The sequence below is a fragment of the Bradyrhizobium sp. CCBAU 21365 genome, from assembly GCF_015291305.1.
Classification (GTDB): domain Bacteria; phylum Pseudomonadota; class Alphaproteobacteria; order Rhizobiales; family Xanthobacteraceae; genus Bradyrhizobium; species Bradyrhizobium elkanii.
In genome coordinates this window covers 4786357-4843628 of the sequence record NZ_CP030036.1, presented here as the reverse complement: position 1 = coordinate 4843628, position 57272 = coordinate 4786357, and the positions used below count along the sequence as shown (strand labels likewise).

The 57272-nt window shown below is 64.1% G+C and carries 51 protein-coding genes and 1 tRNA gene (2 of these 52 only partly in view); 19 read left to right on the top strand and 33 right to left on the bottom strand.

Going from position 1 to position 57272, the window contains the following annotated elements; all coding sequences use genetic code 11:
- Positions 1-833, bottom strand: partial view of an invasion associated locus B family protein gene (locus tag XI02_RS22195; protein ID WP_026192757.1) — the 5' portion only. 7 nt of this gene lie to the left of the window's left edge; only the first 833 of its 840 coding nucleotides appear in the window; the start codon lies at positions 831-833; the stop codon falls past the left edge of the window.
- Between the two features lie 319 nt (positions 834-1152).
- On the opposite strand from XI02_RS22195, the gene XI02_RS22190 reads away from it, so the two are divergent.
- From XI02_RS22190 to XI02_RS22180, 3 genes are all read left to right on the top strand, one after another.
- Positions 1153-2937 (top strand): extracellular solute-binding protein, encoded by a 1785-nt coding sequence (locus XI02_RS22190; protein ID WP_172647984.1) that lies wholly within the window; start codon positions 1153-1155, stop codon positions 2935-2937.
- A gap of 28 nt (positions 2938-2965) precedes the next feature.
- Positions 2966-4519: a class I adenylate-forming enzyme family protein gene (locus XI02_RS22185; RefSeq protein WP_172647985.1), complete on the top strand. Its 1554-nt coding sequence runs from the start codon at positions 2966-2968 to the stop codon at positions 4517-4519.
- A gap of 105 nt (positions 4520-4624) precedes the next feature.
- Entirely contained in the window at positions 4625-5851 is a 1227-nt protein-coding gene (locus XI02_RS22180) for a GGDEF domain-containing protein (protein ID WP_172647986.1), read from the top strand.
- A gap of 61 nt (positions 5852-5912) precedes the next feature.
- Here the strand turns inward: XI02_RS22180 and XI02_RS22175 are convergent, their stop codons facing one another.
- The 5 genes from XI02_RS22175 to XI02_RS22155 are packed head-to-tail and all read right to left on the bottom strand — an operon-like array spanning position 5913 to position 10357.
- Entirely contained in the window at positions 5913-6845 is a 933-nt protein-coding gene (locus XI02_RS22175; protein WP_210339746.1) for an arginase family protein, read from the bottom strand.
- Complete coding sequence (locus XI02_RS22170) at positions 6842-8098, bottom strand: M20/M25/M40 family metallo-hydrolase (protein WP_172647987.1); 1257 nt, start codon at positions 8096-8098, stop codon at positions 6842-6844. The genes XI02_RS22175 and XI02_RS22170 overlap by 4 nt, the downstream gene beginning before the upstream one ends.
- Positions 8085-8750: an amino acid ABC transporter permease gene (locus tag XI02_RS22165; protein ID WP_018271600.1), complete on the bottom strand. Its 666-nt coding sequence runs from the start codon at positions 8748-8750 to the stop codon at positions 8085-8087. The genes XI02_RS22170 and XI02_RS22165 overlap by 14 nt, the downstream gene beginning before the upstream one ends.
- An 8-nt stretch (positions 8751-8758) precedes the next feature.
- Positions 8759-9553 carry an ABC transporter substrate-binding protein gene (locus XI02_RS22160; RefSeq protein WP_172647988.1) on the bottom strand — a complete coding sequence of 265 codons (795 nt, stop codon included), beginning with the start codon at positions 9551-9553 and terminating at the stop codon, positions 8759-8761.
- Between the two features lie 27 nt (positions 9554-9580).
- On the bottom strand, positions 9581-10357 hold the full coding sequence (locus tag XI02_RS22155; protein ID WP_016845779.1) for an amino acid ABC transporter ATP-binding protein: 777 nt from the start codon (positions 10355-10357) through the stop codon (positions 9581-9583).
- Positions 10358-10549: 192 nt separating this feature from the next.
- Between XI02_RS22155 and XI02_RS22150 the strand changes: the two genes are divergently transcribed.
- On the top strand, positions 10550-11455 hold the full coding sequence (locus tag XI02_RS22150) for a LysR family transcriptional regulator (RefSeq protein ID WP_172647989.1): 906 nt from the start codon (positions 10550-10552) through the stop codon (positions 11453-11455).
- 25 nt (positions 11456-11480) lie between these two features.
- Here XI02_RS22150 and mfd read toward each other — a convergent pair whose 3' ends face one another.
- Together mfd and XI02_RS22140 are read right to left on the bottom strand one after the other, a co-directional pair.
- Positions 11481-14999 (bottom strand): transcription-repair coupling factor, encoded by a 3519-nt coding sequence (gene mfd, locus XI02_RS22145; protein WP_172647990.1) that lies wholly within the window; start codon positions 14997-14999, stop codon positions 11481-11483.
- Positions 14996-15286, bottom strand: a complete 291-nt coding sequence (locus XI02_RS22140; protein ID WP_016847004.1) for a succinate dehydrogenase assembly factor 2 — start codon at positions 15284-15286, stop codon at positions 14996-14998. Before XI02_RS22140 ends, mfd begins: the two co-directional genes overlap by 4 nt.
- A gap of 244 nt (positions 15287-15530) precedes the next feature.
- Here XI02_RS22140 and recG point away from each other — a divergent pair, with 244 nt between their 5' ends.
- On the top strand, positions 15531-17639 hold the full coding sequence (gene recG, locus XI02_RS22135) for an ATP-dependent DNA helicase RecG (RefSeq protein ID WP_172647991.1): 2109 nt from the start codon (positions 15531-15533) through the stop codon (positions 17637-17639).
- 17 nt (positions 17640-17656) lie between these two features.
- On the opposite strand, the gene XI02_RS22130 is transcribed toward recG, so the two are convergent.
- The 4 genes from XI02_RS22130 to XI02_RS22115 all read right to left on the bottom strand — a co-directional run bounded on the left by XI02_RS22130 (position 17657) and on the right by XI02_RS22115 (position 21482).
- A complete protein-coding gene (locus XI02_RS22130) occupies positions 17657-18454 on the bottom strand; it encodes a DUF502 domain-containing protein (RefSeq protein WP_026192753.1) in 798 nt (265 codons plus the stop codon).
- 106 nt (positions 18455-18560) lie between these two features.
- Positions 18561-20387, bottom strand: coding sequence for a glutamine--fructose-6-phosphate transaminase (isomerizing) (gene glmS / locus XI02_RS22125; RefSeq protein ID WP_016847000.1), 1827 nt, complete (start codon positions 20385-20387; stop codon positions 18561-18563).
- Positions 20388-20562: 175 nt separating this feature from the next.
- The gene (locus XI02_RS22120) at positions 20563-21210 is read right to left on the bottom strand and encodes a hypothetical protein (protein WP_016846999.1); all 648 of its coding nucleotides are present in this window, start codon (positions 21208-21210) and stop codon (positions 20563-20565) included.
- Positions 21207-21482, bottom strand: coding sequence for a hypothetical protein (locus XI02_RS22115; RefSeq protein WP_016846998.1), 276 nt, complete (start codon positions 21480-21482; stop codon positions 21207-21209). Before XI02_RS22115 ends, XI02_RS22120 begins: the two co-directional genes overlap by 4 nt.
- A 396-nt stretch (positions 21483-21878) precedes the next feature.
- On the opposite strand from XI02_RS22115, the gene XI02_RS22110 reads away from it, so the two are divergent.
- Positions 21879-23846 (top strand): oleate hydratase, encoded by a 1968-nt coding sequence (locus XI02_RS22110; protein ID WP_172647992.1) that lies wholly within the window; start codon positions 21879-21881, stop codon positions 23844-23846.
- Positions 23847-24015: 169 nt separating this feature from the next.
- Here the strand turns inward: XI02_RS22110 and XI02_RS22105 are convergent, their stop codons facing one another.
- Complete coding sequence (locus XI02_RS22105) at positions 24016-24810, bottom strand: adenylate/guanylate cyclase domain-containing protein (protein ID WP_038376465.1); 795 nt, start codon at positions 24808-24810, stop codon at positions 24016-24018.
- A gap of 175 nt (positions 24811-24985) precedes the next feature.
- Positions 24986-26050: a carbon-nitrogen hydrolase family protein gene (locus XI02_RS22100; RefSeq protein WP_172647993.1), complete on the bottom strand. Its 1065-nt coding sequence runs from the start codon at positions 26048-26050 to the stop codon at positions 24986-24988.
- A gap of 278 nt (positions 26051-26328) precedes the next feature.
- Between XI02_RS22100 and XI02_RS22095 the strand changes: the two genes are divergently transcribed.
- From XI02_RS22095 to XI02_RS22085, 3 genes are all read left to right on the top strand, one after another.
- Positions 26329-27279, top strand: coding sequence for a LysR family transcriptional regulator (locus XI02_RS22095; protein WP_172647994.1), 951 nt, complete (start codon positions 26329-26331; stop codon positions 27277-27279).
- A gap of 77 nt (positions 27280-27356) precedes the next feature.
- On the top strand, positions 27357-27671 hold the full coding sequence (locus XI02_RS22090) for a DUF485 domain-containing protein (protein ID WP_172647995.1): 315 nt from the start codon (positions 27357-27359) through the stop codon (positions 27669-27671).
- 12 nt (positions 27672-27683) lie between these two features.
- Positions 27684-29267, top strand: a complete 1584-nt coding sequence (locus XI02_RS22085; RefSeq protein WP_018271588.1) for a cation acetate symporter — start codon at positions 27684-27686, stop codon at positions 29265-29267.
- Positions 29268-29642: 375 nt separating this feature from the next.
- On the opposite strand, the gene XI02_RS22080 is transcribed toward XI02_RS22085, so the two are convergent.
- Both XI02_RS22080 and glmU read right to left on the bottom strand, forming a co-directional pair.
- Positions 29643-30680, bottom strand: a complete 1038-nt coding sequence (locus tag XI02_RS22080; protein WP_018269073.1) for an IS110 family transposase — start codon at positions 30678-30680, stop codon at positions 29643-29645.
- 211 nt (positions 30681-30891) lie between these two features.
- Positions 30892-32250: a bifunctional UDP-N-acetylglucosamine diphosphorylase/glucosamine-1-phosphate N-acetyltransferase GlmU gene (glmU, locus tag XI02_RS22075; RefSeq protein ID WP_172647996.1), complete on the bottom strand. Its 1359-nt coding sequence runs from the start codon at positions 32248-32250 to the stop codon at positions 30892-30894.
- A gap of 184 nt (positions 32251-32434) precedes the next feature.
- Here glmU and XI02_RS22070 point away from each other — a divergent pair, with 184 nt between their 5' ends.
- Positions 32435-33820 carry a hypothetical protein gene (locus XI02_RS22070; RefSeq protein WP_194483152.1) on the top strand — a complete coding sequence of 462 codons (1386 nt, stop codon included), beginning with the start codon at positions 32435-32437 and terminating at the stop codon, positions 33818-33820.
- A 94-nt stretch (positions 33821-33914) separates the two neighbouring features.
- Positions 33915-34295, top strand: coding sequence for a hypothetical protein (locus XI02_RS22065; protein ID WP_018271584.1), 381 nt, complete (start codon positions 33915-33917; stop codon positions 34293-34295).
- On the opposite strand, the gene XI02_RS22060 is transcribed toward XI02_RS22065, so the two are convergent.
- Positions 34255-35883 (bottom strand): beta-(1-6) glucans synthase, encoded by a 1629-nt coding sequence (locus XI02_RS22060; RefSeq protein ID WP_172647998.1) that lies wholly within the window; start codon positions 35881-35883, stop codon positions 34255-34257. The genes XI02_RS22065 and XI02_RS22060 overlap by 41 nt on opposite strands.
- Positions 35884-36128: 245 nt before the next feature.
- On the opposite strand from XI02_RS22060, the gene XI02_RS22055 reads away from it, so the two are divergent.
- The 3 genes from XI02_RS22055 to XI02_RS22045 all read left to right on the top strand — a co-directional run bounded on the left by XI02_RS22055 (position 36129) and on the right by XI02_RS22045 (position 40056).
- Positions 36129-36740, top strand: a complete 612-nt coding sequence (locus XI02_RS22055) for a beta-1-3, beta-1-6-glucan biosynthesis protein (protein WP_137480767.1) — start codon at positions 36129-36131, stop codon at positions 36738-36740.
- A 194-nt stretch (positions 36741-36934) separates the two neighbouring features.
- Complete coding sequence (locus tag XI02_RS22050; protein ID WP_172647999.1) at positions 36935-39784, top strand: glycosyltransferase; 2850 nt, start codon at positions 36935-36937, stop codon at positions 39782-39784.
- 196 nt (positions 39785-39980) lie between these two features.
- A tRNA-Lys gene (locus XI02_RS22045) sits at positions 39981-40056 on the top strand.
- Between the two features lie 55 nt (positions 40057-40111).
- Here XI02_RS22045 and XI02_RS22040 read toward each other — a convergent pair.
- A complete protein-coding gene (locus tag XI02_RS22040) occupies positions 40112-40987 on the bottom strand; it encodes a tyrosine-type recombinase/integrase (protein ID WP_194483151.1) in 876 nt (291 codons plus the stop codon).
- 180 nt (positions 40988-41167) lie between these two features.
- On the opposite strand from XI02_RS22040, the gene istA reads away from it, so the two are divergent.
- Together istA and istB are read left to right on the top strand one after the other, a co-directional pair.
- The gene (gene istA / locus XI02_RS22035) at positions 41168-42718 is read left to right on the top strand and encodes an IS21-like element ISBj11 family transposase (RefSeq protein WP_080586188.1); all 1551 of its coding nucleotides are present in this window, start codon (positions 41168-41170) and stop codon (positions 42716-42718) included.
- On the top strand, positions 42715-43524 hold the full coding sequence (gene istB, locus XI02_RS22030) for an IS21-like element ISBj11 family helper ATPase IstB (protein WP_016842034.1): 810 nt from the start codon (positions 42715-42717) through the stop codon (positions 43522-43524). Before istA ends, istB begins: the two co-directional genes overlap by 4 nt.
- 444 nt (positions 43525-43968) lie before the next feature.
- Here the strand turns inward: istB and XI02_RS22025 are convergent, their stop codons facing one another.
- Together XI02_RS22025 and XI02_RS22020 are read right to left on the bottom strand one after the other, a co-directional pair.
- The gene (locus XI02_RS22025; RefSeq protein WP_194483150.1) at positions 43969-44187 is read right to left on the bottom strand and encodes a hypothetical protein; all 219 of its coding nucleotides are present in this window, start codon (positions 44185-44187) and stop codon (positions 43969-43971) included.
- Between the two features lie 612 nt (positions 44188-44799).
- Positions 44800-45372, bottom strand: coding sequence for a hypothetical protein (locus XI02_RS22020; RefSeq protein ID WP_194483149.1), 573 nt, complete (start codon positions 45370-45372; stop codon positions 44800-44802).
- A gap of 552 nt (positions 45373-45924) precedes the next feature.
- On the opposite strand from XI02_RS22020, the gene XI02_RS22015 reads away from it, so the two are divergent.
- The 3 genes from XI02_RS22015 to XI02_RS22005 all read left to right on the top strand — a co-directional run bounded on the left by XI02_RS22015 (position 45925) and on the right by XI02_RS22005 (position 48252).
- Positions 45925-46164, top strand: coding sequence for a type II toxin-antitoxin system HicB family antitoxin (locus XI02_RS22015; RefSeq protein ID WP_194483148.1), 240 nt, complete (start codon positions 45925-45927; stop codon positions 46162-46164).
- Positions 46165-46581: 417 nt separating this feature from the next.
- Positions 46582-47082: a hypothetical protein gene (locus XI02_RS22010; RefSeq protein WP_194483147.1), complete on the top strand. Its 501-nt coding sequence runs from the start codon at positions 46582-46584 to the stop codon at positions 47080-47082.
- Positions 47083-47388: 306 nt separating this feature from the next.
- Positions 47389-48252, top strand: a complete 864-nt coding sequence (locus XI02_RS22005; protein WP_194483146.1) for an NYN domain-containing protein — start codon at positions 47389-47391, stop codon at positions 48250-48252.
- Positions 48253-48263: 11 nt separating this feature from the next.
- Here XI02_RS22005 and XI02_RS22000 read toward each other — a convergent pair whose 3' ends face one another.
- The 13 genes from XI02_RS22000 to XI02_RS21940 form a co-directional block, all read right to left on the bottom strand.
- Complete coding sequence (locus XI02_RS22000; RefSeq protein ID WP_194483145.1) at positions 48264-48722, bottom strand: hypothetical protein; 459 nt, start codon at positions 48720-48722, stop codon at positions 48264-48266.
- Between the two features lies 1 nt (position 48723).
- Positions 48724-49866 (bottom strand): hypothetical protein, encoded by a 1143-nt coding sequence (locus tag XI02_RS21995; RefSeq protein ID WP_210339745.1) that lies wholly within the window; start codon positions 49864-49866, stop codon positions 48724-48726.
- Between the two features lie 8 nt (positions 49867-49874).
- The gene (locus tag XI02_RS21990; RefSeq protein WP_194483143.1) at positions 49875-50390 is read right to left on the bottom strand and encodes a hypothetical protein; all 516 of its coding nucleotides are present in this window, start codon (positions 50388-50390) and stop codon (positions 49875-49877) included.
- The gene (locus XI02_RS21985) at positions 50387-50536 is read right to left on the bottom strand and encodes a hypothetical protein (protein ID WP_194483142.1); all 150 of its coding nucleotides are present in this window, start codon (positions 50534-50536) and stop codon (positions 50387-50389) included. Before XI02_RS21985 ends, XI02_RS21990 begins: the two co-directional genes overlap by 4 nt.
- On the bottom strand, positions 50529-52223 hold the full coding sequence (locus tag XI02_RS21980) for a terminase large subunit (RefSeq protein WP_194483141.1): 1695 nt from the start codon (positions 52221-52223) through the stop codon (positions 50529-50531). The genes XI02_RS21985 and XI02_RS21980 overlap by 8 nt, the downstream gene beginning before the upstream one ends.
- Positions 52216-52665, bottom strand: a complete 450-nt coding sequence (locus XI02_RS21975) for a hypothetical protein (RefSeq protein ID WP_194483140.1) — start codon at positions 52663-52665, stop codon at positions 52216-52218. Before XI02_RS21975 ends, XI02_RS21980 begins: the two co-directional genes overlap by 8 nt.
- 460 nt (positions 52666-53125) lie before the next feature.
- Positions 53126-53512 (bottom strand): hypothetical protein, encoded by a 387-nt coding sequence (locus XI02_RS21970; protein WP_194483139.1) that lies wholly within the window; start codon positions 53510-53512, stop codon positions 53126-53128.
- Positions 53512-53925, bottom strand: coding sequence for a hypothetical protein (locus XI02_RS21965; protein WP_194483138.1), 414 nt, complete (start codon positions 53923-53925; stop codon positions 53512-53514). The genes XI02_RS21970 and XI02_RS21965 overlap by 1 nt, the downstream gene beginning before the upstream one ends.
- Positions 53918-54514 (bottom strand): hypothetical protein, encoded by a 597-nt coding sequence (locus XI02_RS21960; protein WP_194483137.1) that lies wholly within the window; start codon positions 54512-54514, stop codon positions 53918-53920. Before XI02_RS21960 ends, XI02_RS21965 begins: the two co-directional genes overlap by 8 nt.
- Before the next feature lie 108 nt (positions 54515-54622).
- Positions 54623-55048: a hypothetical protein gene (locus XI02_RS21955; RefSeq protein ID WP_194483136.1), complete on the bottom strand. Its 426-nt coding sequence runs from the start codon at positions 55046-55048 to the stop codon at positions 54623-54625.
- 11 nt (positions 55049-55059) lie between these two features.
- Positions 55060-56232 (bottom strand): phage major capsid protein, encoded by a 1173-nt coding sequence (locus XI02_RS21950; protein WP_194483135.1) that lies wholly within the window; start codon positions 56230-56232, stop codon positions 55060-55062.
- A gap of 8 nt (positions 56233-56240) precedes the next feature.
- The gene (locus tag XI02_RS21945) at positions 56241-56747 is read right to left on the bottom strand and encodes an HK97 family phage prohead protease (RefSeq protein WP_194483134.1); all 507 of its coding nucleotides are present in this window, start codon (positions 56745-56747) and stop codon (positions 56241-56243) included.
- On the bottom strand, positions 56744-57272 hold the end of the coding sequence (locus XI02_RS21940; protein WP_194483133.1) for a phage portal protein. The gene runs 683 nt beyond the window's last position; the window shows 529 of its 1212 coding nt (coding positions 684-1212); its start codon lies beyond the right edge, outside the window; the stop codon is at positions 56744-56746. Before XI02_RS21940 ends, XI02_RS21945 begins: the two co-directional genes overlap by 4 nt.

Sequence of the window (57272 nt, the reverse complement as noted above, 5' to 3'; positions counted from 1 at the left end):
GCCGCCGGGTTGGCCGGCGCCGGAGCCTGCGCAGAGCCACCGCCCGCACCTTCCAGCTTCTTGCGCTGCTCTTCGGCGCGCTTCTGCAACTCTTCCTGCAGCTTCTTCGAGTTTTCCTCGAACACCTTCGGATCGGTCGGCGGGCCGTCATAGGCCTTGGCGAATTCGGTGTTGAGCGGCAGCGGCAGCGTCAGCGGCGCGCCGTTCGAATTGATCGCCTGGACCACGAGGTTCTGGCCCTTCTTCATGTTGGCGATCAGCTCGGGCGTTGCTTCATAGTCGGACATGCAGCCGTTCTGGAAGCAGATCACATAGGGCGCCTGCTGCGGCGGGTTGCCGTCGACGATGATGCGGGTGCCGTGCACGAGCTGCATGCCGAGCGGCAGCGTGACGCGCAGGATCTTCTTCGGCTCGCCTTCCGGCTCGATGATCACGGCGGCAATCACCGGCTGGCCCGACTCGATGCGGCCGTCCTTGCCGGTGAAGCAGACCTGCTTGGCGTTGGCTTCCTGGCCCTTCAGGCAGAACTTGGTCCAGGGGGCGTAGATCAGCTGGATCTGCTGATCCTGGGGCGGCTGCTGGCCGGCCGCAGCGGGCGCCTGGCCTGCGGCCGGCGCCTGGGCGGCCGGTGCCGGGGCTGCCGGAGCCGGCGCCTTCGGAGCTGCCTTGGGTGCCGCCTTGGGCGCGGCCTTCGGTGCCGCAGGCGCCGGCGCTGCCGGCTGCTGGGCCTGAGCGGCAGGAACCAGGAGCGCTGCAGAGAATGCCGTCGCCGCCATCAGGGCAACAATTCGCCCATGCGGCCGGACCGGGGCGGCCAAGATACGGAAATTCATTGCGGAAAACCCTTTCTGAACGGAAGCCCGAAACCGCTGCAGGCGCCGACACATAGCCGTTTGGGCGGCTGTCTCCTAGTCAATTGAGGCGGATACGTGACAGGCGTTCCCGCCTTCGAATTGCACGCCTTCAATACAGCGGCGCGCGGAAAGATCAATGCCGACAAGCGGATTTGCGCCCATCTCGCGGCGAGTTTCAGCGGCCTGTGATAAACCTCCGGACGTGACGTTTCGCGAATCAAATCCGGCGCCTCACGCACGTGTTCCCGGGCACACTTGGCGCGCCGCATGGGCTGCCATCTGGCTGGTCTCGGGATGCATGATGAGCGGGCCGGCCCCTGCGGCGGCCGCCGAGAGCCACGCGATCGCGATGCATGGCGACCCCGCGCTGCCACCCGACTTTGCCCACCTGCCCTATGCCAATCCCGACGCTCCCAAGGGCGGCCGCCTGATCCAGGGTGTGATCGGCACCTTCGACAGCCTCAATCCGATGATCATCAGGGGCGTCCCCGTGCAGCAGGTCAGGGGCTACGGCTATGAGCGCGGTTATGTCTACGAAAGCCTGATGGCGCGCGGCAACAACGAGCCGTTCACGCTGTACGGCCTGCTCGCGCGCAGCGTCGAGACCGACGACGCCAGAAGCTATGTGACGTTCCACATCGATCCCCGCGCCCGCTTCTCGGACGGCCGGCCGGTGCTGGCCGACGACGTGCTGTTCTCGCTGGCGCTGCTGCGTGACCACGGCCGTCCGATGCACCGTCAGTATTATTCGAAAGTCGCAAAGGCCGAGGCGCTCGACCCGCTCACGGTCCGGTTCGATTTCGGCGACGTGGCGGATCGCGAATTGCCGCTGATCCTCGGCCTGATGCCGATCCTGCCGCGGCACGCCATCGACCCCGAAAAATTCGAGGAAACGACCTTAGCGCCGCCAATCGGGTCCGGCCCCTACCGTGTGACGACGGTCAAGCCCGGCGCCAGCGTCACCTTCACGCAGGATCTCAATTATTGGGGCCGCGACCTGCCGATCAACCGCGGCCTCTGGAACTTCGACGAGATCAGGCTCGATTACTACCGCGAGGCCAACGGCATGTTCGAGGCCTTCAAGCGCGGCCTGTATGATTTCCGGACCGAGACCGAGCCGCTGCGCTGGCACGACGGCTACGACTTCCCGGCGGCGCGCAACGGCGAGGTGATCCGCGACACCATCAAGATCGGCACGCCGCGGCCGTCCGAATTTCTGGTGTTCAACAGCCGGCGGCCGAAATTCGCCGACCTGCGGGTGCGTCAGGCACTGGCGATGCTGTTCGATTTCGAATGGGTCAACCGCAACTACTATTTCGGGCTATTTTCGCGCGCCGGCGGTTTCTTCGCCGGATCGGATCTGTCCGCCTATGGCCGCCCCGCCGACGATCGCGAGCGCGAGCTGCTCAAACCATACCTGTCGCACATCCAGCCCGAGATCCTCGACGGCCGCTATCGTCTGCCGGTCACCGACGGGTCGGGGCGCGACCGCGGCCTTCTGCGCAATGCGCTCGCGCTGCTCGCCGAGGCGGGCTACGCGCTCGACGGCACAGTCTTGAAGCAGCGCTCGACAGGGACGCCGCTCCGCATCGAGATCCTGGTGACGACGCGCGAGCATGAGCGGATCGCCCTCGCCTATCAGCGTGACCTGAAGCGGGCCGGCATCGAAGCCGTGGTGCGGGTGGTCGACGCGGTGCAGTTCGAGCAGCGCCGCGTCGGCTATGACTTCGACATGATCCCCATCCGCTGGGACCAGTCGCTGTCGCCGGGCAACGAGCAGTGGTTCTACTGGAGCAGCCAGGCCGCCGATGTGCCGGGCACAAGGAATTACATGGGCGCCAGGGATCCCGCCATCGACGCCATGATCGCGGCGCTGCTCGCGGCGCGCGAGCGGCCGGCCTTCGTCTCGGCGGTGCGGGCGCTGGACCGGGCCCTGATGTCGGGCTGTTACGCTATCCCCCTATTTAACTTGGGAGAGCAATGGATCGCGCGCTGGAATCGGATAGAACGGCCTTCGACCACGGCGTTGACGGGCTACCTGCCGGAGACTTGGTGGCAGAAGCCCGGCGCGCAATCCAGATGATTGGCCGAGTGATACGACCCGACGCGGCATGACCTGGTCCGAGCGAAGCGATGCAACCGACGTTGAACCCGTGAACCAGTCGATCACCTCGCCAACGCTCGATACCCTGTTCAAGCGCACCTTGGCGCGGCAGCCCGAGGCGCTGGCGCTGGTCGACCCGCTCAACAAGCAGCGCATCACCGGACAGACGCGCAAGCGCCTGACCTATGCCCAGGCCGACCGCGCGATCTCGGCGATCGCCGCCCACTTCGTCCAGAGCGGATTGCCGGCCAACACGGTGATCGCCGTGCAGTTGCCCGGCACGGTTGAATTGGCCCTCACGGTCCTCGCCGCGCATCGGGTCGGCCTGGTTGTGGTGCCGCTGCCGCTGCTGTGGCGGCAGGCCGAGCTGACGTCCGTGCTCAACCGCACCGCGGCGCGGGCGATCGTCAGCTGCGGCCGGATCGACGGCGTCTCCTATGCCGACATCGCCATGAACGCCGCGGCGGAAGCCTTCTCGATCCGCCATGTCTGCGGCTTCGGGAATGATCTGCCCGAAGGCATGGCGTCGCTCGACCAGGCGATCCTGGAAGACTCCCGGGCCTCGCGCCCGATGATCGAGGACGGCCGCAAGCCGGCGCTGATTTCCTTCGATGTCACCAGCGGCGGTCTTCGTCCGGTGCCGCGGGCGCATTTCGGCCTGATTGCCGGCGGGCTCGCGATGTCGCTGGAGAGCGATCTGGCGCCAGGCGCCACCATCATGTCGGCGTTCGCGCCGATGTCGTTCGCCGGCATCTGCGCGTCGCTGGTGACTTGGCTGCTGTCGGGCGGAACGCTGGTGCTGCACCACCCGTTCGACGAGGACGCGTTCGAGACCCAGTTCAACGATCACGCCTGCAACACGCTGATCGCGCCGGCGCAGCTCGCGTTGCGGCTCGACGAGCGCGGCCTGTCGGAGCGCCTGCCCAGCCTGCGCACCGTGATCGGCCTCTGGCGTACGCCGGAGCAGGTTGCCTCCAGTGCGCACTGGACCTCGCGGCCGGTGACCATGACCGACGTCTATCTGTTCGGCGAGGCCGGGCTGTTCGGCGCCCGCCGGACCGCCGAGGACGGATCGCCGGCCCTGATCAAGCCGGGGCCGCACAGCGCGCCGCGCGAAGCACCCGGCGCATCGGTCGCCGGCGAGATCCTGCTGACGCCGAAGGGCACGCTCGGCCTGCGCGGCCCGATGGTGCCGGTCGCCGCCTATGCGCCGCCGCCTCCGCCCGGCGACAGCCTGATCGCGCCGCCGCCGCACGATTTCGTCGACACCGAATATGCCGCACGGGTCGATCGCGCGACCGGGGCCATCAACATCACCGCACCGCCGTCGGGGGTGATGACGGTCGGCGGCTACCGCTTCCTCGCCCAGGAACTGCAGGAGTGGTCGCGCCGCCTCGGCCAGGGCGCGCTGCTCACCGCATTGCCGGACCGCCTCAGCGGCCACCGGCTGGCCGGACGGGCGCAGGACAATGCGCGCGCCCGCGACGCCCTCACAGAACTTGGGCTTAACCCCTTGATGGTCGAAGCATTTCGCGACCGTGGCGGCGCCGGGGTGAGTTAAAATCTTATCATTGCGTTAGTCTTATCATTGTGTTGACGCCGCATTAAGCCATGCGAACTAGCATCGCAGCCGTTGCTGATTTCTGCATTGGTTTCGAGCGTTCGAATGTCCCAACAAGGTCCGGTCCTCATCGTATCGGCGTCGACAAAGCCGTCGTTTGCCGCAGTCCTCGATGAGACGAAACTGTTCCCGGTCGTGGTCAGCGACTGGAACGAGGCCGGACGGGCCATCGAGCAGGTCAAGCCGGCAGCGATCATCGCGGCCGCCGAGGGCGTCGACTTCGTCACCCTGTCGGGTCTCGCCAAGCGCGCCGCCGCCCGCGCGCCGTATCTGCCGGTGATCGCGGTCGATCCCGCGACCACCCTGCCCGACACCGTGATCGCATTCTTCCAGAGCAAGGGTTTGCCGGATCGGCTGGTCGCCCGGCTCAATGCGTCGTTACGCGTTCGCGGCCTGCATGCCACCGTGATGCGCCGCCTGGTGCCGCCGGCACCGATCGCCCTGTCTGACATCGATCCGATCGGAGAGGCCACCGCGCTGTTGATCGGCCGCGGCGGCGCCTACCCGACGCTGTCGGTCGCGCTCGGCGAACGCGCCGGCGTGGTCGGTGCGCTCAGCATCGAGGCCGCCGCCAAGCATCTCTCGAGCCGCGATATCGACGGCATCGTGCTGGCGGAAGGCTTCACGCCGCGGGTGATGGATGCGTTCCTAACCGTGCTGACCGAGGACGTCCGCTTCCGCCCGTTGCCCGTGATCGTCGCCTCGGGCGAGTTGACGCCACGATACGAACTGCCCAATCTCGAGATTGTCACGGCCGGGCCGACGCGCATCGCCGACATGGCGCTGCCGATGATCCGCCAGCACGCCTTCGAGGCGCGGCTCGGCCGCATGCTGAAGGCGATCGACGCCAAGGGCCTGATCGATGCCCGCACCGGCCTGCTCACCAAGGCCGCGTTCGAGCGCGATTTTGCGACCGCCGTCTACCAGACCGCCGAGCGCGGCGGCGCGCTCTCGGTGGCACGCTTCACCTTCGACAACACGCAGCCGCGCGCGCAATTCGACGGCGCGCGAATCATCAGCCGGCTGATGCGCCAGACCGATTTCGGCGCGGTGCATGACGACCGCTCGCTGGTCGTCGCATTCGCCGGAACCGACCTGCGCAATGCGCAGGCGATCACGCGGCGACTGGCCAGCGTGATGCGCCACACCCAGAACGGCCGCCGCGACACGCGCGCCGAGCCCGCCGTCAGCGTCGCAACGCTCATGCCGGGCGATTCCGCGATCTCGCTGCTCGGGCGTTTGTTCGGTATGCCGGAGCGCGCAGCGTCGTAAGGCCGCGGATTTCAGGGCACGGTCATCGCCGGCGCGGCATCCCCATCAAGCCGCTGCGATTTCAGTCCGGCAACAACCCCATGCCCGCGGCAAGCAGCACGAGAGCCTCCATGATCATATGGGCGCAGAGCTGCGCGGCCATCCCCTGAACGTCCTGTGGCGGGCTGACCGTGTTGAAATCCATCGCGACGATATTCAAGCCTGAAAGGCTGCGCAGCAATTCGATCCCCTCGCGGGCCGACAGGCCTCCCCAGGCGGGCGTGCAGACGCCGGGAGCGACCGACGGATCGAACACATCCATGTCCCAGCACAGATAGACCGGTCGCGCGCCGACGACCTGGCTGAATTCCGCGACGGTCTGCGCGAAACCGCGCCGCATCAGCTCCTCGATCGTGACGACGCGAAATCCGAGCGACCGCGTATGTTCGAGCACACCCGGGCAATAGGTGAATCCGCGCACGCCGATGAAGGATCGGCCGGCGTTCACCACGCCTTCCTGCGCCGCGTTGGTGAACTGCGTGGCCGCATTGTACCGATCGTCCGGCGTATACGGATATGCATCGGTATGGCTGTCGATATGCAGTGCAACGAGATCCTTGTGATACCGGGCGGCGGCGCGCATCAGCGGAAGCGAGACCGAACCGTCGCCGCCGATCCCGACCGGCACCGCGCCAAGCTCGAGAATCTGGCCAGCGGCAGCCTCGATCTTGACAAAGGCGTCTTCGATGCGTCCCGGCACCAAGGCAACATCGCCGGCATCGACTGCACCCAGCAATGACAGCACATCGACGTCGGCGAGCGACGGATGATAGCGGCGAATGAGCCGCGACTCCCGCCGGACCTCCAGCGGACCTTGCCGGGCGCCGACGCGGAACGGATGCGTGCCGCAGTCGAACGGCACGCCGAGCACGGCAGCGCGGCTGCCGGGGCGCGGTAACCCCGCCGGCAATCCCATGAATGTTTCCGGACCCACGAAACCCGCCACGTCGCTCATTTTCTGCTCTCTCTTGTCAGCATGTCGAAGGCGGTCAGCGCGTGCACGCGCGACACCGTCGCCAGTTCGGCGATGTCAGCATACTCGTCCGGCGCGCCCATGTTGTGAGGAGTCGGCCCATAGACCACCGTCGGGATTCCGGCCATTCGAAACCAGCGCGCATCGGAGCCGCCGACGCGCATGTTGATCGCCGGCGCCCTGCCGATGATGTCCGTCGCCGCAGTCGCGCAGCGCGTGACGATCTCGTCACCGGGGCCGGTGTGATTGGGCTCGAAGCAACGCAACACGCGCCATGTGATGCCGGGCAGATCGAGCACCTCCCGCAACAGCGCGAGTACAGCTTCCGACGTGACGCCGACCGGCAAACGCAGGTCGATGGCCGCGCGTGCCCGGCTCGGCACCAGGTTCGGCGACGAACCGCCACTCACCGTTCCGATGTTGACCGTGACGCGCGACAGGACGTCGGCTTCGCCGGCGCCGCACAGCGGTTCGGAGACAGGCCTTGCACGGCGGATGGCGTCGGCGACATTGACCGGCATCGCAACCGCCAGGCTGCGCAGCTCACTCACTCTGTCCAGCGCTTCGCGCAAGCGATCGATCGCATTGATGCCGAGATGAACATGCGCGCCGTGCGCCGCGCTGCCTTCCGCCTCGATCTCGATCCAGAGGAATCCCTTCTCGCCGAAGCGCAGCACCATCGGTGAACCGGCGTCGCCAATGATCACGGCGTCGCCGCTGGCATGGGGGACCTGGTCGAGCAGGTATTTGGTCCCGTATGGACCCATGCTTTCCTCGTCGCCGGCGAGCGTCAGCACCACCTCTCCCGCCCATGCCTCGCGCTGCTCGGCCAGCGCGGCCATCGCGGCTATCGATGCCGCGATGCCGCCCTTCATGTCGGCAGCGCCGCGGCCGTAAAGGCGGCCGCCTACGACCTCTCCGTCGGGATTGACCGACCAGCTCATCCGCTCGCCCAACGGATAGGTGTCGAGATGGCCGTTGAACACGATGCGGCGGCCGGGGGCATGACCCTTGATCCGTGCGACGACGTTGACGATCTCGGCTGTCCCCGGATGCAGCTCAACCGCAACGCCAGGCACATGGGCGCTGAGAAGATCCGCCGCCAGCGCCGCCACAGCGCGGGTATCGCCGTCCGGATTTGGCGACGGCACTCCGATCAGCCGCATCGCCAGCTCGACGACCTGGCTGGTCCGATCGCTCGAAACCGCGCGGCGAACTTGATCAACGTCGTGCAAGGCGCGCTTCCCATATGCGGATTGAGTGGGTGAGCGGCCAGCAGATCGCGAAATACACCACCGCGATGAAGGTGAATATTTCCAGCGGCCTGAACGTCGATGACGACAACTCCATGCCGCGCCGCGTGACCTCGCCGACCGACACCACGGACGCAAGCGAGGAATATTTGATGAGCTGGACGAAGTTGGCGGCGAGCGGCGGCAGCACGCTGCGAATCGCCTGCGGGCCGACGATCCGCACAAAGCTCTGCGCGGGCGTCAGGCCGAGCACCTGCGCCGCTTCGCGGTGCCCGACCGGAACGGTCTGGATGCCCGCTCTGAAGACCTCGGAGATGAACACCGCCGAATAGAGCGAGAGACCGAGGATCGACGCGGCCAGCGCATCGATCCTCACATTGAAGACGATCGGCAGCACGTAATAGACCCATAGCAGCTGCACGAGGATTGGCGTATTGCGGACGATTTCGCCGACCGAAAGCGCGATGATGCGCGCGAAGCGGAAACGGGACATCTGCATGATCGCGATGACGAGCCCCAACAGGGTCGCCACCACGAGCGTGACAATTGAAATGAACAGGGTCATTTCCATGCCGGAGGCAAGAAAACCCAGATTGTTCGGGATGACGTCCCAGCGAAAGCTGTAGCTTTGCATCTGATGTCTCAGGGCGCGACGATCGGTCCGAGCTTGTTCTTCTCGGCGGCAGCCTTGAGCCGGCCGTCGAGCTTGATGGTGCGAACGAACAGGTTCACGTAGTTCAGCCAGATCTGGTCACCCTGGTTCATGACGTAAGCGTAAGGCGTCACGGACAGGTTTTCCGGCGGCACCACCGTCGTGGTCCAGTCGAACTGGGCATTCATTTTGATCGAGGCCGGATAATCGGTCATGACGACGTCGACGCGTTGCGCCATCAGCTCAGCCTGGGTGGTGGCCGGAGGCGCAACCGCGACGGTCTTGGCGTTCTTGAAGTAGGACCGCATGAAGTTCTCGACATAGCTGCCGAGCGAGACGCCGGCGTTGACGCCGGACTTGTCGATGTCAGCCCACGACTTGATCGGACCGCCCTTGCGCACGACGGCATAGACGCCGCTCGTCAGATACGGATCCGAGAACGCGACGGCCTGCGCCCGCTTCATCGTCGCCCCGACGCCGAACATGCCGAGATCGCATTTGTTGGCCTGCAGGTCGGCGATGAAACTGCCGAAGCTGGTCTCCACATAGTCCAGCTTCACGCCCATGTCCTTTGCGAGCTCCCTGGAGAGATCGATGTCGATCCCCTCGAGCTGTCCGCTATCTGGGTTGCGGAACGAAATCGAATAGTACATGGGCCAGATGCAGACCCTGAGCACCCCGCTCTTGGTGATCTCGTAGAGTCGCGATTGCGTCTGCTGGGCAGCCGCCGGCGTCATCGAGAGAAAGAGCGCGCAAACGAAGGCAAGTCGGCGCAGATTTGGCATGAGCTTCAATCTCCTGTCGTGCAGTGATCACTCGTCAAACTGATTGAGAAAGCGCTTGGCGCGCTCGGTCGTCGGCCGTTCGAAAAAGGCGGCCGGCGTGCCGTGCTCAACGATCATCCCCTCGTCCATGAACACGACATGGCTCGCCACGCGCCGGGCGAAGCCCATCTCGTGCGTCACCACGAGCATCGTCATGCCTTCGAGCGCGAGCGTGCGCATGACCTGCAGCACCTCGCGGCGAAGTTCGGGGTCGAGAGCCGACGTCGGCTCGTCGAACAGGAGTATCTTCGGCTGCATGGCAAGCGCCCGGGCGATCGCGACGCGTTGTTGCTGACCTCCGGACAGCCTGGCCGGATAGGCATCGCGCTTCGCCTCCATGCCGACCTTCTGAAGCAGCCGTTCGGCCGTGACGACCGCCTCGTCCCGGCTCACCCCGCGCACGCGCATCGGGGCCTCGATGATATTTCCCAGCACCGTCATGTGCGGCCACAGATTGAACTGCTGGAACACCATTCCGATTTCCGGCCGCACCTTGCGGGCAGCGAGCCGCACATCCGACGATGGCCGGGCCTGCGAGACCGTCGCCCCTTCCATCACGACGCGCCCGTCGGAAGGAACTTCCAACAGCGCCATGCATCGCAGAAGGGTCGTCTTGCCGGAGCCGCTTGGACCGATGATGCAGGTCGACTGCCCGGTGCCCAGCGCAAGATCCACGCCGTTCAGAACGGTGTGGGCGCCGAAGCGTTTGACCACCGCCTCGGCGGCCAGGACCGACGCAGCACATGATGCGTGGCTTGTGTTCATCCCCGCAGACCCTCCAGACGACTTCATCGCGAAACATAAGCAAATATAATGCCAATGCTTCGTCACGCTCAGATTGCGGTAACATTATCTGGAATTTCGCCGGCGTGATGTGCGAAAATTCTTTGTATTGTTGGCGTTTCCCTTCATGCTCAATACCACGAGCAGCATCGAAACGATATATAGATATTGGTTATGGATAGGCGTCTTGTTGAGATTTTCCATGCTGTTATGCAGCATCGATCGGCAACCGAGGCCGCGCGCGCACTCGGCATATCGCAGCCGGCTGTGAGTGCGGCTTTGAAACGGCTGGAGGCGGATGTCGGGTTTGCGCTGTTTCGCCGGGAGAGCCGCCATATCGTGCCTACGCCGGAGGCGCATCTGCTGCACAATGAAGCGATCCGGGCGCTCGCCGGGTTTGCCGAGCTGGAGGACGCCGCTGCCGGGATCTCTGCAGGCAAGCGCGGCGTTCTGACGATCGCGAGTCCGGGGCCTGGGATAGTCTGGCTTCCGGGCGTCGTCAGCCGCTTCCAGCGCGAGCGCCCGTCAACAACGATCAGGCTCCTGACCCGAAGCTCCGAGAATGTCCGGAGCCTGGTCTCGGCGCGTGCATTCGACTTCGGAGTCGCCGAGCCGCCGTTCGACCGCACCAATGTCGTGTTGCGGCGCTACCGGATGTCGCTCGACTGCGTGATGCCTGCAACGCATGCACTGGCTGACCGGAAAGTCGTCACTCCCGATCTTCTCGAGCGACATGATCTGATCATCACCTCGCAGAGCCGATCGACCTACGCCGCGGTATCGCGCGCCTTCGAAGCCAGCGGTACGCCGTTTCATCCGGCGATCGAGTGTGAATTCTTCGCCGTCGCGCTTAACCTCGTCATCGATGGCGCGGGTGTCTGCCTCGTCGACGCGCTCAGCGCGTCCGAAACGCTCAGGCGAACCAGCGGAGCGAGCACGCTCGTCGTCCGCCCCTTCGCGCCGGCGATCCACTACGAGGTCGGAGTCCTCAAGCCGACGATCGGCGAACTCAGCGTTCTCGCCGAGCAGTTCCTGAAACTGCTCGACGACCACGTTGCGCCATATTTGATCCGATCCTGAACGGGGACTTGCGTCGGACCGCGCGTCAAGCCGCCTTCTTGCTCTCCGCGAGATTGGCGAGCTGGCGCAGGATCTCGGTGGTGCCCGCGAGCCGCTCTTCGGGCGTATCCCACTCCTGGAAGAACACCACCTTCATGTCGGGCCGCACCTTGGCGGCCTGGCCGTGCTGGCGAATGAAGCTCACCAGCCGCTCCGGATGGGCAAAGCTGTTGTCGCGGAATGCGATCACGGCGCCCTTCGGGCCGGCGTCGACCTTTCCGACATTGGCCCTTCGGCAATAGGCCTTGATCGCGGCGACCTTGAACAGATAGCGCACCTCGTCCGGCAGCACGCCGAAGCGGTCGCGCATCTCGGCGGCAAAGGCGTCGATGTCCTCGTCGGTGTCGAGATCGGCGAGCCGGCGATACAGCGACAGCCGCACGCTGAGGTCGTTGACATAGTCCTCGGGGATCAGGACCGGCATGCCGATCGTGATCTGCGGCGACCAGCGGTCGGCGGCGGGCTCGGCGACGCCGGCCTTGAGGTTGACGATCGCCTCCTCCAGCATCGACTGGTACAGCTCGAAGCCCACTTCCTTGATGTGGCCGGACTGCTCTTCGCCGAGCAGATTGCCGGCGCCGCGGATGTCGAGGTCGTGCGAGGCGAGCTGGAAACCGGCCCCCAGCGTCTCCAGCGATTGCAGCACCTTGAGCCGGCGCTCCGCCTGCGCCGTGATCTTCTGCTGCGCCGGCAGCGTGAACAGTGCATAGGCGCGCAGCTTGGAGCGGCCCACGCGGCCGCGCAGCTGGTAGAGCTGGGCGAGGCCGAACATGTCGGCGCGGTGCACGATCAGCGTGTTGGCGTTCGGGATGTCGAGACCGGACTCGACGATCGTGGTCGACAGCAGGATGTCGTACTTGCCGTCGTAGAACGCGGACATGATGTCCTCGATCACGGTCGGCGGCATCTGGCCGTGGGCGACCGCGACCTTCATCTCCGGCACGTTCTTGTCGAGGAAGTCCTTGACGCCGGCGAGGTCCTCGATCCGCGGCACGACATAGAACGCCTGTCCGCCACGGTAGCGCTCGCGCAGCAGCGCCTCGCGGATCATCAGGGGATCGTGCGGTGCGACGAAGGTGCGCACCGCAAGGCGATCGACCGGCGGCGAGGCAATGATCGAGAGCTCGCGGACGCCGGTCAACGCAAGTTGAAGGGTGCGCGGGATCGGGGTTGCCGACAGCGTCAGCACATGGACCTGGGCGCGCAGCTGCTTCAGCCGCTCCTTGTGGCTGACGCCGAAATGCTGCTCCTCGTCGACGATCAGCAGGCCGAGATCCCTGAACTTGATGGCCTTGCCAAGCAGCGCATGGGTGCCGACGACGATGTCGACATTGCCGTCGGTGAGCCCCTTCTTGACCTGGTTCAGCTCCTTGGTCGAGACCAGCCGCGAGGCCTGCGCGATATTGACCGGGAAGCCGCGGAAGCGCTCGGTGAAGGTCCGTGAGTGCTGGCGCGCCAAGAGCGTGGTCGGCACCACGACCGCGACCTGCTTGCCCTCCAGCGCCACGGCGAACGCCGCACGCAGCGCCACCTCGGTCTTGCCGAAGCCGACGTCGCCGCAGATCAGCCGGTCCATCGGGCGGCCGATCTCGAGGTCCTTCAAGGTCGAGGTGATGGCCCCGAGCTGATCCTCGGTCTCCTCATAGGGGAAGCGCGCGCAGAACTCGTCATAGACGTGCGGCTGCAACGGGAATTTCGGCGCCTCGTGCAGCTGCCGCTCGGCTGCGATCTTGATCAACTCGCCCGCGATCTCGCGAATGCGGTTCTTCAGCTTCGCCTTGCGCGCCTGCCAGCCGCCGCCACCCAGACGATCGAGCTCGACATTGGCGCTGTCGGAGCCGTAGCGCGACAGCAGCTCGATGTTCTCGACCGGCAGGAACAGTTTTGTTTCGGCGGCATAATGCAGCTCGAGACAGTCATGCGGCGCGCCGGAGACTTCGAGCGTCTGCAAGCCCACGAAGCGGCCGATGCCGTGCTCGACGTGGACCACGAGATCGCCAGTCGCAAGGCTCGTCACCTCCGAGATGAAATTGTCGAGCTTGCGGCTCGCCTTGCGCGGCCGCACCAGGCGGTCGCCGAGAATGTCCTGCTCGCTGATGACGGCGAACTCGTCGGTCTCGAAGCCGGATTCCATGCCGAGCACCGCCAGCATGGTTTCGTTGCGCGGCGTCGCCTGCACGATCCGCCAGGTGTTGACGCTGGTCGTGTTCAGGAGCTTGTGGTCGCGCAGCATCGCGCCCATGCGGTCGCGCGAGCCCTCGCTCCACAGCGCGATCACCACCTTCTTGCGCTGGCTCTGCAGCGCGCCGACATGGCCGACCACGGCCTCGAACACGTTGACGTTGGTGTCGGCGCGTTCGGGGGCGAAATTGCGGCCCTGCCGCGCACCGGCGTCGAACACGTCGGGCGAGCCTTCGGGCACCGCGAACGGCGTCAGCCGCGCCAGCGGCGCATCGCCGAGCAGCTTGGTCCATTCGGCCTCGGTCAGATAGAGCTTGTCCGGCGGCAGCGGCTTGTAGATCGCGCCGCTACCCGGATGCTCCAGCGCCTCGCGCCGCGCGTCGTAATAGTCTGATATCTGCGAGAAGCGCTCGCGCGCGGCGTCCTCGCCCTGCGGCTCGATCGCAACCGTCGCGCCGTCGAGATAATCGAACAGCGTGTCCATCCGCTCCTGGAACAGCGGCAGCCAATGCTCCATGCCGGGGTGGCGCCGTCCTTCCGAGACGGCTTCATAAAGCTGGTCGTCGCGTTCCGGCGCGCCGAACGCGGCGACATAGCCCATGCGGAAACGCCGGATGGTCTCGGTGGTGAGCTGGAATTCCGAGACCGGCACGAGATCGAGCCCGCGCATGTCGAGCAGCGTGCGCTGGGTCTCGGCATCGAAGGTACGGATCGATTCCAGACTATCACCGAAGAAATCGAAGCGCACCGGCTGGTCGAGGCCAGCCGGAAACAGATCGAGGATCCCGCCGCGCACCGCATATTCGCCGGGCTCGCGCACGGTCGACGAACGGGTGTAGCCATTGTGCTCGAGCCAGGCGACGACCGAGTCCATCGGCACGACGTTGCCGGGCGCGACCGACAATGCTTGCGCCGCGACCTGATCGCGCGCCGGCACCCGCTGCACGGCGGCGTTCACGGTGGTCAACACGATCAGCGGCTTGTCGCTGCCGACCAGCCGCGACAGTTTTGCCAAGGCGGTCAGGCGCTGCGCCAAAATGCCGGAATGCGGCGAGACGCGGTCATAGGGCTGGCAGTCCCAGGCCGGAACCTGCATCACGGCGATATCGGGTGCAAAGAACTCCAGCGCGCGGGCGAGTTGCTGCATCCGCGCGCCGTCGCGGCACACCACGGCAAGGCTCACCGCCGGACGCTTCGGCTGCGCGGCGATGGCGCGCGCCAGATCGGAGATGACGAGCCCTTCGGCGCCCTCGGCGACGTTGGCGATGGTCAGCACCCGGCCGGGCGCGAGCATCGCGGCCGGTGATTTCATCGGCTGTTTCATGCGCTGGGATCCGCGACCCGAAACGCCTTGATGCGGGCAAACAGCGCGGTCTCGTACTCTGCGGGAAGCACCTTGTCGCCGGTCAGCGCCGCATAGAGATCGGGATCCGGCACCTCGATCAGATGCTCGAGCTCGCCGAGCTCGTGGTCGGACAGTTCGCCAATGGTCGCGTCGGCGAAGCGGCCGAGGATCAGGTCCATCTCCCGGGTGCCGCGATGCCAGCAGCGAAACAAAAGCCGCTTGCGGCGGTCATCGAGCCCGCGGCTCGATCGTGTCGATCCCGTCATGTCCCAAAATCCATCCAACGCCAAAAGCCCGGACGTGCCGGGCGGGCCTGATATAGCCATGGCGATGGCCGATGTCAGCCCTCATTCGCCGCGTTTTGGGGTTTCCCTGGGCGCATGCCGTCACCGGGCTTGCGCGCCGTCGAAGGCTTGTAGCCGGAATCCGGCCGACATCAGCTCCAAAAAAAGACGTGGATGCCCGGCACAAGGCCGGGCATGACGTACTGAAACGGTCTTGGATTCGTCGATGCGCCCAGCCCTGCTCAATCCGCTGTTTGCCCAGGTCACGACCCTGCAAGGGGTCGGCCCGAAGCAGGACAAGCTGCTGCGCTATCTGCTCGACCGCAGCGAGACGCCGCGGCTGGTCGACCTGCTGCTGCATCTGCCGGCGAGCGTGATCGACCGCCGCGCCCGGCCGAAGATCCGCGACGCCGCGGTCGGAACCATGGTCACGCTCGAGGTCACCGTCGACCGCCATCGGCCGCCGCCGCCGCGCAATTCGCGCGCGCCCTACCTCGTCTATGCCAGCGACGATACCGGCGACGTCGTCTTGACGTTCTTCCGCGCCCAGCCCGGCTATGTCGAGAAGCTGCTGCCGGTCGGCGAGAAGCGCTACGTCTCCGGCACGCTGGCGATGTATGACGGCATCCCGCAGATCGTGCATCCCGATCGCGTCGTCGATGAAGCGGGCTTTGCAAAACTGTCCGGCATCGATCCGGTCTATCCGCTGACCGAGGGGCTTGCGATCGGCTCGCTCCGCCGCGCCATCGCGCAGGCGCTGACCAGGCTGCCGGATCTGCCGGAATGGATCAGCCCCGAGGTGCTGCGCCGCTGCAACTTCCCGCCGATCAGGGAGGCGCTGACCCGCGTCCACGTGCCGGTCGAGCTGACCGACATCCTGCCCGACGGCCCGTTCTGGTCGCGCCTCGCGTTCGACGAACTGCTCGCCGGCCAGCTCGCGCTCGCCCTGATCCGCGCCACGCTGCGCCGTCCCGCCGGTGTGCGCAACGCCGGCGACGGTCATCTGCGCCGGAAGATCATCGATGCCCTGCCCTATGCGCTGACCAGGTCGCAGCAAGAGGCGGTCGCGGCGATCATCGCGGACCTGCAGCAGCCGGTGCGGATGCTGCGCCTCGTGCAGGGCGATGTCGGTTCCGGCAAGACCGTGGTCGCGCTGCTGGCTGCCGCCGCGGTTGCGGAAGCCGGCAAACAGGCCGCGCTGATGGCACCGACCGAAATCCTGGCGCGCCAGCACATCAAGACCATCGCGCCGCTCGCCGAGCGCGCCGGCCTACGCGTTGCGATCCTCACCGGCCGCGAGAAAGGCAAGGAGCGCCGCGAGCTGTTGGCGCAGCTTGAGGGCGGCGAGATCGACCTCTTGGTCGGCACCCACGCGCTGATCCAGGACGATGTGGCCTACAAGGCGCTGGCGCTTGCCGTGGTCGACGAGCAGCATCGCTTCGGCGTGCGCGAGCGCCTGGCACTGACTTCCAAGGGCGAGGCCGTCGACGTGCTGGTGCTGAGCGCCACGCCGATTCCGCGCACGCTGGTGCTGACTTACTTTGGCGACATGGACGTCTCGGAGCTGCGCGAAAAGCCCGCCGGCCGCCAGCCGATCGACACCCGCGCGGTGCCGATGAGCCGGATCGAGGACGTCATGGACGGCGTCGGCCGCGCGCTTGCCGCCGGCAAACTGGTCTACTGGATCTGCCCGCTGGTCGATGAATCCGAGGCCGAGGGCACCGAGCATCTCACCAACGCGACCGAACGTTTCGAGAGCCTGCAGAAGAGGTTCGGCGATCGCGTCGGCCTCGTGCACGGCCAGATGAAGGGCACCGAGAAGGATCGCGTGATGGCGCAATTCGCCGCGCACGAGATCGGGCTCCTGGTCGCAACCACCGTGGTCGAGGTCGGCGTCGACGTGCCCGCGGCGACCATCATGGTGATCGAGAACGCCGAACGTTTCGGGCTTGCGCAGCTGCATCAGCTGCGCGGGCGCATCGGCCGCGGCTCGGAAGCCTCGACCTGCCTGCTGCTCTACAAGGAGCCACTCGGCGAGATGTCGAAGGCGCGGTTGAAAGTGATCCGCGAGACCACGGATGGCTTCCGGATCGCCGAGGAGGATCTGAAGCTGCGCGGCGAAGGCGACGTGCTCGGCATCCGCCAGAGCGGCCTGCCCGGCTACCGCATCGCGCGCTCCGAGGTGCACGGCCAGCTCATCACCCAGGCCCGCGACGAGGCGCTGCGGATCATGAAGGACAATCCGAAGCTGAAGGGCGAACGCGGCGACGCGCTGCGCGTCCTGCTCTACCTCTATGAACGCGACGAAGCCGTGCCGTTGATCGGGGCTGGGTAGTATGGAGTGGCGCTTGCCTACTCCACCTTCGCCGGCGCGGGCTGTGTGGCCGGCTGCAGCGAGGCCTGGTTGGCCGAAGCCTGGCTGGCAATGCGCGCGGCATTGGCCATGCCGGCGAGCGCCGCGGCGCGCTTCTGATCGTTGGCGCCGGGCTGCACCACGCCGGCCGACATGATCAGCGTCGCGGCATCCTCGGTGCTCATCTCGATCTCGATGATCTTGCTCTTCGGCACATAGAAGAAGAAGCCGGTGGTCGGGTTCGGCGCGCACGGCAGGAACACCGAGATATGCTCCTCCTCTCCGGGGAAGCTGGCGGCGAGCTCGGTGCTCGGCGCCTGCGAGATCAGCACGATCGACCACATGCCGGGAGAGGGAAACTCGACCAGGCCGACGCGGCGGAAGCTCGAGCCGTTGCCGGAGAACAGCGTCTCGAATACCTGCTTCAGGCCGCGGTAGATCGCGCGCACCGCAGGGATGCGGCCAAGCAGCCGTTCGCCGAGATCGACCAGGGTTCGCCCGATCAGGTTGGCGGTGAGGAAGCCGAGCAGCGTCAGCGCGATGACCGCGACAATCAGGCCGGAACCCGGCAGTCCGAACGGCAGATACGTTTCCGGCCGGTAGGCCGTGGGCACGAACGGGCGGACCAGATTGTCGACCCAGTTCACGAACCACCAGGTCAGATACAGCGTAATCGCAACCGGCCCGGCCACCACGAGGCCGGTGAGGAAATAGTTGCGAAACCGCGCCATCAGCCCGCGCGGGGCATCCGGGGGCAATTCACCGGTCGAGGCGGGAGGCACTTGGTTGGAGGTCATTGCGGTTCCAAGGTCGTCGAAGCGGCGTCGGAGCGGCCGTAGTCCATCACCCAGCTAAGCCATTCTAGCAGCTTTTTGAAGGGCCGCGTGAAGCCGTGGCTTGCGACTATTCGACCGTGACCGATTTGGCCAGATTCCGGGGCTGATCGACGTCGGTGCCCATCACGACTGCGGTATGATAGGCGAGCAGCTGGACCGGAACAGCGTAGACGATCGGCGCGAAGGTCGCCCCCATGTCCGGCATCACGATCGTCACCAGCGACTGGATGGTCGCCTCCGCCGCGCCCTTGGCGTCGGTCATCAGGATGATCTTGCCGCCGCGGGCGGCGACCTCCTGCATGTTGGAGACGGTCTTCTCGAACACCTTGTCGTAGGGCGCGATCACCACGACTGGCATGTGCTCGTCGATCAGCGCGATCGGCCCGTGCTTGAGCTCGCCGGCGGCATAGCCCTCGGCGTGGATGTAGGAGATTTCCTTCAGCTTCAGCGCACCTTCCAGCGCCAGCGGATAGCTGGTGCCGCGGCCGAGATAGAGCACGTCGCGCGACTTCGAGATCTCGCGCGCCAGCTTCTCGATCTGCACTTCGGTGGTAAGCGCTTCCGACATCAGGCGCGGGATCTCGACCAGGCCATGCACCAGCTTGGCCTCGTCGGCATCGGACAGCTCGCCGCGCGCCTTGCCGGCGGCGACCGCGAGCGAGGCCAGCACCATCAGCTGGCAGGTGAACGCCTTGGTCGAGGCGACGCCGATCTCGGGGCCGGCGAGCGTCTGCAGCACGGTCTCGCTCTCGCGTGCGATCGTCGAGGTCGGCACGTTGACGACCGAGAGCGTGTGCGCGCCCTGCGCCTTGGCGTAGCGCAGCGCCGCCAGCGTGTCGGCGGTCTCGCCCGATTGCGAGATGAAGATCGCAAGGTCGCCCTTGCGCAGCGGCGCCTCGCGGTAGCGGAATTCGGAGGCGACATCGAGCTCGACCGGCAGCCGCGCCAGCCGCTCCAGCCAGTATTTCGCAACGAAGCCGGCATAGCTCGCGGTGCCGCAGGCCGTGATCGAGATGCGCTGGATATCCTTGAAGTCGAACGGCAGTTTCACCGGCATGGTGACGCGCTCGGTCGCCATGTCGACGTAACGCGCGAGCGTGTGCCCGACCACTTCCGGCTGCTCGTGGATCTCCTTCGCCATGAAGTGACGATAGTTCGCCTTGTCGACCAGCGCCGTCGCCGTCGTGTGCTTGATCGCCTCGCGGTGGACGACGGCATTGTCTTTGTCGAAGATCGTGGCGCCCTTGCGGTTCAGCACCACCCAGTCGCCGTCCTCGAGATAGCTGATCGTGTCGGTGAATGGCCCGAGCGCGATCGCATCGGAGCCGAGATACATCTCGCCCTCGCCATGGCCGACCGCGAGCGGCGGGCCGTTGCGCGCGCCGATCATCAGATCGTCCTCGCCGGCGAAGATGAAGCCGAGCGCGAACGCGCCGCGCAGCTGCGACAGCACTGCCCTCACCGCCTCGATCGGCTTGACGCCGCCCTTCAGCAGATTGTCGACCAGATGCACCACGACCTCGGTGTCGGTCTCGGTCGAGAACGCCGCGCCCTTGGCCTCGAGCTCCTCGCGCAGCTCGCGGAAATTCTCGATGATGCCGTTATGCACCACGGCGACGCGCTCGGTGGCATGGGGATGTGCGTTGTTCTCGGTCGGTCGCCCGTGCGTGGCCCAGCGGGTGTGGCCGATGCCGGTATGGCCGCCGAGCGGCTTGGCCTCGAGCCGGGCTTCGAGGTTCTTCAGCTTGCCCTCGGCGCGGCGCCGCGCCAGGCCACCATTCTCCAGCGTGGCAACACCGGCGGAATCATAGCCGCGATATTCCAGCCGCTTGAGCGAATCCACCAATTGCTCCGCGACCGGAGCGCGTCCAAGAATGCCGACGATGCCGCACATGCGGTTCAATGTCCCCAAAAATCGCCGAAAATTTGCCAAAGCGGCGACACGGTCCCTTAACGGGAATCGCCGGCCGCAAGATACTCAATAATTATTGCCGATTGCGACAGTCTTAAACGGCAAGGTTGATGCGAAAGGCTGGTTAATCGGGGCTAACCATTTTGGCAAGAGCGCGTCAGCGGGGACCCGTCGGCGCGGGCCACGGTTTCGCCTCCCAAATCGTGGTCCATTCCTGACCCGCGCCGCACGCAGGCGCACTGACCTCGACGCGAACCACGACAAAGCTTTCGCGACTGGTCGCGTCCAGCCGATAGACATGCCGCAGGTGTGGGCTGGGACACAGGTCCGATCCGGTTTCGGCCTGAAACAAGCCGGCCTCCTCCCTCCATGTGATGAAACCCGGAGTGTCCGTCGTACCGAAGCCGTCCAGCGCGACGTACGGAAATTCCATTGGCTTTGGTCTGATGACGTCGGAAAGATCGAACGCGCGATGCGATCCGGTCACGGAAAGGCGACAGAACATCAGCGCGAGACGATGCCCGGCCACTTTCATGAAGCGAACCGGCAACTTTTCGATGTCATCCCTGTATTTGCAGCCGGATTGCTCGGCCGCAAGCGCGAGCATCCTTGGCACCAGGGCCGGATCGGAAATTTCAAAGTCCGTGCGTCCATTGGCAAGGCTGCTCCATTCGCGAAGCGCCTCGCGTCGTGCATTGATGCTCGAAGTTTCGTCGCCGCGCGCGACCGACACGAGCGACGGACCGGCCGTGAGAAGACCTCCGAGCAACAGCTTGATCAATCCAGCGATCAGCCGCGCGCTCACGGTTCGCAGCCCCGGCCACGCAGCCAGACGTCGCGGCAGGTAACCAGCATGCCGTGCAGTCCGTTCTTGAGGAAAAACAGATAGAGCGCGAACAGTGGCACGAAGCTGAGCCGATCGCCGCCCCAGGAAACGAACTCGGGTTGGTCGTGTGTCTTCCGGGATAGCACCAGCAGCTGTCCGGTCTCGGCCCATTGGTAGAGTCGTGCCGCGCTGAAGTACGTCACCAGGCTGCAAAAGGCTCCAATCAAAACGGTCGCAGCAAGTTTGCGCATGACGTGTTGTGCCTCGTCGCCTCCTAAGAGCGATGAAACCGCAGACGGCAAACGCCGCTAGCCGCATCAATACGTCATTAACGCCTTTCGGCGAGGCCAGCCGACGCCGGAGGTAGTCGGCGCTCCCAGAAGGTGATTGGCGGCACGCTATGGCGGCGCATCCTCGGCGCGCGGTAGAGACGCACCTACGATCCCTGACCGGCGCGCGGCGATCCGGTCAACCTCCCCAAATCACTGAAAATTTGCCGGCTCCGCGACACCCTCCCTTAACGAAGCATCGCCGGTCGCGCCGCAACATCTTCGCCGCAACCGGGCCCGGGCCAGAAAATGACATGGCGAACTGCCAACATCGGCCCCACGGAGATCGCGAAAGCCAATCACGCAGAAAGGTCGCCAATGACTGATGTCGCAGCTTCCGGCACGCCCACCTTCGAGGTCGAAACCGACGCGTCCAGGCGCTACTGGCACAACGGGAGCCACAACACGCTGCCGCCGCCGGACATGATGGGCGCTTACATGCGCAACCGTCCCGTGTCGAAACAGCCGGTCGAAGCCCGCAAGGCCTGGATCATTGGCAGCGGCATCGCGGGACTGGCCGCGGCCTTCTACATGATCCGCGACGGCGGCATGAAGGGCGACGACATCACCATTCTCGACACCATGCACGTCGAGGGCGGCTCGCTCGACGGCGCCGGTGATCCCGAGAACGGCTACATCATTCGCGGCGGTCGCGAGATGAACTGGAACTACGACAATCTCTGGGACATGTTCCAGGACGTCCAGGCGCTGGAATTGCCCGAGGGTTACAGCGTTCTCGACGAATACCGGCTCGTCAACGACAACGATCCGAACTTCTCCAAGGCGCGGCTGATGCACAAGCGCGGCCAGATCCGCGACTTCTCGACGCTCGGCCTGTCGAAGCCGCAGCAATGGGAATTGATCCGCCTGCTGCTGAAGCGCAAGGAGGATCTCGACGACATCACCATCGAGCAGTACTTCAGCCCGGGCTTCCTCGAGACCAACTTCTGGTTCCTCTGGCGCTCGATGTTCGCCTTCGAGAACTGGCAGAGCCTGCTCGAAATGAAGCTCTACATGCATCGCTTCCTCGATGCGATCGACGGGCTGACCGACATGTCGGCGCTGGTATTTCCGAAATACAACCAGTTCGACAGCTTCGTCCGTCCGCTGGTGACGCATCTGCGCGAGCGTGGCGTCAAGGTGCAGTTCGATACCCGCGTCCACGATCTCGACATCAAGACCGACGGCGATGCCCGCACGGTCACCGCGATCCACGCCAAGGTGGGCGGCGCCGACACCACCATTCCGGTCGGTCCGAAAGATCTGGTCTTCGCGCTCACGGGATCGATGACCGAGGGCACCGCTTATGGCGACATGGACCACGCCCCCGTTCTTCAGCGCGGCAAGCATGATCCGGGTGAGGCCAGCGACTGGACGCTGTGGACGAACCTGGCGAAGAAATCGCCGATCTTCGGCAAGCCCGAGAAGTTCTACGGCAATGTCGACAAGTCGATGTGGGAGTCGGTCACGCTCACCTGCAAGCCGTCGCCCTTCGTCGACCGGCTGAAGGAGCTTTCGGTCAACGATCCCTATTCCGGCAAGACGGTCACCGGCGGGATCATCACCTTCACCGACTCCAATTGGGTGCTCAGCTTCACCTGCAACCGGCAGCCGCACTTTCCGACCCAGCCGAAGGACGTCCTGGTGGTCTGGGTCTATGCATTGCTGATGGACAAGGAGGGCAACTACGTCAAGAAGCCGATGCCGGCCTGCACCGGCCGCGAGATTCTGGCCGAGCTCTGCTACCACCTCGGCATCGAGGACAAGCTGGATGCGGTGGTGGCGAACACCAAGGCCCGCCTCGCCTTGATGCCCTACATCACCGCGATGTTCATGCCCCGCGCGGCGGGCGACCGGCCGCATCCCGTCCCCGCGGGCTGCACCAATCTGGGCCTGATGGGCCAGTTCGTGGAAACATCGAATGACATCATCTTCACGATGGACAGCTCGGTCCGCACCGCGCGGGTCGCGGTGTACACGCTGCTCAAACTCGCCAAGCAGGTGCCGGACATCAGCCCCACGCAATATGATATCCGGACCATCCTGAAGGGCGCCCGTGCCTTGAACAACAACGAACCGTTCCCGGGCGAACGCCTGCTGCACCGGCTGCTCGACAAGACCTACTACGCCCACATTCTCCCGCCACTGCCCGAGCCCGATTCCACGCGGCGCGGCAGTGCCGAGCGCGAGCTGGCGGGACTTCTCGGCAAGGGCGATCAGGCGCTCGGTGCCATCATCGGCTGGCTGGAACGGATTCGAGAGAGCATCTCGACCCGCAAGGGCTAGAGCACGGTCCGGGAAAGTGCGATGCGGATTTCCGAAAAGATCATGCTTTGACGATGGTCCGAACGGCGACGGCGGCTCAACCGGATCTCATCGCGCTGTAGCGCGTCGAGCCATCAGCGTGTCGCGCCGGCGTTGATCGCAACGCCGACGTCGATCCCTGCCGGACGCCCTAATGCTCAACCCGATAGAGCCGCCATCGCTCCGGCACGCCCTTGAGCTGGTGCGCGCCGCGGTCCTTGAAGCGGATTTCGGACTTTGACATCAGGTCCTTGACGGCGCTCGAGACCAGCACTTCGCCAGCCCGCGCTTTCGCTGCGACGCGCGCGCCGATGTGAAACGCAAGACCGATCACCTCCGCCCCACTCACCTGGTATTCGCCCGCGTGCAGTCCGACCCTGATCTCCAGCCCCAGCGTTCGCACGGACTCGCGGATTGCGGTCGCGCAACGGATCCCGGCTGCCGGCGCGCGGAACGTCGCCAGCACCCCGTCCCCCGTCGTCACGACTTCCTTCCCCCGCAAGGCCTTCAGCTCCCTGCGCACAGCGACATAGTAGTGATTCATCACCGTCGCCCAGCGCGTGTCGCCGAGCCGCGCGGCCTTTTCGGTGGATCGGACGATATCGACATAGAGGATGGTGGCGAGCGCTTGCTTGAGCTGCGAGTCCCGATCGGCGGTTCGGCGCCGATTCGCGATATTCCCAGCCAGCGGTTCATAGCGATGGCTGCGTCGCCGCGCGATGGCGGCCTTGGTGTAGTCCTGAGCGCGCTGCACCGTGCGGCAGCGAATGGTTTTCTCCTGCGGTGGAAACGTCCAGTAGACCTTTCGCCCGTCGCCCGCGCCATCAACCTGCACGGCGCCCCACTTCAGGAAAACCGTTGAGCCGGCCCGTCGAATGCACCATGCCTTCGACGTGTATCCGGAAACGTTCGACTGATGGACTCCGATGCGAAGGAATTTTGGCATGAGCGTCCGGCCGATCGAAGAAGCGTTTGGCAGCCTACCCAGGGTAAAGCGTAGACATACATTCCAGCGTTGGCAACGGTGCAGGTGTGCGGACTATCCAGAACGCCGGACTACGATGTCCGCATCGGGTCCCGCAACCGGACGAAGGATTGCATGAGGCAGCACCAGCTCTTCGTCAGCTCCGATAGTCGCGGCCCTGACCGTTCGAACCGGCGTCGGCATCGACAGCCAGAATTGCCGCGTCCTGCACTTGCGCTATCGGCAGATCTGCATCTCGGAATCGCGCGGGGGTCAACCGGCTGCGGTCGACCGTCACGCCAAAGATGTCGAAGCGGTTGTAGTAACCGACCACGTCGTGAAACTGTTTCGGCTCGACGCAGCGATTGAGATCGATCTCCGCGTAGGCGATCCCCTCCTCGTCCTGCAATCCATCGCCGAAGACGCTGCCCGTCGGATCGACGAAGAAGCTCGCCGCACGTGGCGTCTGGTCGATCACGTCGGCGATCGTTCGATCGCGTTCGATGAGGAAGGCACGCATCGCCTGGTCCATGTAGCCGGCGGTGACGATCCCGAAAACCTTGGCTTCGAAGCAGTGGGCGCTGGCCCGGATACGGTTGGCCGCCACGTTGTCGAAATTGCCGCCGCCTGCCGGGCGTCGCGTGGGCCACATCGGCGGCCAGCTCGAAATGTGCACCTGCTCGCCCTGCGCCATCAGCGCGAAGCGGGCCAATGGATTGGTATTCTCGCCGCAAATCAACCCGCCGATCCGGCCCTGCCGCGTCTCCGCGACCTTAAGGCCCGCACCATCCCCGGACGACCACACCAGCTTCTCATAGAAGGTCGGAACCAGCTTGCGGTGATGGATCAGAATTTCTCCGGTCTCGCCGATCAGCAGGTTCGAGTTCCACAGCCCCCCGACGCTGACGGCCGATCGCTCGCTGATGCCGATTGAGACGGTGACGCCGAGGGCGCGCGCCTCGGCGCAAAGCCGCGCCACTTCCGGTCCGTCCGCCAGCACGGATTGCTCGGCCATGCGCACGAACAGATCGTGGTTGTCGATCGGAGGCCACAGCGCGGCCCAGACCGGAAAGGCGGGAATATAGGTCTCGGGAAACGCGATCAGCTCGGCGCCGGCCCTGGCCGCCTCGCGAATGATGGCGATCGCCTTTTCGGTGGTCGCCCAGCCGTCTAGGAAGACGGGCGCGGCGTGGACGGCAGCAGCCTTGAAACGAGCGAGCATGTCGAAAATCCCGGCTAGGCGTTTTCCAGCGAAGTGGATACCGGTTCGCGTGAAGAAACGCGTCAAATCAAAAATCTGGAGCCCCGTTCCGACCCAATCGGATCGGAACGGAAGGCTCTAGGATGAGGGGAGCGAAGCGGTATCATCCCTGCCTTGCCAGCGTGCATGGGAATTGTCGCAAGGTCGGTTGCGAAGGATCGGAACCGCCACGCGCTGGAACGGGAATTGCTTTGCTGACAAGGGCCGCAATCTCAACGGCCGCAACCTGGAGGCAGATCATGTTCGACACGATCAACTGGGACGATCTGCGGGTGTTTCTCTGCGCCGCCCGCGCCGGCAATCTCAGCCAGACCGCGAAACGGCTGCGGCTCGACCATTCCACCGTCAGCCGGCGCATCGCCCAGATGGAAGCTTCCCTCGGGGTGGCGGTGTTCGAACGCCACCGCACCGGGCTCAAGCTCAACGAAGTCGGCGAGCGGCTGTTGCGTCACGCCGAGCGGGTCGAGAGCGCGGTGATCGCGATCCGCGAGGAGGCCAGCGCCAGCGACACCCAGGAACTCGTCGGGACCGTGCGGCTCGCCACCATGGAGGGGATCGCCTCGCTCTATTTGGCGCAACGCTTTGCCAAGCTGCGTCGCACCGCGCCACAGCTCACCGTCGAACTCGTCACGTCCGCTCAGACGGTTTACGTCCATAAGCGCGAGGCCGATCTGTTCGTGTCCTTCTTCCGGCCACCCGGTCCGGGCCTGATCTCGGAGCGCATCGGCAAGTTTCGGCTCGGGCTGTTCGCGAGCCAGGACTATCTCGACAACCATGGGATGCCCGCAAGCCTGCGCGACCTGCAGGATCATTGGTTCGTGTCCTATATTGAGGATCTGATCCAGGTCGATTCGGTGCGCTGGCTCGCCGACGTCATCGAAGAGCCGAAAATCGCCTTCCACTCCAACAGCATGATCGCGCAGATGAACGCCGCGGCGGGCGGCCTCGGCATCGTGATGCTGCCGAGCTTTGCCACCAGGGACCGGCCCGAGCTGATACCCGTGCTGCCCGCTCTCGCCGGCACCGTTCGCGAGGTCTGGCTCAACGTCCATAGCGACCTGCAATTCGCCCCGCGCATCCGCGCCGTCCGCGCCTTCCTGAAAAATACCCTGAAGCAGGATCCCGACATGCAGGTCACGCTGGCCGATGTCGTGCCGCAGCCGCGCACAGCAGATTGCAAAAATCCATAATTCCCTTCCGTCAGACCCCGGCTGAAGCTCGTCCGATTGGCGCAAGGAGAGCGCGCTGAAGTTTTGAGGGGGCCGATATGAACGTGGTTATTCCCGGCAATGCCGATCCGGCGCAGAGCGGCGGCGCATTGGCCAAGAAAGCGGCCGAGCAACTGGCCAAGAAGCGGCTGACCGTCGCGCTCGTTCTGAGCGTCGCGATGATCGCGATCTATTTCGGCTTCATGGGGCTTTTCGCGTTCGACAAACCGCTGCTCGGCACCATCCTGATGCCCGGCCTGTCGCTTTGCATCGTACTCGGCCCGCTCGTCATCATCTCTTCCTTCGTGCTCTGCCTGGTCTACGTACTGTGGGCGAACCGGGTGTTCGACGCAGGCGTTCGCGAGCTTCGCTAAGGGGACAGGCAAATGGGCAGCAGCACGCTTTCGATCGGGTTCTTCTTCGCCTTCATGGCGTTGACGCTGGCGATCACCTATTGGGCTGCGCGGCGCACGCGCACCACCGAGCACTTTTTTGCCGCCGGCGGCCAGGTCACGCCGTGGCAGAACGGCTGGGCACTCGCGGGAGACTTCCTGAGCGCCGCGGCTCTGCTCGGAATTGCCGGCATCGTCACCTCGAATGGCTTCGACGGCATGATCTATTCGATCGGGTGGCTGGTCGGCTGGCCGATCATTCTGTTCCTGATCGTCGAACCATTGCGCAATGTCGGCCGTTTCACCTTCGCCGACGTCGTGGCCTATCGCCTGCGCCAGCGCCCGGTGCGCCTCGCCGGCGCCATCGGTACACTTGCCGTGATCCTGTTCTACCTGATCGCCCAGATGGTCGCGACAGGATCGCTGATCAAGCTGCTGTTCGGCCTGCCCTACACCTGGTCGGTCATCGTCGTCGGCAGTGTGATGCTGGTCTATGTGCTGTTCGGCGGCATGTTGGCGACGACCTGGGTGCAGGTGGTCAAGGCGGTGCTGTTGATGGGCGGCGGCATCCTGCTCGCCTTCCTCGTGTTGACCCATTTCGACATGAATCCGCTGAAGCTGTTCGCCGCGGCGTCCGAGAAATACGGCACCAAGGTGCTGCAGCCGGGATCGAAGGTGGTCTCGGGTCAATGGGATGCCATCTCGCTCGGGCTCGGCCTGATGTTCGGAACCGCCGCGATGCCGCATGTGCTGATGCGGGCCTATACGGTGAAGGATTCCAAAGCCGCACGGCTGTCGATCCTCTATGCCACCGGCCTGATCGGCGTGTTTCATCTCATGGTCTTCATCATCGGCTTCGGCGCCATGGTGCTGGTCGGCCCCGAGGCGGTGGCCAAGGCCGGAGGCGGCGGCAACATGGCAGCGCCCCTGCTCGCACTCACCGTCGGCGGCAATGCGTTCTTCGGCTTCATCTGTGCGGTCGCGTTCGCGACCATGCTCGCGGTCGTCGCGGGGTTGACGCTGTCGGGCGTCGCCACGCTCTGCCACGACGTCTGGACCAATGTGATCCGGAACGGCACCGCTTCGGAGACCGAGCAACTCAAGGTCGCGCGGGTCGCGACTGTTCTGATTTCCATCCTCGCCATCGGCCTGGGCATCGCGTTCGAGGGCCAGAATGTCGCCTTCATGGCGGGACTTGCGTTCTCGATCGCCTGCGCCGCCAACTTCCCGTCGCTCGTGCTCGCCATCACCTGGCGCCACTTCACGACGCCTGCTGCCGTGGCGAGCATCCTCGTCGGCACGCTGAGCTCGCTGGTGCTGATCTATCTGTCCCCGACCATCCAGGTCGACATTCTCGGCAAGCCGCTCGCCGCGGTCGAGCATCAATGGTGGTTCGTGTCGCTGCGCAATCCCGCGATCATCAGCATGCCGTTATCCTTTGCGGTCGCGATCCTGCTGTCGCTGGTCACACGCGAGAAGAACGCAAGCCTCGCCTTTGACGAGATGCAGCGGCGCATCCTGCTCGGACCGGTCCAGCCGAAGACCGACGAGCCGCGCCAGGCGAAGAATGCGGCATGAGCGGGACAACCGATCGACGTTGCGATCAGCCCGTTGCGAACCCCGTCACCCGATGCGGATGTGTGACTCACAGATCGCGCAACACACTCAGTGTCGTCCCGGCGAAAGCCGGGACCCATATGTGGACGGCCCCCGTGGCACAAGAGCTTTTTGGTGAGATCGGATCGCTTGCATCCATATGTCCGGCCTGTTGAGTGCGATCGGGTCGATCGCTGGCCAAGATGGGTTGCGCGATGCGAGTTCCAAACAACCAGGCGACCTGTTGACGGCCGATGGGTCCCACGGATTGTCTCGCATCGTTGCTCGATCGATCGCTCCATCTGCTCCTGCAGCTCCGGGTCGACCGGCGAGCGAGCCCGCCGGCCGGCCAATCGATTAGGCGGCGGCTGTCATGGGCTTGATCCGTGCCGCCTCGTAACTCTCGCCCGTCGCCATCAACTTCCAGGCGATACGGGCTACTTTGTTGGCAAGCGCCACGGCCGCAAGCTTCGGCGGCTTGCGCTGGATCAGGGCCAGCAGCCAGCGCGAGTGATGACCGCGTCCGCGCCTGGCCTGCTGGATCACCGCTGTGGCCCCGATGACCAGCAGACGGCGCAGGTCCTCATCGCCCGCCCGCGTGATCTTGCCAAGCCTGGTCCTGCCGGCGGTAGAGTGGTCCTTGGGTGTCAATCCCAGCCAGGCCGCAAAATGACGACCAGAACGGAACGCGTGCGGATCAGGTGTCTTCATCACCAGCGCGGTTGCAACGATCGGACCGACCGAGGGGATCTCAGCCAGGCGCCGGCCCGTGGCATCGCCGCGGTGCCAGGCCATCAGCTTGGCCTCAACCGCCTTCAACTCACCCTCGAGCCTGGCGCGCTCCCGGCCCAGCACCACAAACAGCTCGCGCGCCAGGGCGGGAAGCGTCTCGTCCTGCGCAATCCGCGCCAGCAGTGGCTCGATCGCGTCCAGTCCTTTGGGTGCGATCAGGCCATACTCCGCCGCATGGCCGCGGATCGTATTGGTCAGCTGGGTGCGCCGGACGATCAATCCGTCGCGGACGCCCATCAGCATCAGCGCAGCCTGCTGCTCGGCCGTCTTCACCGGCACGAAGCGCATGCTCCGCCGGCTCATCGCTTCACACAGACCTTCTGCATCCCGCCCGTCATTCTTGTTCCGCATCACGTAGGGTTTAACCAATTGCGGTGCCATCAGCTTCACTTCGTGACCGAGCTTGGAAAGCTCCCGCGCCCAATGTTGCGAAGCCCCGCAGGCCTCCATCCCGATCACGGTCGGCGGCAATTTGGCGAAGAACTCCAGCACCTGTTTGCGCGACAGCTTCTTGCGCAGCACCACCTGCTCCGCCGCATCAACCCCATGCAGCACAAAAATATACTTCGACGTATCAATCCCAATGCGGATAATCTGGTTCACGGACGGCTCCCATGTATGAGATCTAGACAACCTCATTCTGGCACACTGATGCCGTAGGGGGCCGTCCACACCATCAACCACCGACGGTCATTGCCTTACGATGCTGGAACGACGAGTCCTGTCCCCAACTTCCGCCGCGGAGTATGGGTCCCGGCTTTCGCCGGGACGACACCTTATGGTGAGACAGGCTCGCAAATATGTCGCGAGAAGATCACTTCCCCTTCGCAGCCTTCTCCTTCAGCTTCGCCGTGCGGTAGCGCGCGGCGCCGCCTTCGCGGATGGACTGCTCGCTGCGCTCGAGCGCCATCGCATCGTCGGGAACGTCCTTGGTGATCACCGAGCCCGAGCCGATATAGGCGCCCTTGCCGATCGTCACCGGCGCGACCAGCGACGTATTGGTGCCGATGAAGGCGCCCTCGCCGATCAGCGTCTTGTGCTTGAGGAAGCCGTCATAGTTGCAGGTGATGGTGCCGGCACCGAGGTTGGAATTGGCACCGACATGGGCGTCGCCGACATAGGAGAGATGGTTGACCTTGACGCCGGCCTCCAGCCTCGAACCCTTGGTCTCCACGAAATTGCCGATCTTCACGCCGTCGCCGAGCGAGGTGCCGGGCCGCAGCCGCGCGTAGGGTCCGAGCTCCACCTTCTTGCCGAGCGTGGCCTGGGTGATGTGCGAGAAGGAATGGATGACGGCGCCGTCGTCGATCGACACGCCGGGACCGATCACCACGAACGGCTCGATCGTGACGTCCTTGCCGAATTTGGTGTCGGCGGCGAGATAGACCGTCTCCGGTGCGATCAGGGTCACGCCGGCCTCGAGCGCCTGCTTGCGCAGCCGCGCCTGCATCACGGCCTCGGCCTCGGCGAGCTGCGCCTTGGTGTTGATGCCGCGCACTTCGTCTTCGCTGGTCTCGATCACGACGGCCTCCAGTCCGAGTTCCCTGACAATGCCGACGGCATCGGTCAGATAATATTCGCCCTTGGCATTGGCGTTGCCGATCTTCTCGATGATCGCGAGCGCCTTCTTGCCGTCGAACGCCATCACGCCGGCATTGCACAGCGTGATCTCGCGCTCTTCGGCGCTGGCATCGGCCTGCTCGCGGATCGCAACCAGCTTGCCGTTCTCGACCACCAGGCGGCCGTAGCCGGTGGGGTCGGCGGCATGGAAGCCGAGCACCGCAAGCGCCGCGCCGTCGCGCAGCGGCGCGCGCATACGGGCAAAGGTCTCGGCCGAGATCAGCGGCGTATCGCCGAATGCGATCAAGAGGTCGTCGGCGCCGCGGGCGATCGCCTCACGCGCCGCCAGCACCGCATGCGCGGTGCCGAGCCGTTCGCGCTGCACGAAGGTCTGCGCGTCGGATCGCACCCGGCGTGCCTCGGCGGCGACCGCCTCATGGTCGGGACCGATCACGACCGCCAACTGCGATCCCTCGCCGGAGGCCGCGGCGTTGAGCACATGCGCCAGCAGCGGCTGCCCGGCCACGGGGTGCAGCACCTTCGGCAGCGACGAGCGCATCCGCGTGCCCTCACCGGCCGCAAGCACCACTGTCAGGCTCGTTCGCGCAGTCATTCGCAATCCTCGATGTCGCGCGCAGTTTCGCTGCGCAAAGCTTTCTTCGAGGCCGTCTTTAATTGTTTTCCCCGGCAGAAGAAACCGATTCGCCTCCATGGCGCTCCGGATTCAAGTTCCCGGTCCATTTCCTGTTAATCTTTGCCTCGTGATTCGGCGGGCCTTGAGGAGGGCCAAGCGGGCTTTGGCCAAAGATCGCGACAATCTGGCGGCGGAATTCGACACCGAGAGCACCACCGGCTTTTTGGCCGAGGAGGATGCTCTGGATCGCCGCATGCTGTGGCGGCTCGGCTCGTGGGGCGTTGCCGCGGTCGGCGCCGTTACCGTTGCGGTGATGGCCAACCAGTCGGCGTTGACGCTGCGGCGCGACCAGGTCGCCGCAGTGGACCTCGCGCGACAGGCCCAGCAGTTGCAGACGCTGGCGAAGGAGAGCCACAACGAGACACGCCGGCTGGCGTCCGCGATCGATACGCTCAACGGCGACCGCGACCGGCTGTATTCGCGCGTCACCACGCTGGAGCAGGGTCTCGATTCCGTGACCGGCGCGATCGCCAGGCAGCCGGCGGCACCCATGGCGGCACCATCGCCCTTGGCAGCGGCGCCCGGCGCCTCGCCCGTACCCGCCAATTCGTCCCCCGCCGCCTCCGCGCCAACCGTTGCCGCTGTCGCAACGACGCCGCCGGTCGCATTGGATAGGCCGGCGGCGATCGACAAGCTGCCCGTAGCCGGCGACAGCAAGGCGACCGGGCCGATCGAGAGGCCGGTTGCGGCGGCCGAAAAGCCGGTAACGGCCGACAAGAAACCGGCGCCCGCGGCCGCCAGGCCGCAGGCCGCCGCGGAGAAGCCGCCAGCCTCCGACAATTCGCCGCCGAATTCCGCCTCGGCCGCATCGATCGCCAGTCCGATGAGCGCCGCGGCGGCCAGCACCGAGGATGCACCCGCTGCGCCGGCGCCGATCGCAGACAAGCCGCCCGCCGACAAGCCGGTGCTGGCATCGCTCGACCCTGCGGCGAACAAGGCAACCGATGCGGTCAAGCCGCCGACCGCCAACGACGTCACCGCCGCGCCGATGCCACCGCTGGTGATCACAGCGGATCCGGACGCCGAGGACGATGCGCCGCAGGCACAGATCCACCGCACCGAATTCGGCGTCGATCTCGGCACGGCCAATTCGGTCAACGGACTGCGCGCACTGTGGCGCGGTCTGCTGAAGTCGAAGGCCAACGCGCCGCTGGCGGCGCTGCGGCCGATCATCGTGATCAAGGAGAACAGCAACGGGCTCGGCATGCAGTTGCGCCTGGTGGCCGGACCGCTGAACGACGCCGGCACCGCCGCCAGGATCTGCGCGGGCCTCAGCCTGGTGCAGCGGACCTGCGAGACTGCGATCTATGACGGCCAGCGGCTGGCCCTCAACGAGCCGCCCGCCGGAGCCAAGCCGGCGCCATCGCATCGGCGGGCCGTGCCGAAGCGCGCCGTCGCACCGCCGCCGCAACAGCAGCAGCCGGTCGCCGAGGACAAGAAACCGGAGCCGACCACGATCTCCTCGATGTTCCGGCGGAACAGCCAATAATCATGTCAGCCAAGGGATTGCGGCCGGATTTTCAACCGATTTCGATGCTCCGACCGAGCTTGTCCCGCAACCCGATCCCGACCATAGTGCCGCGATGACAAAACCTCCGTTCCGCCTCTCCCCCTATCAGGTCCAGTTCCTGATGGTCGTGGGCTTCGTCACCGTCGGCTACGCGCTCTACGTGCGCTATCTGGCAATCGAGTTCTCTCCCGTGGCGCTGGCCTGCGACGCCGGCACGCAGACCATGCTCTGTAAGGCGCGCGCGCTGTCGACCGTGCTGTTCAAGAACTCGGTGTTCGGAATCACTGCGCTGGTAATCGCGGTGCTCAACCTGACGCGGCCGTCGATCGTGCTGCTGACCGTCGGCTTGATCGCTGCGGGGCTCGGGATCGTGCTCTACAACGTCGTGCTGTCGGGACTTGCGATCGGGCTGTTCATCCTGGGTTTTGCGCGGCCCGCGCCCGCCACAGCGTAGCGGCAAGCAAAAGGTACATCGCGCAAGTCCAGTCCGACTGCCAGTTGATCGTACCCTCATTGTAGATCGTGTAGAGGGCGGCGATCGCCAACAGGCCGGCGAATACGGATTCCGCGAGCGGCCGGATGCCTTCCTTCGGGCGATTGAGCATGGTCAGCAGCGCGAATGGCACCACCGCCATGGTCAGCGAGGCATACGGGAAATCGCGGTAGCGCGGATCGAAGGTGAAGCCGAGCGCGGTTTCGGCAGCAATCACCGTGGTGATGATCAGCACAATCGCCAGCACCGCGCCGATCACGCCCTTGCCGCGATAGTCGCGCGGCCCGACCAGCTCCAGGAAGGTCGGCAGCGACCGCCCGGCGATCAGCGCATGCGCCGTCAGCAGCGGCGCGGCAATGCCCGCCGCGAGCAGCACGCCCCAATGCAGCCAGCCGCCGACGCCGTAGCTCTCATAATACATCTTGTCGCCGGCGATCCCGAGCAGCGCCCCCGCCGTCGTCGCCGAAATGGCGACCGCGATCCAGGCCGACGGCCGCGGCGTCCAGGGCCGGCGGCGCAGCGTCAGCCAGGCCGCGAGGAAGGTGGCGACGGACAGCGCCATGCCGCCCGCCATCTGCAGCTTCCAGTCCGGATAGTTCGTGATAGCAACGCCGGGCGGATACTTCACCTGCCGCTTGATCGAATCGAACAGGCCCCAATTGCCGCCGACCGTGCCCTCGAGCTTGCGCTTCCAGGGCTGGTCGTAGGCCTCGATCAGGTTGACCCGAAAGCCCTCGCGCTTGGCGAGGTCGAGGATCTCGGACACCACCCGCGCCTGGTTGGTGCGCGACGGCAACGCGCCTTCCCGCATCCGCCCCTGGCTCGGCCAGCCGGTCTCGCCGATCAGGATCTCCTTGCCGGGGAACGTCACCGCCATCCGCTTGCGGATATCGTCGACATGTGCCGCGGCGTACTTCGCCTTGACCGGGATGTCCTCCCAATACGGCAGGATGTGAATGGTGACGAAATCGACCGCGTCATAAATCTCGCGGTTCTTCACCCAGTATTCCCAGACGTCGGCATAGGTGACAGGAAGATTGCCCGCCGCCGCCTTCACCGCGCGAATGTTGCCGGCAAGATCGGTGGCGGTCATCTCGCCGCGCAGCAGCACCTCGTTGCCGACGATCAGCGAGGTGACGACGCCAGGATACTGCTTGGCGAGCCGGACCGCGATCGCGATCTGCTGCAAATTCTTGAAGCGGTTGCTGCTGAGCCAGATGCCCTGCATCACCTTCAGCCCGACCTTGGCCGCAACGCCGGGGACCTGGTCGAGGCCGTTCTCGATCGAATAGGTGCGCACGCAGTCGGTGACCTTGGCGAGATCGGTCAGATCCTGCTCGATCTGCTCGATTGGAATCTGCGTGGTGGGATCCAGCGGCGTCTGCGCGCCGCGGAACGGCGTATAGGACACGCATTGCAGCTTTGCAGCGGGATCGATCGGCGCGCGCACGAGCGTAATCGGCGTGGCGAGCCACCACCACACGGATGCAATCACGGCGAGCGAGATCAGGAGAAGCGCCAGCGGCGTACGAAGCGAAATCGGTTCCATCCTCCGGGGGACCGTCGAATTAGCCGGTCACAGCCCATCTGCCAAGAGCGGGATTAGGTCAATACCATGGTTGTCCTGCGACAGTTTTGCGCTGGGTCGATAAAGTTGTGAGTTTGCTGGACAAAATACCAAATTCCAGTCATCAGATTTCGCCAGAGTCTCCGCCGCACTGGAGACCTATTTGGACGGCATCACGCGAGCCGTTAGGATGATCCCGCGGGGGCAGGAACATTATCGGGGAATACATGCGTCGACGGCTGCTTGAGTTGAAGAACACTGCTTTGCGCCACCTTGCCGTAACCGGCCTTGTCACAGGCCTTGCGCTCCTGACCGGGGCCGGCGGCGCTTTCGCCCAGAGCGGCACGCCCAATCCGCCCGACCAGGCCAAGCAGCAGCCTGGACAGGCCGACGCAAACGCCAATGCGGCGCGGGAGGCCAACCAGCGCAAGGTCGAGGAATTCGTAGAGGCCCAGCAGGCCATCAACGGCCCGGCCGGCAACCCGGAATGCGTCTGGCTCGGCCGGCGCGTCGTCCGCCTGATGTGGAACGACGACCTCGACACCGCGTTCCGCCATCTCGACCTCTACGACCGGTTCGGCTGCCCCGGCGGCCACGTCCAGGCGGCGTTCCGCTGCCTGACCCGGTTCGGCGCCCAGATCGACGACAAGGTCCGCGGCAGCCTCGATGGCCGGATCCACGCCTGCTGGATCAACCCGGGCGCGCAGCCCCAGGCCGCGGCGGCCGCCGCCGCTCCGACCCCGGCGCCGGCGACGGCCGGCACCGCGGCACCGGCACCGGCAGCGTCGCCCTCGCCTGCACCGACCCCGTCGGCGTCACCTGCGCCGGCGTCGAAATAGCCGTATCCCGCGACCGGGGTCCGGCCGCGATTTTTTTCGCGGCTGGAACGGCTTGCGCCCTTAAAACGCCATCGCGGCACACCAGTTGTTAAATCGGATGGCGGAGATATCTTTCCCTCCGCTGTCGTGTTGGTCGAACCCAGGGGACGGGTTCGCTTAGTCCTCAATCTCAGGCCCCGTATGGTTTAACCGCGATGCGCGCCGTCGTCGCCGTCCTGTTGCTTGTCACCGCCGCCCACGCCGCCCTGTGGGGTCTCTTCCAGGAGAAGCAGTCGGCGCCCGATTTCCGTGGCACGCTGCCGAGCCTGTCCTACGCCCCGTTCGAGTCGGGTCATACGGTCGCCGACGTTGCCGCCGACACCGAGAAGGTGCGCACCGACCTGCGAAAACTGTCCACGCTCACCAAAGCGGTCCGCCTCTATTCGTCGACGGAAGGCAACGAGCTGGTGCCGCCGGTCGCCGCCGAGTTCGGCATGAAGGTCACGGTTGGCGCGTGGATCGACAAGGACGCCAACCGCAACAACCGCGAGATCGAAGCCGCGATCAACCTGGCCAAGCGCAACAGCAACGTCATCGGCATCGTGGTCGGCAACGAAACCGTGTTCCGCGGCGAACAGGTGCCGCTCGAAAACCTTGGCTCGGTTCCGGAGATCGGCGTGCCGCCCGAGGAGTCCGAGCGCATCCTTCGCGAGGAAGCGCAGCGCCTTCACGACGCGGAAATGCAGCCGGATGAAAACAGCAGCAGCGGCTTGAGCAAGCGCGCTGAAGCGATCAAGTGGGCCGTCGCCGAAAACAACGTGCACCGGCTGATCAAGGTGATCCAGCGGGTCAAGAAGTCGGTCAACGTTCCCGTCACCACCGGTGAAATCTGGAACATCTGGCGCGACCATCCGCAGCTCGCCAACTCGTCCGACTTCGTCGCCGCGCACGTGCTGCCCTACTGGGAAAACTTCACCGACAAGCAGGCGGTGGACCAGGCGGTCGACCGCTACAATTTGTTGCGCGACTCCTTCCCCGGCAAACGCATTCTGATCGCCGAATTCGGCTGGCCGAGCCAGGGCTACAATCTGCGCAGCGCCGTTCCCGGCCCGTTCCAGCAGGCCACCGTGCTGCGCAACTTCGTCACCCGCGCCGAAGCCATCGGCATGGACTACAACATCGTCGAGGCGATCGATCAGCCCTGGAAGTTCTTCGAAGGCGGCGTCGGACCCTACTGGGGCATCCTCAATGCCGACCGCGAGCCGAAGTTCGCCTGGACCGGTCCGGTCACCGATCCGAACTACTGGAAGATCGCGCTGGTCGCCGTGCTGGTCGGGCTGTTCATGTCGCTGCCGATCCTGCGGCTGGACCGGCCGACCGTGATGCAGGCGCTGCTGCTGTCGGCGGCCGCCAACGGCGTCGGCGCCTGGGTTGCGACCGTGTTCTCGTACTGGACGACGCACTACTTCGTCTGGGGCTCGGCCTTCGCGCTCAGCCTCGGCCTCGTGCTGCTGGTTCCGCTGGTCCTGATCGCGATGGCCCGGATCGAAGAGATCGCGGCGGTGGCGTTCGGCCGCGGCCCGCGCCGGCTGATCGGCAAGAGCGCGGCGCTCGCGCCCGCCACGATCGGCGAGAACGTGAAGTTTCCGAAGGTCTCGATCCACATCCCGGCCTATTTCGAGCCGGTCGAGATGCTGAAGCAGACGCTCGATGCGGTGTCGCGGCTCGACTATCCGAACTTCGAGTGCGTCTGCATCATCAACAACACGCCCGACCCCGACTTCTGGCGGCCGATCCAGGATCACTGCCGGCTGCTCGGCGAGCGCTTCAAGTTCATCAATGCCGAGAAGGTGCAGGGCTTCAAGGCCGGCGCGCTGCGCATCGCGATGGACCGCACCGCGGCGGATGCCGAGATCATCGGCATCATCGACGCCGACTATGTCGTGCATCCGGACTGGCTGAAGGATCTCGTGCCGGCGTTCGCCGATCCGCGCGTCGGCCTGGTGCAGGCGCCGCAGGAGCATCGCGACGGCGATCGCTCGCTGATGCACTACATCATGAACGGAGAATATGCCGGGTTCTTCGACATCGGCATGGTCCAGCGCAACGAGTTCAACGCCATCATCGTGCACGGCACGATGTGCCTGATCCGCCGCGCCGCGATGGACAAGGCCGGCGGCTGGTCCTCTGACACGATCTGCGAGGATACCGATCTCGGCCTCTCGATCCAGCAGCAGGGCTGGCTCACGCACTACACCAATGTGCGTTACGGCGAAGGCCTGCTGCCCGACACCTATGAGGCCTTCAAGAAGCAGCGCCATCGCTGGGCCTATGGCGGCTTCCAGATCGTCAAGAAGCACTGGCGGCGCTTCCTGCCCGGCGCCAGCCGACTGACGCCCGATCAGCGCCGTGAGTTCTCGCTGGGCTGGCTCAACTGGCTCGGCGCTGAAAGCCTCGGCGTCGTGGTGGCGATCCTCAATTTGATCTGGGTGCCGATCGTCGCCTTCGCCGACATCGCGATCCCCGACAAGATTCTGACGCTGCCGATCATCGCCTCCTTCATCGTCTCGCTGGTGCATTTCGTCGCGCTCTACCGGCTGCGCGTGAACATCAAGGCCGGGCAGATGTTAGGAGCCATGATCGCGGCGATGAGCGTGCAGTGGACGGTGTCGCGCGCGGTGGCGCAGGGCCTGATCACCGAGCATCTTGCGTTCGCCCGCACCTCCAAGGGCGGCCTGTCGCGGATGTCGATCGAGTTCCAGGCGTTCTGGGAAGCCGTGATCGGCGTGCTGCTGCTGATCGGCGCCGTCGTGCTGGTCGTCACCAACGGCTACAAGCAGGTGCGCGAGATCTACATCTTTGCCGGCGTCCTGGTGCTGCAGAGCCTGCCATTCCTGGCGGCGGTCTCCATCGCGATCCTGGAAAATTCGCGGATCAACGAGTTCGCATTCTGGCGCAACAGCGCGATCCGGACCGCGGAACTGATCGGGTTGCGCCCGGTCAGCCTGCCCTCGGTCGCCGCCCCGTCGCAGCCGGTCGGCTCGGAAATCCGCCGCGACAACTAGCGGCGGATTTAGCCGACTTCAAGAAACGGCCCTAACCGCAGGCGCCGGAACGGCAAATCCGGCGCGCCGGCGCACAATTGAGCGCCTCTCGGCTATTGACCCGATGGGCCCTGCCCCCTACACAGCGCGGACTGGAGCACGATCCCGAGATGCGGGTTAACACCCGCTGACGTCCGGATCCGCTGTTCAGGTGAGTGAGCGCGTAGCTCAGGCGGTAGAGCACGTGACTTTTAATCATGGGGTCGAGGGTTCGAGTCCCTCCGCGCTCACCATAAAATCAATCACTTAGCGGCATATCGAACGTCATTCCGACATTCTGTCACGCGCTCATTCCGACAAATTGCCCGCTTTCGTTCTGGAATCCCGGCGCTTACGGGCACCGTCCCGACGTTGGTTTACCGACGTCTGCGCGTATCTGAGCAGCGCCGCCTGTGACTTGTGGCCGCTCAGGGCGCGCAACTGGGCGTCCGACAAGTTCGCGTCGGCGCCCTCCGTGTTGCCGCCGTGGCGGAGGCCCATGAACTTGATGTCGGGGCTGATGCCGGCGGCCTTCCGGATGGCCGCGACGCGCCTCAGGAAGTGCCGCTTCCGCCACGGCAGGTGCACGCCCTTGAAGCGGTCGGGCTGATCTCGGGTGACGATAAGCGTCCCGTGGCGGTCGGCCGCGTCGAGGCGAGGCGTCAGGTCTGGCCAGAGGTGCGAGCCGTCCGCGTCGTACAGCGGAACGTCGTATTCCGCGCCGGTCTTGAAATGGATGATGCGGACGAATTCCGGGGCGTCGGCTGGCCGATATCGCGACCATGTTATCCGCCCGATGATGTCGACCTCGCGCTGAAGCCAATTGAAGGCGATTAGAGCTGCAGTGCCAATCGAGCGCTCTCCGAGTTCGTCAGCCTTTGCCACGAACGCCTGCAAGTTCTCGTATGAGAAGATCTTCGTCGGCTTCGCTCTGTACTCGATATCCATCTTCTGGAACGGGTTCTTCTCAGGCACGAGCTTCGACTCGGCACGATAGGCTACGTTCCATGCGCGCTGGGCTACCCGCATAGCCAGTAACGCCGTCCGAGGACGTTCGCCGCCGCGTGGGCTAACTTTCAGCTTCTCGTACAAGCGGTCTGCCGCGGCCGGCGAGATTGACTTAAGGGATAGTTGCCCAAACCTGCGACCGTCCGTCAGCGGCACCGACGAGATAAAGTTCAGCATTCGGTCGTAGGACTTCCGGGTGCCGCGCGGCGAACAGGATGGAAGTGGAGCGTCGACCATGATGAGAGGGCTACGCCGGGCTCGTGACGCAGGGAGGGCGTAGCCCGACCGGAGTTACGAGCCCGGCGTCGGCGCGATCCACAGCGGACCGCGCCGACTGGTGATCGCGGCCGGCTGGTTATGCAAGTGGTTCTTCCGCCAAGAGGAATCACTCGCGTGCCAGGCCGACACATTACCGATCACCAAATGAGGCTCTACATGAAGTACCGTCAGACCGATAGCCCGCCCGTGGCCGCCGCCAAGGCGTCGTTCAGCACCTCGACCGCTTACCGGATCGAGCAGGATCGACGCCTTCCGTCGCAGAAGAAGGCTCCTCGCGGCCGTCGCCGGCCAGATCCCTTGGCCCGCGTATTTGAGACAGAGATCGTGCCGATGCTGAAGGCCGCCCCCGGTGTGCGGCCGGTCACGATCTTCGAGGAGTTGCTCCGACGCCATCCTGAGCTCGGCGCCGGCATCCGTCGCACGCTGGAGCGCCGGATCCGGGCCTGGCGGGCGATCCACGGCGAGGAGCAGGAGGTCATCTTCCGGCAGACCCACGAACCCGGTCAGCGCGGCCTGTCCGACTTCACCGACATGGGCGAATTGGGTGTCACGATCGCGGGCGTGCCGCTCGACCATCGTCTCTATCACTTCCGGCTGGCCTATTCCGGGTTTGAGCACGCCCATGTCGTGCTCGGCGGTGAGAGCTTCATCGCTCTGGCCGAAGGCCTGCAGAATGCCTTGTGGTCACTCGGTGGAGCGCCACGGGAGCATCGCACCGACAGCCTGTCGGCCGCCTTTTGCAATCTCGACCGCGACGCCAAAGACGATCTGACGCGGCGATACGAAGACCTCTGTGCCCATTACGGCATGCGCCCCTCCCGCAACAATCGTGGCATCGCCCACGAGAACGGGGCGATCGAGAGTTCGCATGGCCATCTCAAGCGGGCGGTCGGCGACGCGCTGTTGCTGCGTGGCACCGCCGACTTCGACGATCTCGCTGCCTATCGTGGCTTCATCGATGAGATCGTCAGCCGCCGCAATGCCCGCAACGCCAAGCGGATCGACAGCGAACGTACCGCACTTCAGGATCTGCCGGACCGCCGCACGTCGGACTATGAAGAGGTGATCGTCCACGTGACATCGTCCGGCGGCTTCACCTTGCGCAAGGTGTTCTACACGGTGCCGTCGCGCTTGATCGGCCATCGGCTGCGGGTGCGCCTGTATGACGATCACCTCGACGTGTTTGTCGGCGGCACGCATCTCCTCACCTTGCCGCGCGGGCGGCCGCATCCCAATGGCAAGCACGATCAGGTCGTCGATTATCGGCACGTGATCCATTCCTTGCGGCGCAAGCCGATGGCGCTCCTCAACCTGGTCTACCGCGACCAGCTGTTCCCCCGGGAAGCTTACCGCCGAGCCTTCGACGTCTTGCGCAAACGCTTACCGGACAAGAAGGCCTGCCGGATCATGGTCGATCTCCTCGCACTCGCCCATGAGCGCGGTTGCGAGGCCGAACTCGCCGATCAGCTCACGGCCGACCTGAACGACGGCCGGCTGCCCGACCTCAACCGGCTACGTACTCACTTCGCCCCGGATCCCGCCCAGATGCCGAACGTCGTGGTGCGCCTCGCACCGCTCGCCACCTATGAATGCCTCATCGGTACTGCCGAGATCGGAGGTGCCGCATGAGCACAACCAACGTAGTCGACACCGCGCGCCTCAATCTGTTGCTCAACGAGCTGCGGCTGCCCGCCATCAAGGTGCTGTGGCCGCAATTTGCCGAGCAGTCCGATAAGGAAGGCTGGCCGGCGGCGCGCTTCCTCGCCACCATTGCAGAGCACGAGATCGCTGAACGCAGCCGTCGCCGCATCGAGCGCCATCTCGTCGAGGCGCGGCTGCCCACCGGAAAGACCTTTGACAGCTTCGACTTCGAAGCCGTACCGATGATCTCCAAGGCGCAAATGACCGCGCTCGCCGCCGGCGACGGCTGGTTGAACAAGGGCGCCAATCTGCTGCTGTTTGGTCCGCCCGGTGGCGGCAAGAGTCACTTGGCAGCAGCAATCGGCTTGGCTCTCATCGAGAACGGATGGCGCGTCCTCTTCACCCGCACCACCGATCTCGTGCAGAAGCTCCAGGTGGCGCGCCGCGAACTCAACCTCGAGGGTGCCATCAACCGCCTCGATCGCTTCGATCTCGTTATCCTTGACGATCTTGCCTATGTCACCAAGGACCAGGCCGAGACCAGTGTGCTGTTCGAGCTCATCAGCGCACGCTACGAGCGACGCTCTTTGCTGATCACCGCCAATCAGCCCTTTGGAGAATGGAACAAGGTCTTTCCGGACCCAGCTATGACCCTCGCGGCGATCGATCGCCTTGTTCACCACGCCACCATCGTCGAGATGAACGTCGAGAGCTATCGCAGGCGGACTGCCCTCGAGCGAAAGCGTGGTCCAGGGCGGCCACCGGAGCACGCGACACAAAAAACGCTCGCTTGATTGACGCTCCGCGACAATCAAAGCAAACAAAACTCTTGCGCGCGACAATCATCGCGGCGATCATCATCGCGCCGCGACACTGACTCGCCATCCTGATCGCCGCGCTCTTCCGACCCAGATCGTCGCGCTATATCCGGGTCTCGGTTGGCCTCCCGGTGTAACGCGGAGACTTCTTGTAAACGCCAACCATCCAATCCCACGAGCCGACGTCGACGCCCGCAATCAGCGCGGACGTCTCACCCTTGAGCCAGGTCTGGTAATGCGGGTTTAGAATATCGTCGCAGCGTCGCTTGGCGGCGCCGTAGTCGGTGCCAAGCGCTTCCGGCGCGACGGGGCACCCTGCCCGCCGTGCCCGTGTTGGCGGCTGCCAATAGTATGCGATTGCGCCTGTAGACAGGCGCTTCGACGTCATCAGATCCGGCCAACCAAGCGGTTTCCGACGCATCAGGCGATCAGGTCCTCCGCGTTCTCGACGATCTCCGGGGGACCCTCGTCACGGAGTCCGTGACGCCTGGAGATATCGCGCTCAAGCTTCCGACGATGCCATTTCGGCAGCGCCCCCTTGGCTCGCGTGGGCTGACAGTAGAAGCCCAGCGCCACCTTGTTCAGGAAGGCATCGACGCTTGGCTCGTCCACGAATGCTGCAGCCGTTTCGGCGCGCATCTCTAGGGGCCAAGCACCTACTGGGTTTGAGACGGGTCGAACCATCGTCGGGATTGTCTCCGCCCGTTCGACACCGAACGGGAACGCAGTCACTTATGCTGGCTACTACCATGAGGGTCCAAGGGAAAATCTCGGCCCTCCACATTATCCCCACAGTAATTTTCGACCGGTAGCGAATTCAATGGTTTAGCTACCAGAACAAAACGCGTCGTTTACTTGACCAGAATTGTGAATTGTCGGTGGGGTGTCGGGATTCTGGTTGACGTCTTACGGCGGACACCCTGACTCGGACGCAGATCCGAATCTGCCAACCCCACCGGGGGACCGCAAGGTGGCGCGGATGGGCGGTTGACGATAGGTCTTCCGGACCGACGACCTACGGCGATGGAAGGGCCCGCCGGGCATAACCCCGGCGGGCGATTTGTCAGGCTCGATCGCGGGGCTCGATCAGATGTACGACGGCTGATATCGGCGGGGCTGGCCTCAACCTCGGCTCCGCGACGAAGTCGATTAGCCGCTCAGTGGCGCGGATAATCAGCAGCGCGTCTTCTTGGTCCTCTGGCAGCTGGCAAGCCAACTGGACGGCGTGGCGCCGATGCCATGGCTGCTCTTTCATGTCATTCCCCCGCCGTAGCTCGTGCCGACCTGCTCCAGCAGGCCGTCGATATCGCCAACGCCGTTGTCGTCGTCGTGCTCGCGCTCGTCGGTGCTGGACGCAGCCCAGAACTCTTGGCTCGCCGAGCAGTCGCGGTATCGCCTCCCGCCCATAGGGTCGTCAGTCCTCATGACCGGGTGCGGTACGCAGACATGGGTCTCGGTCGCCGCAAGGCTGGGTTCGTCGTCGCTGCGGTCTAGCTCTCGGTCGACGTCACCCTGGTCCCACGGATGCACGCCCTTTGCCCAACGCTCTTGGTTGGGCGCCCGGTCCAGGCTGCCCAAGCTGGGCTCGACGTCGCCCCCCTCCTCATTCTCCTCGCCGTCGTCCTCGAGCTCTCGACTGACGTAGTCGTCGGTCTTGTCCAGAAAATTGAGGAGCCTATCGACCTCGTCCCGGGCTTCGCGCCGGAGGCGGCCGATCGCCAAGAACAGTTCTTCGGGGGAAACATCGGTCTTGAAGCAGAGTGCGTCAGCGGACGCCGCAGCGCCGGGCATAGCTATGCTATTCTCAGAATCAACCTGAGCCATGACTTACCTCATGATTTGGGCCAGGCCTGTCGCCGTGCTTCCAACACGGTCGGCGGGCCGCTTGTTTTTCAAGCTTGAATAGCGTATTGCTTAAATGTGAAAAGTGCAATACGGAAAACGCCAGGCGGAAGACGTCCCGGCGCCGGTCGTCCGGCGACAGGTGTGGACCCCTCGCGCACGTTCCGCCTCTCAGACGAGTTCATGGCAAACCTTGATGCATGGGCCGCGCAGCAGCCGAACAAGCCCACGCGCTCCGAGGCCATCCGCCGGCTGGTCGAGATCGGCCTGAAGGCGAAGGAAAAATGAGCAGCTGATGGCCGATTTGCTCGACCAAATGAAGCGGAACCCGCAAGGGGACTGGACGATTAAAGACGTTGAAAGGGTTTGCGCCGAGCATGGTGTTAATTGCGACCCTCCCCGAGGGGGTGGCAGCCATTACAAGGTATCACATAGGCGCATTGACCACATACAGACGGTTCCTTTCAAAAGGCCTATAAAGCCTGTATATATCAAGCGATTGGTAGCGTTCCTCGAAGCCGTCAGGAAGCTCAAATGAGCAAGCCGTCAGAATACCCGGTCCTGATCCGCCCCCTACCGCCTGACCTCGGCAGTGGATTCGCTGCGCTTGTCCCGGACCTTCCCGGCTGCATTTCAGATGGCGAAACGCCCCAAGAAGCTTTCGCTAACGTGCAGGACGCCATTACGTGCTGGATCGAGGCCGCTACCGATATGGGGCGACCTATCCCAGAGCCGTCTCCGCAAGAGCCAGAGCTGCTGCGTAAATACGGCTAAAGCCCACCCCGGTCGCGCGAACTCGGCAAGTTGCCGAGCCCCTCTGAGGCGGCTTTCACTCGTCTATTGGGGATTAGGCCGGCTAATACCAGCCCAAACCTTGCGCGCCCGCTCAGGTTGCGAGAGTATTTCGTTTCCCTCATCGCAAGGATGAAAGCATGTCGCACGACTTTCGGTCGACCGAAGACTTGATGAGAATTGCTGCGGCCGGAGGCGGCTTTTCGATAAACGGAGCCCCGCGAGGTGTCGAGGCCTTGATGAAAATAGCCGCTGCGGCATCGTCGAAGGGCTCTCGCCTAACGTTTACAGGGCTAGCCCACATGTCGACCGAGGACTTGATGCGAATAGCGGCGGCCGGCAAAGGCTGCGTTGTGCTCGCTTGAGCCTGCTATCCAACAACCAACAGGAGCCGCCGACATGACTCTCGAAGAGTTGCTGTCGAAGATCGAGAACAGCGATCCGAGCGAATGGACCAGCATCGACCGCCCTACGTTCGCGCAAGATGTTCAGCAGGTCAGTGGTGGCAGAAGTCCGGTGCCATGGGTCGAGATCGAAGAACATCACTCATTGCTTGTCCTACGGACCGATCTAAGAATATCGATCGCGCTCGGACTGCCGCACGTCGAAGATTTCCAAGAGGAGTGGGCGACCAAGTTTGCCGACCGAAAGGCAAGCTCGAGTTGGGTAGATTTCCGATACAATGGCGTCCCGGTCCTGCGAAAGTTGCGTGTTCTCGTCGATGGCGCTCGGGCTGGCCTTCCCGTGCCTCGTTACGGCACCATGGAGATCCCGGAGCGCCAGTACACGATTTGGGCGCTGATCGACGCGGTGATCGGCTCAGGGAACTTCTATGATTACTTTAAGCGCGCCGGTTTGGAGACCGTCAGCGCCTATTGGCCTTCTGCTGAACGCTCGTGAAACCCGGCAGGCAAGCGGCAAAAATAAAATCATCGCCAAGTCATTGAAATGATTGACGTTAATCAGGTGCTCGCTATTGACTTTTCGCTGCTTCAGGTGTACCCTCCGATCTCTTTAAGAGATACCGGAACGGTATCGGCCCTACGGGCTTAAAGAGATCGGAGGGTACACCTATCGCTGCCCGACCGCTTGAAATTAGAAACCTCCATAGCTATAACGATCACTCCGGCGCGCCCGCTAATATAATAGGCTGCGTCGGCATATAAGGGCTCCTGCGGGAGCCCTTGCTATTTTGGGGGGAGCGCCATGCATCGCGTGGCTGTGTTCGTTGACGCGGGCTATCTATTCGCCCAGGGCAGTATTGCGCTGAGTGGGGGTAGCAAAAAAGCACGCGCCGACTTGGTGTTAGACGCACCCGCGATAATCGAACAGCTGAGATCCACCGCACTGGGATGCGCAAGTGGCTGCTCCCTGCTCCGAATTTATTGGTACGATGGTGCGGCCGGTAGCGCCCGCCTCACCGGCGATCAGGCCTTGCTGGCCAGCCTAAACGACGTGAAGGTTCGACTGGGATTCATAAACAGTGCGGGCCAGCAAAAAGGCGTCGATTCGCTCATTGTCACCGATCTGATCGAACTAGCCCGCCAAAAGGCGATCCACGATGCTGTTTTGCTTTCTGGCGACGAGGATGTACGGGTCGGTGTGCAAATCGCCCAAAACTACGGCGTAAGAATCCATTTGGTTGGCATCTCCCCTGCTCGAGCAAATCAATCCCAGCAGCTAATGCACGAAGCCGACACTAGGCAGGAATGGGCTCAGGACACAATTCGCCGGTTTCTGTCGTTACGTGAGAAGTCCGTCCAAACCGTTCAGAAATCAGCGCCAAAGCAACCGCAAAAGGCAAGCGGCGCGGAGCAGCCGGGAAACGCCAGTTCAGCTCAAGATGCCGACCTTGTAAGAATCGCAGCCGAGTTTGTGAGTGCGTTGGAACAGACAGAGATCGAGGGCCTCGAGGCTTACTGGAAGACCGATCGAGGACTCCCTCCGGAACTAGATAGACGGCTGCTACCCTTAGGTCGCGAAGCCATTGGCCAGGACCTCGACGCCGCACAAAAAAAGCTGCTTCGAACCCAAGTGCAAAAACTGGTGAAAGAGACCCGGAAGAAATAGACGCCGTTGTCTCATCCCACCTGATCGAACGTAACCCTGACCTCCGCCAGAGCAGCGACGAAGTTCGACACGTCGCTGTCGAGGCCCGGCGGCGCGATGCTGGACCCTGCGCCGATCGGGATAACGTCGGCCGAAAAGCAAGAGACCGTGTCGTCCCTGAAGCTGCGGAGTCGTGCGGCAATGGTCTCAGCGAGATCGAGGGCGGCAGGCAAGCCGGACTGTGCGGGGACGAACACGTAGGCCTCGACCGTTGCATTGTTCCTGTATCGGTTGCGTCCGCGCCCTCCTCCGAATTCAATCGGTCCGTTGCCAGACCCTTCGTTGCTGAAGAGGACGAAGCCGAACGGCTCCGGGTCATCAGGTAGCGGCCCGTTCGGCTCACCATGCCATCGCAATGGAATGCTGATGCCGGCGTCGTCCGCCTCCAGTCTCGTGCGTATGGCGGCTAGCGCCTCACTCGATGTGCTCATCCTAACAGCCGATCATTGCGCCGCCGCCACCGCCCCCGGTATCTCCGCCACCCACCAGCAGGCCGAGCCAGAATCGATCCTTCTGAGAGTTCTGCGCAGAGAAGGCTCCGGTGTTACGACTGACGGCATATCCGTTGTCGCCGCATGGCACTGACGTCTGGTGCCCCGCGACGCCAAAAGAAAAATATTGGAGGGTCATGTTGCCGGCTGACGTCGGCTTCATCGCTATCGCGTATGGCGTGTTTGCTGCCAGCGAGTATCCGAACCCTGTCGTGAACATGGCAGCGCTCGATGTGGTGCCGCTACTGAAAACCGTGTTCTCATCGACGGAAACCGAGGCTTGGGCAGTTGGAGTGCCGAATGGGTCGCTGTATAGGACGAGATCGAACGGAGCGCCGACGCCCGCAACATAAATTGCTCCATAAGCCTTGCATGCGTATGGAAGCTGGATGATGTTTCCGTATTCCTTGGTCCCAGAGGTATTGTTCCAAGTTTGGCTGCTTGAGGCCGCCGAAACCTGGCCGCCGATAAAATATCCGCGCGCGCCATCCGAGGCCCTGATAGCACAGTTCGTAAACAGGTTCTGGCCGGAGAAGCCTGCATTGTAGATGCCGACCTGCGGCATCGCTGAGTTGAACGCGTTGTTAGTGCTGATCCCCCTGACTTGAACATTATCCGAGCCACCGCGCGTGGCCATGTAGAAGCAGACCGCGACCAGGTCTCCGTTGGCAATGGTCTTGGTACCAGTGGTCGGAACGCTTTCGTTCCAGGCGTTGTTGGTTACTCCGCCGCCGCCGCCAGTGTAGACCGCGGCGACATCCAAAGTTGGAGTGCCCGTGGAATTAACCGGCCTGCCATTCGGCCCATTGCTCGTGTCCACCGAAGCGAGCCCCACCTTGAACGATGTGCCCGCATTGTTGAACGTGCCGTTGCCGTTGTACCAGCCGATCGCAGAAAGCAATGTATTATCGACCGTGTGAGGCCCGCCGCCGCCCTCCCACCAAATCTGGCCGATCATGTACGCCATGACATTGGTGCCGCCGAGACCAAGGTCGGTGGTATTGGTGAGCAAGAACGGAGACAAATTCCTCATCGGCATTCCGACTGGACGAAATTCCGGGCTGCTACACTCTGCGATTGTCATCTATCGCCTCACTTGTAATAAAAGCTTACGACGTAGGCGTTCGCCGCTGGCGCACCCGTGTCATTGTCGGCAATGCCGGTCGTCACGATGTAAGTGATGCCAGTTGAGAAGGCGACACCGAGATCGGTCGTGTCGACGACGCCTGCACCAGATGTGCTCGCAGGGATCATGATCGTGTCGACTGGCGTTCCTGAGCCTGCCGTCGCACTCGTTGCATCGTAGATCTTGATATACGCGATCGTGGCTGAGTTGTTGGTCGCCCTCACCTTGTAGAGTTGCCCCGCGCCGCTCTTCACCACGATAGCTGTGGTGTTGTTCGGAATCAGGGTTCGGCTCCGAGACAGTCCACCGGACGTTTGGGGTAGACTCTGGACCGGCAGCGGCTTTCCGGCCGCGGTGTCGATGTCGTTGGCCGTGCCGTCAGGGCCCCAAACGCCTTTCACGCGCTGAAAGTGAACGCCGCCGACGTCGTCGGTAGCAACGGTCTTGCCGCTGCCAGGTGTCACATCAAAATTGTCGCTCAAGTTCTCTTCTCCATGAGAGCAGCGAGGACCGCGAAGCGGCGCTGCAGTTTTTGTTGGGCTGTCAATTTCGTATCCAGCATAACCTCGGCGAGTGCTTTCGCTGCCGGAACTGCTGATCCAGGCTTGGTTTTCGCGTTGTCAGACATGCAATATTCCCTCGGCTCTATCGTCAGAATCATATGCTGACCGGTTCTCGCCCGTCGTCGACGCTCCAATCGCCATGATTAGAGCGTCGATGCCGTCAATCTTCTTGGGGCTGTCCTTGTGCTCCTTCTTCGGAAGAATCGAGCCGTTGACGCGGCGATCTACGACACAGTTCGACGCCATCCACGTCAGCACGGGATTGCCGTCGAAGCGGAATTTCCTGATCTCGACCCACGCCTCGAGCAGCTTCGCGGGCTCGCTATAAGTCTCCGGTTTCTTGTGCACGATCTCGACCGGAAGACCGTCTTCCATCAGGTTTGCGGCGATTTGCGCCGATCCATAGTGCTCTAAGCGGATGCTCATGACCTGGTGGGACTCACACAGCGCGCGGATGTCCTGCTCGATCGCGTTGTGATCGATGAAATCGCCCCTGGTCGTGGTGATGAAACCTTGGTCAGCCCAGACCTTGTAATGCGTGGTCGTCCGGTGGGCGCAGATCTCGACCAAATCCTCGGGCAGATAGAAGCGCGCGAATGCATGATGCACACCGTCGCGCTCAAAGACGATCACGAGCGCGGCGACGTCGTTCGTGTCGGCCAGGTCGACGCCGATCCATGCCAACTCGCCCGAAAAGTCTTTTAGCTGGAGAGACTTTTCGGCGCAGGCCTTCCACTGCTCGATGGACAGCCAGGTCGAGTGTGAATTTTGCCAGAGATTGAGACGCTTAGTACGGAATTCGCCCTCGCTAGCCGGAGAGTTTTTGGCTTGCCGCGCGTAGGCCTGCATCTTCGCGATGTCGACCGAGACGTTCAGATTAGGATTCGCCTTCGGCCATACACGCTCGTCGAAAGGATTGTCGCCCTCGTCGAGCGTATAGATGACGCCGAAATAGCTGTCGTCCTCGACGACGCCCTCCAGGACCTTGCAGAGATAATCCCGTTGCTCGTAACACACGCCGATGGTCGAATAGCCGGCAGTCGTGATCATCCACATCAGCGGATTTTTCCGCGCACCAGTGGCAGACCGGAGCACGTCGAACAGCGAGCGGTCTTTGTGCGCGTGGAGCTCGTCGACCACCGTCAGATGCGGGTTTAGACCGTCCTGCGTCGATGATTTGGCGTTGATCGGTTGGATGCTGCCATTGTTCTGGTGGCAGACCACCGAATTTGCCATCACTTCGAGGCCGAAAGCTTCCCGGAGATCCGGCGTTGCTTTCGCCATCTTGCTGGCGACGTCGAACACGATGCGAGCTTGGCCGCCAGTAGTGGCCGCAGTCTTGATCTGGGGTCCCACCTCACCGTCACATGTCAGGCAATACAGAGACACACCCGAGGTCAGCGCAGACTTGGCGTTCTTACGTGCAACCTCGACATAGGATTGCTCGAAGCGCCGGCCGCCGTCCGACTTCCGGCGCCATCCGAACACACACACCAGGAGCCAGACCTGCCACGGCTCAAGCGCGATCGTCGGGGATGCCCACTTACCCTCGACATGGGGCAGCTTCTCGATGAAGTCGCAGACGTCCGACGCATGCCACGCACTGAATTGGTAGCCGAAGCCGGCGTCGCCCTCGCGCTCCAGGTCGCGGAGATGTCGGCGGCAGGCAAGACGCGTCCACTTGCCCGCCACGATCGTCCCGGCGAGCACGTCACGGCAATATTGCTCGGCGATGCCAGGATAGTCACGCATTCCGGTCACCAGGCGAAACCTCCGACACGGAGGAGGTTTCGGGCGGAGGCTGCCCGTTGCCGGCGAACTTGCCCGCCTTGGGCTGTTTCGGTGATCCGATCTGCGATGCCGGCGTGTCGAAAAACTCCGCGGCATAGGCGCGGTAGGCCGTGAGCTGGCTCGTCGGCGGCGTGAGTTTCTTCACGAACTGCTCGATCAGCGATGCTTCGAGCGAGCAATACTGGGCCAATGCGCTCTCGCACCCCGTCACGGACTGCCCGCGCTCGGCGTATGTCGCGACCTTCTCCGCCCACAGCTTGGCCGCTCGACCTTTGAGCCAAGTGGGCTTAGATGCGTTCCCGTCGAGAACGCATACCACCCTCTCCCGCCTTCGGACGGGCTGATCTGTGCCCGAAATGACCTTCAGCTCAGGCGGCTTTCCCTTTGGTCCTGGCCTGCTCATGGCGCGATTTCCGTTTTCGTATCCCGCATGGCTGAAAATCCGACCCCGGAACCGGTCCCAAGGCCCCCACGGGAAGTCTGCGACGCCCCCCGGGGCCCCATCGCGGTCGCGCGGTCGGCCTGTCTTTCCTGGGATTGCTTGCGGCTCGAGTGGCAGGGAGACGACGCCATCGGCTGCCAGTTGCTGCGGCTCCAGAACAGGCGCTGATCACCACGGTGGGGGACCCTATGGTCCACCATGTCGGCCAGTCGGCCGCAGCCGCAGGCGCAGCGCTGGTTCTCCGGACGAGCCAGGAAGGCCTTGCTTTCACGCTCCCACTTGCTGGTGTAGCCACGGGCGCGGGCTGATGGCCTGCGCTTGTCTGCCTCAGCCTTGCGCACCTGCTGACAGACGCACTGAGCACCGCCGCCAACGCGCCGGCCACATGTGCAGATGCGGGGTGCTCGCATTGGCATGGCGCCTACCCCGTGCAGCTCAGTTCGATGCGGATGCACTCGCCGCGGTCGAAGACTGGCTTGACGTTTGTCAGCGTCCGCTGGGGGCCTCGGACGAAGATGACATCGCTGGTCCGTGGAAAGCGCGGGTCGGTAGGCGCGATGATGCCGGCGGTCTGTGCCGGTGGAGCGAAGCCACCAGGCCACTGCTTGCGGTCGAAGAGATGCGTCGGTGAGACGATGATGAAGAGGCTTTGTTGCGTGATGTTGCCGATCAACTGTTCCGCGGTAAGCGCGCGCACGATGGCCGGCACGTCAGCCCGAACGCTGGTGCCTGAGGTGGTGCGCTGCAGCCAGACAGGCTCGCCGCGCTTATCCAGCCACCGGTTCAGTTGTGACAGCAGCCGGTTCATTAGCGAACGCTGGCCCTCACGCTGAGCGAGGTGCTGCCGGCATACGTGCCCACGGTCGTGATCTTGGCGCGAAGTGCAGAGCCAAGAACGCCGTCCTGCACTGTGTTGTCCGACATTGAGCCGTCAGTGGGGACGATCGCGGTGGTTACCGGGGTCAGACCGGAGATGTTGATGACCTTGGTGCTGCTCGACGTGGTGAATGCAAAGCACGCGATATCCAGCCAGGTCTGACCGGCGTCGAGCGTGGTCTGAATCCAGACCTTGCAGCTTGTCCCGCCCGAACCATAGGCGAATTGAACCTCAACCGTGGCAGCAATCAAACCCTCAAGTTGAGATATTGATGTCTGTGCCTGCCCGGTCAGAGCAGTGGTGATGCCAAGCGCGGCAAGGGTGTAGTCACCGGGATTAAGCATTCGAGAGTTTCCTGAAGGGTTCGAGCAGCGCCTCGACATCGGGCGTGAATCCGCCGGTGGGCGGCGCGAAGTAGTCCGTGCTGCCTGCGCCCTCGACGGTCTCGCTGCGGACGAGCGGGTCCCGGTCGCCGGAGGTGTAGAATTGCTTGACGAGCTCGATTGTGGCCCGCTCGACGGGTTCGGGGACGTCGGCCGGAAGATTGTAGCCCGCGCTGTAGACGACAGTGACCTTGCCCTGAGGCCATCTCACGACGCAGCCAGAGCGCAGGCGTTCGATGATTCCAGCCTCGAGGTCAGCCTCGAAGTCGTCGGCGGATAAATCGGCGTCGTTCTCGGAGACCGAGGTAATTTCAGCGATCGGATAGCGGCCAGTGGTCAGGCCATGCGTGCCGCAGCGAACGCGAAACGTCTCCTGGACCGTCTCCAGGGCGAACACCCTGTTGCAGTAGGAAGCCACGATACCGCTTGCCTGACTGATCAGCTTCTTCAGCTTGTCGTCAGAGCCACGGTCGCCAATGCCCAATTCCGCCTTGACGGTATCGAGGCGGGTCAGGTTGACGTCAGAGGCAGCAACGGTGACCGTGATCATTTAAATCTCGTTCCGAATGGACGGGGTGCGGCGTTGTTCGACGTCAAACCGGCGGGGAAGACTTGAGCTTCACCGCACCCCTAGCCCCTGCCGAGACAGGGGCATTCGTTACTGCGGCGGGTTCGCGGTCGGCACGCTGGACGGCTTGCCGAGCACCCACATGCCAGCCAGGAACAGGTTGCCCGTGTTGCCAGACGGCGTGATGGTGGCGCGGATGTACCGCTTCGATCCAATATAGCCGAGCTTTCGGACCTCACCGTCGTCGGCGAACGTGAAGCCGGCCAGCGCCTCGGTGCCGATCATGTCTTTGTCGGCCACAGCAGCGGCGCCGCTCATGCCGCTGTCGTTGCTCTCCTCGAGCAGCACCGTGAAGGTCGCATCCGCGTCCGACAGAGTACCGGTGACGAAAGCGAGTGTTGCCGAGCCGTAGCCCAGCACGTCGAGGATGGCGCTGACCTGGGCCGTGTTGTCGGTGACAGCAGCGGCCGGCGCGAACGCCGTCTTGAGGTGGATGTTATTTGCCTGATCGCGCATTGCGGTCATCCTTAGGAGGTTGCGATTTTGAGCTTGCGGATGGCCTCGGCTTTGCCGACGCCACCAGCGACACGGCGCCGGCCGTGGAAGCGAGTCATCCCCTTCGTGGCCTGGCTGTACGGGTCGCGAAGGATCGACAGCGCGACGCGGTCGAAGATCCGGTAACCCTGCGAGAAGTCGCCGAAGATGATCGGATAGGCGTTGCCGCTGATGTCCGGCATGTCGGGCATCTCGACCACGGGACGGCCCAGGATCGTGGTCACCGGGGCATTGTTGATGCCCTGCATCGCGGTCAGGTAGTTGCCCGCGGTGTCCTTCAACTTTCGGATGGCGCCGAGGGTGGTGCTGTTCATGCCCCACACCGCATTCGCCCGATAGGGCGACTTGAGCGCGTGATACAGGTCGATCAGACCGTCAGCCTTGACGTTGCTGGCGTCGGTGCCCGGCGTATATGACAGGCTGCTGTCCTGCATGAAGCCGATCGGCGACAACTGCGAAGCACCGTTGACGAACGCAGTGCCTTCCTTCGCGCCCATATCCTCGGCGAACTCGAAGGCCAGCAGCGCGCCGATGTCGAAGGTCGAGTCTTCGAGCATGGCGTTCGACACGTCGACGTAGGCGGCGATCTCGCGAACCTCGTAGCGGTTCTCGCCGAAGGTCACGGTGGTTTCCGGACGGTCATCGGTTTCGCCGACCCACGCCGAGGTGAGGCCACCGGTACGCTTGGGCCAACGGACAGCGCCCGAGCCGGTCGACATGACGCGCGCGACGGAGCGCACGGGCGAAAACAGGACGATGTTGCGGTCCAGTTCCTGCTGATAGGAGTCCGGAGCCAGATAGCCGCCGGCAGTGTCGTCCGACACGCGCAGCGATTTGGCTTCATCGGCAGACAGCCCTTCCCGACCGCGGCGGATAAACGAATCCCAGGCCTTCTTCTCGACCTCAGCCTCCGGATTCTCGCTGCCGGCGGTGCCGCCCGGCCGGTTCATTTTCGCTTCGAGCTTGTCGAGGCGGTCCTGCAGGTTCTTTTCGTTGATCGTCTTGCCCTCGACCGACTTCAGGCGATCGTCGACCGATTTCGTCAGGTCTTCGAGCGCCTTCTGCACGATCGCAGCCGGATCCTCGTCACCGTCCTTCAGTTCGATTGCGCCGGACAGCATGGCGCTTTTGTTCGTGTGAAGCATGTGATGCCTTACTTGAGTTTGAGGGCTGCGCTGGCCCGGTTAATCGCGTCGGCCAGCGCAATCAGAGCCGTCGCGGATTTCGCTGATGTCACGCGCGCGCCGGGGTGCGCCGGCACGGTGACCAATGAGACCTCGACCAGGTCGAGGGACTTGATGACGCGCCCGCCTCCTCGGCGAGCACTGGCGGATTTCGTGATGAAGCCGATCGACAGACCGGTGACGGCGCCAGACTTGACCAGAGCGCGGACTTCCTTGGCCCGGGCGACGTCGTCGACCAGCAGCCGACCCTTGACCTGCAGGCCCTTGGCAGTCTCCTCGAGCTGATCCCATGCGCCGAGCGGCTGCGTCGGATCATGCGCGAAGAGCAGCGGCAGCGGCGCCTTGGCCGACTTGAAGGCACCCGCGACGATCTCGTCCCCCACCCGGTCAGGCGTTCCGAAGGGCCAGGCGATGCCGCTGATCACTCCGGCGTCGTCGACCGAGAGGTCGGCCTTAAACTCGAACCGGCCATTCATGCGGCCACCTGCAGGCTGGGCTTGGGTGCTGGTTTGCTGTCCGGCGTCACGCCAACGGCGTTTGCCGGCGGCCGGAGGGTCGCTCCGCCGTCAATCGGTCCCAGGTTGTCGATCGCCCGGACCTCGTCCGGGACCATCCACGGGCCACCGCAGGCCTTGGCAAAGGCCTCAAAGCGGGCTGCCAGGTCGGCCCGGACCAGGGTGTCGGTCAGGAATTCGGGGTAATAGGTCTTCTGCTCTTCCTCGGTCAGTAGCCGGGAGATCGCGCCTTCCCAGAGCTTGCACCGCCCCAACATGGTGAAGGACAGGAAAGCCTGCCCCATCTCCTCGGCGTTCGCCCAAGTTGCTCTTCCAAGTTCGAAGAGCAAAGTCGGCGGGATGCCGAGCGCGCGGCCGATCTCTAGGATCTGAAAGTTGCGCATCTCTTGGAACTGCAAGTCGACCGACGAGAACGTCAGCGCCTCGAATTCGGCGCCGTCCTCGAGGATGGCGGTGCCGCCGGCCGACTCTCCCGACTGATCGTTT

Bases quoted from the DNA above. Each gene is read 5' to 3' on its own strand.
- XI02_RS22010 (WP_194483147.1), top strand. From the start codon at position 46,582: ATGACTCTCGAAGAGTTGCTGTCGAAGATCGAGAACAGCGATCCGAGC.
- XI02_RS22180 (WP_172647986.1), top strand. From the start codon at position 4,625: ATGTCCCAACAAGGTCCGGTCCTCATCGTATCGGCGTCGACAAAGCCG.
- XI02_RS22100 (WP_172647993.1), bottom strand. From the start codon at position 26,050: ATGCTCGCTCGTTTCAAGGCTGCTGCCGTCCACGCCGCGCCCGTCTTC.
- recG (WP_172647991.1), top strand. From the start codon at position 15,531: ATGCGCCCAGCCCTGCTCAATCCGCTGTTTGCCCAGGTCACGACCCTG.
- XI02_RS21975 (WP_194483140.1), bottom strand. From the start codon at position 52,665: ATGAGCAGGCCAGGACCAAAGGGAAAGCCGCCTGAGCTGAAGGTCATT.
- XI02_RS21995 (WP_210339745.1), bottom strand. From the start codon at position 49,866: ATGACAATCGCAGAGTGTAGCAGCCCGGAATTTCGTCCAGTCGGAATG.
- XI02_RS21985 (WP_194483142.1), bottom strand. From the start codon at position 50,536: ATGTCTGACAACGCGAAAACCAAGCCTGGATCAGCAGTTCCGGCAGCG.
- XI02_RS22110 (WP_172647992.1), top strand. From the start codon at position 21,879: ATGACTGATGTCGCAGCTTCCGGCACGCCCACCTTCGAGGTCGAAACC.
- XI02_RS22190 (WP_172647984.1), top strand. From the start codon at position 1,153: ATGATGAGCGGGCCGGCCCCTGCGGCGGCCGCCGAGAGCCACGCGATC.
- mfd (WP_172647990.1), bottom strand. From the start codon at position 14,999: ATGAAACAGCCGATGAAATCACCGGCCGCGATGCTCGCGCCCGGCCGG.
- XI02_RS22115 (WP_016846998.1), bottom strand. From the start codon at position 21,482: ATGCGCAAACTTGCTGCGACCGTTTTGATTGGAGCCTTTTGCAGCCTG.
- XI02_RS22040 (WP_194483151.1), bottom strand. From the start codon at position 40,987: ATGCTGAACTTTATCTCGTCGGTGCCGCTGACGGACGGTCGCAGGTTT.
- XI02_RS22000 (WP_194483145.1), bottom strand. From the start codon at position 48,722: ATGAGCACATCGAGTGAGGCGCTAGCCGCCATACGCACGAGACTGGAG.
- XI02_RS21970 (WP_194483139.1), bottom strand. From the start codon at position 53,512: ATGAACCGGCTGCTGTCACAACTGAACCGGTGGCTGGATAAGCGCGGC.
- XI02_RS22150 (WP_172647989.1), top strand. From the start codon at position 10,550: ATGGATAGGCGTCTTGTTGAGATTTTCCATGCTGTTATGCAGCATCGA.
- XI02_RS22085 (WP_018271588.1), top strand. From the start codon at position 27,684: ATGGGCAGCAGCACGCTTTCGATCGGGTTCTTCTTCGCCTTCATGGCG.
- XI02_RS22060 (WP_172647998.1), bottom strand. From the start codon at position 35,883: ATGGAACCGATTTCGCTTCGTACGCCGCTGGCGCTTCTCCTGATCTCG.
- XI02_RS22055 (WP_137480767.1), top strand. From the start codon at position 36,129: ATGCGTCGACGGCTGCTTGAGTTGAAGAACACTGCTTTGCGCCACCTT.
- XI02_RS22130 (WP_026192753.1), bottom strand. From the start codon at position 18,454: ATGACCTCCAACCAAGTGCCTCCCGCCTCGACCGGTGAATTGCCCCCG.
- glmS (WP_016847000.1), bottom strand. From the start codon at position 20,387: ATGTGCGGCATCGTCGGCATTCTTGGACGCGCTCCGGTCGCGGAGCAA.
- XI02_RS22140 (WP_016847004.1), bottom strand. From the start codon at position 15,286: ATGACGGGATCGACACGATCGAGCCGCGGGCTCGATGACCGCCGCAAG.
- XI02_RS21945 (WP_194483134.1), bottom strand. From the start codon at position 56,747: ATGAATGGCCGGTTCGAGTTTAAGGCCGACCTCTCGGTCGACGACGCC.
- XI02_RS22090 (WP_172647995.1), top strand. From the start codon at position 27,357: ATGAACGTGGTTATTCCCGGCAATGCCGATCCGGCGCAGAGCGGCGGC.
- XI02_RS22185 (WP_172647985.1), top strand. From the start codon at position 2,966: ATGACCTGGTCCGAGCGAAGCGATGCAACCGACGTTGAACCCGTGAAC.
- istA (WP_080586188.1), top strand. From the start codon at position 41,168: ATGCAAGTGGTTCTTCCGCCAAGAGGAATCACTCGCGTGCCAGGCCGA.
- XI02_RS21950 (WP_194483135.1), bottom strand. From the start codon at position 56,232: ATGCTTCACACGAACAAAAGCGCCATGCTGTCCGGCGCAATCGAACTG.
- XI02_RS22050 (WP_172647999.1), top strand. From the start codon at position 36,935: ATGCGCGCCGTCGTCGCCGTCCTGTTGCTTGTCACCGCCGCCCACGCC.
- XI02_RS22015 (WP_194483148.1), top strand. From the start codon at position 45,925: ATGAGCAAGCCGTCAGAATACCCGGTCCTGATCCGCCCCCTACCGCCT.
- XI02_RS21960 (WP_194483137.1), bottom strand. From the start codon at position 54,514: ATGATCACGGTCACCGTTGCTGCCTCTGACGTCAACCTGACCCGCCTC.
- istB (WP_016842034.1), top strand. From the start codon at position 42,715: ATGAGCACAACCAACGTAGTCGACACCGCGCGCCTCAATCTGTTGCTC.
- XI02_RS22165 (WP_018271600.1), bottom strand. From the start codon at position 8,750: ATGCAAAGCTACAGCTTTCGCTGGGACGTCATCCCGAACAATCTGGGT.
- XI02_RS21980 (WP_194483141.1), bottom strand. From the start codon at position 52,223: ATGCGTGACTATCCTGGCATCGCCGAGCAATATTGCCGTGACGTGCTC.
- XI02_RS21965 (WP_194483138.1), bottom strand. From the start codon at position 53,925: ATGCTTAATCCCGGTGACTACACCCTTGCCGCGCTTGGCATCACCACT.
- XI02_RS21955 (WP_194483136.1), bottom strand. From the start codon at position 55,048: ATGCGCGATCAGGCAAATAACATCCACCTCAAGACGGCGTTCGCGCCG.
- XI02_RS22020 (WP_194483149.1), bottom strand. From the start codon at position 45,372: ATGGCTCAGGTTGATTCTGAGAATAGCATAGCTATGCCCGGCGCTGCG.
- XI02_RS22065 (WP_018271584.1), top strand. From the start codon at position 33,915: ATGACAAAACCTCCGTTCCGCCTCTCCCCCTATCAGGTCCAGTTCCTG.
- XI02_RS22105 (WP_038376465.1), bottom strand. From the start codon at position 24,810: ATGCCAAAATTCCTTCGCATCGGAGTCCATCAGTCGAACGTTTCCGGA.
- XI02_RS22005 (WP_194483146.1), top strand. From the start codon at position 47,389: ATGCATCGCGTGGCTGTGTTCGTTGACGCGGGCTATCTATTCGCCCAG.
- XI02_RS22155 (WP_016845779.1), bottom strand. From the start codon at position 10,357: ATGAACACAAGCCACGCATCATGTGCTGCGTCGGTCCTGGCCGCCGAG.
- XI02_RS22175 (WP_210339746.1), bottom strand. From the start codon at position 6,845: ATGAGCGACGTGGCGGGTTTCGTGGGTCCGGAAACATTCATGGGATTG.
- XI02_RS22160 (WP_172647988.1), bottom strand. From the start codon at position 9,553: ATGCCAAATCTGCGCCGACTTGCCTTCGTTTGCGCGCTCTTTCTCTCG.
- XI02_RS22095 (WP_172647994.1), top strand. From the start codon at position 26,329: ATGTTCGACACGATCAACTGGGACGATCTGCGGGTGTTTCTCTGCGCC.
- XI02_RS22025 (WP_194483150.1), bottom strand. From the start codon at position 44,187: ATGCGCGCCGAAACGGCTGCAGCATTCGTGGACGAGCCAAGCGTCGAT.
- glmU (WP_172647996.1), bottom strand. From the start codon at position 32,250: ATGACTGCGCGAACGAGCCTGACAGTGGTGCTTGCGGCCGGTGAGGGC.